This is a genomic window from Pseudomonas simiae, from assembly GCF_000934565.1.
Classification (GTDB): Bacteria; Pseudomonadota; Gammaproteobacteria; order Pseudomonadales; family Pseudomonadaceae; genus Aquipseudomonas; species Aquipseudomonas simiae.
The window spans coordinates 864195-921865 of sequence record NZ_CP010896.1 but is presented as its reverse complement, the minus strand read 5'-3'; the positions used below and the strand labels follow the sequence as shown (position 1 = coordinate 921865).

Genomic DNA, 57671 nt, shown 5'->3' with positions numbered 1-57671 from the left:
ATTTTTGGTGCACCTCCTGCACCGAAAAAACCCTCAAAATATGCGCAAATATGTACAAACTTTCATAATTGCGACATTCCTGTACGTTCGTACCACTGTTTCAGCCTCGCGACGGTTCAGCATCTTGCAATGGGTATGGCGCCTGCATAAGTATCCGCAGGCCGACTCACGAGGTCGCCCTCACCACCAAAAATGACAACAAATCATGAGGCCAACATGCTTAAACACGCAGTCATTCCGTTAATTGTTAGCGCTGGCCTTATGGCCGCAGCTCCTTTCGCCCAAGCGGCGACTAACCTGGTGTTCTGCTCCGAAGGGAGCCCGGCCGGTTTCGACCCAGGCCAGTACACCACCGGAACAGACTTCGATGCCTCGGCCGAAACCATGTTCAACCGCCTGACCCAGTTCGAACGCGGCGGTACCGCTGTGATTCCTGGGCTCGCCACCAGCTGGGACGTTTCCCCGGATGGCTTGACCTACACCTTTCACCTGCGTGATGGCGTCAAGTTCCACACCACTTCGTACTTCAAGCCGACCCGTACCTTCAATGCCGATGACGTACTGTTCACGTTCAATCGCATGATCAACAAGGACGATCCGTTCCGCAAAGCCTACCCCACCGAGTTCCCGTACTTCACGGACATGGGGATGGACACCAACATCAAGAACATCGAGAAAGTCGACGAGCACACTGTCAAGTTCACCCTTGGCACCGTGGACGCCGCTTTCATCCAGAACCTGGCAATGAGCTTCGCCTCGATCCAGTCGGCTGAATACGCCGCTCAACTGCTCAAGGAAGGCAAGCCTGCGGACATCAACCAGAAGCCGATCGGCACTGGCCCGTTCGTGTTCAAGAGCTACCAGAAAGACTCGAACATCCGTTACACCGGCAACAAGGACTACTGGAAACCTGAAGACGTGAAGATCGACAACCTGATCTTCGCTATCACCACCGACCCGTCGGTGCGTATCCAGAAACTCAAGAAAAACGAATGCCAGATCACCCTGTTCCCACGTCCGGCCGACCTCAAGGCGCTGGGCGATGACAAGGACCTGAAACTGCCGCACCAGGCCGGTTTCAACCTGGGCTACATCGCTTACAACGTCATGGACAAGGTCAAGGGCAGCGACCAGCCAAACCCACTGGCCGACCTGCGCGTACGCCAGGCGCTGGACATGTCGGTGAACAAGCAGCAGATCATCGACTCCGTCTACCAGGGCGCCGGCCAGCTGGCTGTCAACGCCATGCCACCGACCCAATGGTCGTACGACACCACCATCAAGGATGCCAAGTACGACCCTGAGAAAGCCAAGTCGCTGCTCAAGGAAGCGGGCATCAAGGAAGGTACCGAAATCGTTCTGTGGGCCATGCCGGTTCAGCGTCCGTACAACCCGAACGCCAAGCTGATGGCTGAAATGCTGCAGAACGACTGGAAGAAGATCGGTCTCAACGTGAAGATCACCAGCTACGAGTGGGGCGAGTACATCAAGCGCTCCAAAGGTGGCGAGAACCAGGCCATGATCATTGGTTGGAGCGGTGACAATGGTGACCCGGACAACTGGCTGAACGTGCTGTTCGGCTGCGACTCGCTGTCCGGTAACAACTTCTCCAAATGGTGCGACAAGAAATTCGACGGCATCGTGAAAGAAGCCAAGGCTACGTCGGACGTCGCCAAACGCACCGAGCTGTATAAGCAGGCGCAACATATCCTCAAAGATGCTGTCCCGATGACACCTATCGCGCACTCGACGGTGTATCAACCCATGCGTTCCACCGTGCAGGACTTCAAGATCAGCCCGTTTGGCTTGAACTCCTTCTACGGCGTGAGCGTCAGCGGCAAGTAAGGATCATTGACGGCGACGTTTCTTAACGTCGCCGTTATTGCATCCGCCTGGACCGTAGGAAACAGACCACGCTCGCAATCGTTGCGTCCTACAGCAACGAATTGCGATGCGTGACGCCGTTGCCTACAAGGTCAATCCGATTTGGTGCATTTACTGCCAGCTCCGCGACCCATAACGTCGTAGGACAGCAGAGTCTCCAAATGCGGAAAGGCACTTGCTGCGTATGGGATCAGCGATGTCACCTTGGCCGAACGCCCGGGTGGTTGCTCGCTGATGACAACTACAAACAAGGATCGGGATCGTCATGCGCCATACCACCGTTCTATCCGCAATGTTTGCCACCAGCCTGCTGGCTGTGGCCACGATGGGCCACGCCGCCGACAAGCGGAGCCTGGTGTTCTGCTCGGAAGGCAGCCCGGCAGGCTTTGATACTGCGCAATACACCACCGCCACCGACAACGACGCGGCCGAGCCGCTGTACAACCGCCTGGTTGAGTTTGAAAAGGGCGAGACCGGTGTCGTACCTGCGTTGGCAACCAAGTGGGATATTTCGCCAGATGGCATGACCTATACTTTTCACCTGCGTGAAGGGGTGAAATTCCACAGCAACAAGGAATTCAAGCCGACGCGGGACTTCAACGCCGACGACGTGCTGTTTACCTTCAACCGCATGCTTGACCCCGACCATCCGTTTCGCAAGGCCTACCCCACCGAGTTCCCCTACTTCAACGGGATGAGCCTGAACAAGAACATTGCCAAGGTCGAAAAAACCGACCCGCACACCGTGGTGATGACCCTGAATACGGTCGACGCCGCGTTCATCCAAAACATCGCCATGAGTTTCGCCGCGATCCTGTCGGCTGAATATGCCGAGCAATTGCTCAAGGCCGGCAAGCCCAGCGACATCAACCAGAAGCCGATCGGCACTGGCCCCTTTGTGTTCCAGCGGTATCAGAAAGACTCGCAGATCCGCTATGTGGCCAACAAACAGTACTGGGACCCGAGCCGGGTCAAGCTGGACCAACTGATCTTCGCCATCAACACCGACGCTTCGGTGCGGGTGCAGAAACTCAAGGCCGGCGAATGCCAGGTCACCCTGCATCCGCGCCCAGCTGATGTCGACGCCCTCAAGGCCGACCCGAACCTGAAACTGCTGACCAAGCCCGGCTTCAACCTCGGCTACATTGCCTACAACGTGCGCCACAAGCCGTTCGACCAGCTCGAAGTGCGCCAGGCGCTGGACATGGCGGTGAACAAGCAGAGCATTCTCAACGCCGTGTACCAGGGCGCGGGGCAATTGGCGGTCAACGCCATGCCACCGACGCAGTGGTCCTACGACGACAGCATCAAGGACGCCGCCTACAACCCGGAAAAAGCCAAGGAACTGCTCAAGGCTGCCGGGGTGAAGGAAGGTACCGAGATCACCCTGTGGGCGATGCCGGTGCAACGTCCGTACAACCCCAACGCCAAGCTGATGGCCGAGATGCTGCAAAGCGACTGGGCCAAGATCGGCCTCAAGGTCAAGATCGTCAGCTACGAATGGGGCGAGTACATCAAGCGCACCAAGAACGGTGAGCACGATGTCAGCCTGATCGGCTGGACCGGTGACAACGGTGACCCGGACAACTGGCTGGGCACTCTCTACAGCTGCGACGCCATCGGCGGGAACAACTACTCCATGTGGTGCGACCCGGCGTACGACAAGCTGATCAAGCAAGCCAAGGTCGTGACCGACCGCGAACAAAGGACTGTTCTGTACAAACAGGCGCAGCAACTGCTCAAGCAGCAGGTGCCCATCACGCCAGTCGCCCACTCGACGGTCAACCAGCCGTTAAGCGCCAAAGTCGAAGGTTTCAAAGTGAGCCCCTTCGGCCGCAACGTGTTCTCGGGCGTCAGTATCACCCCATAAGAAAATAACCGGATTGCGCAGGGCGGGCCCCGCCTTGCTGCAAACGCGCGGCCTTTTGTTGGGATTTTTCCTACGCCAAACGTTTGCATGAGCTTGAACGAGTTACACACCCAATAGCCGGATCACCAAAAAAGACCGGCATTAAAAAGAGAACCAAAGGAGCTTCATTCATGAAACTGAGCAGCAAAGCGCTTCTGGCCCTGGCCATCAGCAGCATCACGGCTACCGCCTACGCTGAAACCACCAGCCAGGACTTCGTTCCGACCACTTTGGCCGGCACCAGCGCCCAAAGTGAGGCCAAAGGCTTTATCGACGGTCAAAGCCTGGGCGGTACCACGCGTAACTGGTACTCCAACGAAATGAAATTTCGTGGTCAGAAATTCGGTTACTACAAAAATGCCGCCGATAAAGCCGCAGATGTAAAAACCAACGTTTCCCGCCGTTACAACTGGGCCCAAGGCACCATCCTCAACTACTCCTCGGGCTTCACCCAGGGCACCGTTGGCGTGGCCACCGAAGTGGCGGCCTATAACTACATCGCGTTGATCGATGATCAAAAAGATATCGCTGGCGGCTCCAACCGCACCCTGGCCCACACTTACGGTGACGCCGTAGGCCAATGGAGCAAACTGGGCCTGGCCAACGTCAAGTTCCGTGTTTCGAACACGACCTTGACCGCCGGTCGCCAGAACTTCAGCAGCGGCATCATGGACACCATCGGCAACCGTGCGCTGCCTTCGAGCTTTGAAGGTGTGAGCTTCAACAGCGAAGAATTCAGCAACCTGTCGTTCCAAGGTGGCGTGTTTGACCGCGTTTCGCCACGTACCGAACAAAGCCTGTCGAAATTCCGCAGTGAGTACAGCAGCAGCGGCGTTGAGACCGACAAGGTCTACACCCTGGGCTTCAACTACCAGCCGCTGAAAAGCCTGAAAACCAGCGTCTTCGCCGCTAACGTCAAAGACTTCTGGAACCAGTACTACTTCGGCGCTACCCATGAACTGGGTGACAGCCAGGTACTGAGCCTGACCACAGGCCTGAACTACTACAAGACCGTCGACGAAGGCAAAAAGTTGATGGGCGAAATCGACAACGATACCTACTCGCTGTCGCTCGGCCTGACTCACCAAGCTCATAGCCTGACCTTCTCGTACCAGGAAGTGAACGGTAACGAGTACTTCGACTACCTGCACGAAACCAACGGCATCTACCTGGCCAACTCCCTGACCTCTGACTTCAACGGTCCAAACGAGAAGTCCTTCCAGGTTGCCTACGCCATCAACATGGCCGAATACGGCGTTCCAGGCCTGAAGTTCAACATCTACTCGGCACGCGGCTGGGGCATTGACGGGACTCACTACCGTGGCGACAACGGCGTGAAAGACTTCGCCTACAACGGCATCCAGGCCCAGAACGGCGAACACCACCAGGAATACGGCATTGGTTCTTCCTATGCGATCCAGAGCGGTCCTCTGAAAGCGACTACTGTTCGCGCCACCTACGTGACGCACCGCGCCAGCGAAAACCAGTCTGACGGCAACCTGCGCGAATTCCGCCTGGTTACTACCATCCCATTCAACATTCTTTAATTAGCGCCAGGTAGACGGCGGGCTCAGGACGAGCCCGCCGTCTACGCTTGTCTGGTCCCATCGATTGCAGAGGGCTCTGAATGAAAATGCTCCCGCTACAAGCCGCTATGGCTGCCGCGCTGTTGAGCGTGGCGATCGGCGTTTCGGCCAAACCACTGGTGGTCTGCACCGAAGCCAGCCCGGAAGGTTTTGACCCGGTCTTGTACACCACGGCCGTGACCGCTGACGCCGCGGCTGAAACCATGTTCAACCGCCTGGTGGACTTCAAGCCCGGCACTACCGAAGTGGTTCCCGCGCTGGCCAAAGACTTGCCCGAGATCAGCGCCGATGGCCTGACCTACACTTTTCACCTGCGTGACGATATCAAGTTCCACACCACCGATTACTTCAAACCCACGCGCAACATGAACGCCGACGACGTGCTTTGGAGTTTCCAGCGTCAGCTGGACCCGAATCACCCGTGGCATAAAAAGTCCCTCGTGGGTTACCCGTACTTCGAAAGCATGGGCTTCAAGGAACTGCTCAAGAGCGTAGAAAAGACTGACGATCACACCGTCGTCTTTACCCTGACCCGTCCTGAAGCACCGTTCCTGGCCGACCTGGGCATGGCATTCTCTTCAATCCATTCGAAGGAATACGCCGACCAGTTGCTCAAATCCGGCAAGACCGAAGACCTCAACGCCAAGCCCATCGGCACGGGCCCGTTCGTCTTCACCCGCTACCAGAAAGACGCCCAGGCGCGGTTCAAGGCCAACCCCGACTACTTCCGTGGCAAACCGGCAGTCGACCCGTTGATCCTGGCGATCAGCACCGATAACAACGTGCGCCTGCAGAAGCTCAAGGCCAACGAATGTCAGATCGCGTTGTTTCCCAAGCCCGATGACATTCCAAGCATCAAGAAAGACCCGAACCTGAAAGTCGACGAACTGGCGGCGATGACCACCAGCTACACCGCGTTGAACACCACGCACAAATACATGAGCGATGCGCGGGTCCGTCACGCGATCAACATTGCGTTCGACAAGGCCGGCTATACCGAAGCCCTGTTCGGCAAAGGCAATGCGGTGGTGGGCACCGGCCCTTATCCGCCGACCTTGCTGGGTTTCAACGAAAAACTGAAGAACCCGCCCCGCGATCTGGACAAAGCCCGCGCGCTGCTCAAGGAAGCCGGCGTACCGGAAGGCACCGAGTTCACCCTGTTCACCCGCAACGGCGGCGGCCCGACCAACCCTAACCCGATGCTCGGCGCACAGCGCATGCAGGCGGACCTGGCGCAGATCGGCCTGAAGGTGAATATCAAAGTCATGGAATGGGGCGAAATGCTCAAGCGTGCTAAAAACGGCGAGCACGACATGGTTTCGGCTGGGTGGGTGGGTGATAACGGCGACCCGGACAATTTCCTGACCCCGAACCTGAGTTGCGATGCAGCGAAAAACGGCGAAAACTACGCCCGCTGGTGTAACAAAGAGTTTCAAGACTTGATCGACAAAGCTCGCGCCATCGCTGAACCCGCCCAGCGCGCTGCACTCTATGAACAAGCACAGGACGTTTTCGATAAGGACCAACCATGGCTTCCCATGGCTTACCCGAAACTGTTCACCGCCATGCGCAAGAACGTAGAAGGCTTCACCCAAAGCCCTCTGGGTACAAATAACTTCGCCACCACCCAGGTGAAGTAAATAAGAAAAACGCTCGGCGCCGTCGCTATTGACGGCGCCGGACCTGCCTAACCGGCTGATTGAGGTACACGACAAGATGTTTAGTTTTATTGCCCGCCGACTGGGGTTATTGATCCCCACGTTTTTCGGCATAACGTTGCTCACGTTTGCGTTGATTCGCATGATCCCTGGCGACCCCGTCGAAGTCATGATGGGCGAGCGGCGCGTCGACCCCGAGATGCACGCACAGGCAATGGAACGCCTTGGTCTTAACAAGCCGCTGTATGCGCAATACCTGGATTACGTCGGCAAACTGGCCCAGGGTGACCTTGGCGAATCGCTGCGTACCCGCACCAGCGTGTGGACTGAATTCACCGCCCTCTTCCCGGCGACCCTGGAACTGTCCATGGCCGCCCTGTTGTTCGCCGGTATCCTGGGCCTGTTGGCCGGGGTGATCGCGGCGCTTAAACGAGGATCCCTGTTCGACCATGGGGTGATGGGCATCTCCCTCGCGGGATACTCGATGCCGATCTTCTGGTGGGGCCTGATCCTGATCATGTTCTTCTCGGTCAGCCTGGGCTGGACCCCGGTGTCCGGGCGTATCGACCTGCTTTACGACATCGAGCCGCGCACCGGCTTCATGCTGATCGACACCCTGCTGGCTGACGAGCCGGACGCGTTCTGGGATGCCCTGCACCACCTGATCCTGCCGGCCATCGTGCTCGGTACCATTCCGCTGGCGGTGATCGCACGGATGACCCGTTCGTCGATGCTCGAAGTGCTGCGCGAAGACTACATCCGCACCGCCAAGGCCAAAGGCCTGTCGCCGGCGCGCGTGGTGTTCGTGCACGGCCTGCGTAACGCACTGATCCCGGTATTGACCGTGGTCGGCCTGCAAGTCGGCACGCTGTTGGCCGGTGCGGTATTGACCGAAACCATCTTCTCCTGGCCCGGCATCGGCAAATGGCTGATCGAAGCCATTGGCGCGCGGGACTACCCGGTGGTGCAGAACGGCATCCTGTTGATCGCCTGCCTGGTGATCCTGGTGAACTTCGTGGTGGATATCCTCTACGGCTTCGCCAACCCACGCATCCGTCACCAGCGCTGAGATCATGACCATGACCACACCTACTCCAGTGTCAGCAGTCGATCAAAGCCTGCTGTACCCGTCTCCGTACAAAGAATTCTGGCAAGCCTTTTCCAAGAACAAAGGCGCGGTTGCCGGCCTGCTGTTCATGTTGCTGATCGTGTTCTGCGCGATCTTTGCCCCGTGGGTTGCACCGCATAACCCGAGCGAGCAATACCGCGACTTCCTGCTGACCCCGCCAGCCTGGCTGGAAGGTGGGCAGATGCAATTCCTGCTGGGCACCGACGAACTGGGCCGTGATTTGCTCTCGCGCCTGATCCAGGGCTCGCGCCTGTCCTTGCTGATCGGTTTGTCGTCGGTGGTGATGTCGCTGATCCCGGGGATCCTGCTGGGTCTGTTCGCCGGGTTCTTCCCGCGCTTGCTCGGCCCGACCATCATGCGCTTGATGGACATCATGCTGGCCCTGCCGTCGCTGCTGCTTGCTGTAGCCATTGTCGCGATCCTCGGCCCTGGCCTGATCAACACCGTGATCGCCATCGCGATCGTGTCGTTGCCGTCCTATGTTCGCCTGACCCGCGCTGCGGTAATGGGCGAGCTGAACCGTGACTACGTGACCGCCGCCCGCCTCGCCGGCGCCGGCCTGCCACGTCTGATGTTCATCACCGTGCTGCCCAACTGCATGGCGCCGCTGATCGTTCAGGCCACCTTGAGCTTTTCCTCGGCGATCCTCGATGCCGCGGCTCTGGGCTTCCTTGGCCTTGGCGTACAACCGCCAACCCCGGAGTGGGGCACCATGCTGGCTTCGGCCCGTGACTACATCGAACGCGCCTGGTGGGTGGTGAGCCTGCCTGGTTTGACCATTTTGCTCAGCGTGCTGGCAATCAACTTGATGGGCGACGGCCTGCGCGATGCGCTGGACCCGAAACTCAAGAACGCCGCCTGAGGAGATTCCCATGTCACTGTTAGAAATCAAGAATCTCAACGTCCGCTTCGGCGACAAGACCGCCGTGCCGGTGGTCGATGGCCTCGACATCTCCGTCGACAAAGGTGAAGTACTGGCGATCGTTGGTGAGTCGGGTTCGGGTAAATCCGTGACCATGATGGCGCTGATGGGCCTGATCGAACACCCCGGCATCGTCACCGCCGACGCGCTGAACTTCGACGGCAAGGACATGCTCAAGCTGAGCAACCGCCAGCGCCGTCAGATCGTCGGCAAAGACCTGGCGATGGTATTCCAGGACCCGATGACTGCACTGAACCCCAGCTACACCGTGGGTTTCCAGATTGAAGAAGTGCTGCGCCTGCACCTGAAAATGTCCGGCAAACAAGCGCGCAAGCGTGCCATCGAGTTGTTGGAAAAAGTCGAAATCCCAGGCGCTGCCAGCCGTATGGATGCCTACCCGCATCAACTGTCCGGCGGTATGAGCCAGCGTGTCGCAATCGCCATGGCGATTGCCGGCGAGCCGAAACTGCTGATTGCGGATGAGCCGACGACTGCACTGGACGTGACCATCCAAGCGCAGATCATGGAACTGCTGCTGGCCCTGCAGAAAGAACAGAACATGGGCCTGGTGCTGATCACCCACGACCTCGCGGTCGTGGCGGAAACCGCCCAGCGCGTGTGCGTGATGTACGCCGGCCAAGCCGTGGAAGTCGGCCAGGTACCGCAACTGTTCGACATTCCAGCGCACCCTTACAGCGAAGCGCTGCTCAAGGCGATCCCGGAGCACAGCCTCGGCGCCACGCGCCTGGCCACGCTGCCCGGTATCGTACCCGGCCGCTATGACCGTCCGCAGGGCTGCCTGCTGTCGCCGCGTTGCCCTTACGTGCAGGAAAACTGCCGTACCCAGCGTCCCGACCTTGACCCGAAAACCAACAGCCTCGCGCGCTGCTTCTACCCCTTGAACCAGGAGGTGGCGTAATGGCCGTCGTTCTTACCGCCCGCGACCTTACCCGTCACTACGAAGTGTCCCGTGGCCTGTTCAAGGGCCACGCCACGGTGCGTGCCCTCAATGGCGTGTCCTTCGAGCTCGAAGCCGGCAAGACCCTTGCGGTTGTAGGCGAGTCGGGTTGCGGCAAATCCACCCTGGCCCGCGCGCTCACATTGATTGAAGAGCCGTCTTCCGGTTCCCTGAAAATCGCCGGACAAGAAGTCGCGGGCGCCGACAAGGCCCAGCGCAAGCAACTGCGCAAAGACGTGCAAATGGTGTTCCAGAGCCCGTACGCCTCGCTGAACCCACGGCAGAAAGTCGGTGATCAACTGGCCGAGCCGCTGCTGATCAACACCAACCTGTCTGCCGCCGAACGCCGCGAGAAGGTACAGGCGATGATGAAGCAAGTGGGCCTGCGCCCTGAGCATTATCAGCGCTACCCGCACATGTTCTCCGGCGGCCAGCGCCAACGGATCGCCCTGGCCCGCGCCATGATGCTGCAACCGAAAGTGTTGGTGGCGGATGAACCGACTTCCGCGCTGGACGTGTCGATCCAGGCCCAGGTGCTCAACCTGTTCATGGACCTGCAGCAGGAATTCAACACCGCCTACGTGTTCATTTCCCACAACCTGGCAGTGGTGCAACACGTTGCCGACGACGTGATGGTGATGTACCTCGGTCGCCCAGTGGAGGTCGGTCCCAAGGAAGACATCTATGCACGCCCGCTGCACCCGTATACGCAGGCGCTGCTGTCGGCGACCCCGACCATCCATCCAGACCCGAACAAGCCGAAGATCAAAATCGTCGGCGAGCTGCCCAACCCGCTGAACCCGCCGCCCGGCTGCGCCTTCCACAAGCGCTGCCCGTATGCGACCGCGCGATGCAGCACCGAGGAGCCGCAACTGCGGCCGTTGGATAACCGTCAGGTGGCTTGCCACTACGCGGAGCAGTTCGTCGCGTGACATCGCAACAAAAATGCCCTGGGTGATCAGCCCAAGGCATTGCAAGTGTTCTACAGCCCTTCCCATCAGGTTGCGCATCAGCCGGGTGGGAGGGGCTTTCTTTTGGGCGATGCCTACGTCTGGCTGTCGCCTTCATCGTCCGGATCATCACTGTCCGGTTCGTCGGTGGTGGAATCATCATCGCCCTCACTGCCACCCTGGTCCTTGTCGCCAGGCTCCGCCTCAGACTTCGCCAATTGCAGATCCTGGCGATGCCCAGAAGACCCAACACTGCTCTGCAGCGGGTTATGCGCCCAGGCCGACGACATCCCCAACGACAACAGCACCAGCACCTTTATCAACAGCACGACTCGTTGAAAAATACTCATGGTTGATTCCGTCCAGTCAGTAGGTAGATCCCACGCGACAGCCGTTTACCGCCGCCATCGTTGACGCTAGTCGCGATGCCGGGATAGCGCCAGGTATCAGGTTTCGCCGTCGTCGTAGGTTTCACTGTCCTCGCCATCGTTGTAGGGATTTTCCTGATCTTCCTTCGGGGCGGGCTGGGCTTGCGGTTTCCAGCTGCCGGAGTTGACCTCTTGCTGCTTTTTCTTGGTGACAGGGCCGGTGTCTTTCCATTGGGGCGTTCCAGCGCCCGCCAGCGCCCAATTGCCGGCCAGCCCCAGAGCCGCCAGCAACATCAGCTGAACGGCACGTTGAGTTATACGCAAGGTCGCCTCCTGATCCGTCGGTGAGTGGGTGAAGTAGTTGAATACGCTAGACCCGATGCGGGCTTCTTGCCAATCGATCGCCATGCGCAGATCAAAATGTGGTGTTCAGCGCCCACAAAAAAGGGCGAAGCCATGACAGCCTCGCCCTTTTATAAACCGCTCAGACCTTAATGGTGCTCACGGGTTGCGCGGAATTTCACATCTGGCCAGCGCTCTTCCATCAGCGCCAGGTTGACTCGGGTCGGGGCCAGGTAGGTCAGGTGACCACCGCCATCCACCGCCAGGTTTTCCACGGCCTTGTTGGAGAACTCTTCCAACTTCTTCTTATCGCTGCAATCGATCCAGCGCGCGGAGTACACAGTGATCGGCTCATACGAGCACTCAACCTTGTATTCCTCTTTCAGGCGGCTGGCGACCACATCGAACTGCAGCACGCCGACGGCGCCGAGGATGATGTCGTTGCTGCGCTCGGGGAAGAACACCTGGGTGGCGCCCTCTTCCGCCAATTGCTGCAAGCCTTGGCGCAGTTGCTTGGATTTCAGCGGGTCACGCAGGCGGACGCGGCGGAACAGTTCCGGTGCGAAGTGCGGGATACCGGTGAACCCCAGCGCTTCGCCTTCGGTGAAGGTGTCGCCGATCTGGATGGTGCCGTGGTTGTGCAGGCCGATGATGTCGCCCGCGTAGGCTTCCTCGAGCTGTTCACGCTCGGAGGAGAAGAACGTCAGGGCGTCGCCGATGCGTACGTCCTTGCCGGTGCGCACGTGGCGCATCTTCATGCCTTTTTCGTATTTACCGGAGCAGATGCGCATGAAGGCAATACGGTCGCGGTGTTTAGGGTCCATGTTCGCCTGGATCTTGAACACGAATCCGGTGAACTTCTCTTCGACCGGCTCTACGGTGCGTTCGTTGGCGACACGTGCCAACGGGCGCGGGGCCCAATCCACTACAGCGTCGAGCACATGGTCGACACCGAAGTTGCCTAGGGCGGTACCGAAGAACACCGGGGTCAACTGGCCGTCGAGGAATTCCTGCTGGTTGAACTCATGGCAGGCGCCCTGCACCAGTTCCAACTGGTCGACAAAGCGGTCGTACTCGTCACCCAGGTGGGCGCGGGCTTCGTCGGAGTCGAGTTTCTCGATGATCTTGGTTTCGGTGCGCTCGTGACCATGGCCGGCGGTGTAGACAATGATGTAGTCGTCGGCCAGGTGGTAAACGCCCTTGAAGTCGCGGTAGCAACCGATCGGCCAGGTGATCGGTGCGGCCTTGATCTTCAGGACGGCTTCGATTTCATCGAGCAGCTCGATCGGGTCGCGGATGTCGCGGTCGAGTTTGTTGATGAAGCTGACGATCGGCGTGTCACGCAGACGGCACACGTCCATCAGCGCGATGGTGCGCGGCTCGACGCCCTTACCGCCGTCGAGGACCATCAGTGCCGAGTCCACCGCAGTCAGGGTGCGGTAGGTGTCTTCGGAGAAGTCTTCGTGGCCCGGGGTGTCGAGCAGGTTGACCATGTGGTCGCGATACGGGAACTGCATGACCGACGTGGTAATGGAAATACCCCGTTGTTTTTCCATTTCCATCCAGTCAGAGGTGGCATGGCGGTCGGATTTGCGGGATTTCACCGTGCCGGCCACCGCGATTGCCTTGCCCATCAGCAACAGCTTCTCGGTGATGGTGGTTTTACCGGCATCGGGGTGGGAAATAATGGCGAAAGTGCGGCGTTTCGCGACTTCGGCGGCCTGGTGGGTCATGGGAAATCGCCTGGCAGGTGAGTCAAAAAAGGGCGGCGAGTATAGCGCAAACCCAGGCAGCCAGACCACCGTTCAGCCCATTGGGGGTGGCTAAATGCTGCCAAGTGTGGAACCTTTTAAAAGGTAGAGACGTCCACTCCCCTGCTACCGCACTCGGAACAGGGGCTGATAAATCAGCAAGTTAGCCTGACGAGGCTGCGCTCATGGCTCGATCGCATACCGCGTTGCCGGTATCGGCGAGCTGCATTTCGCGACCACATTCAGAGGCAGCCAGGCATGGCATGCCACGAAGGAATGTGTTCGCCGACAGAAGAAAAAAGGAGTCCGCCTGTGGCTATTCGCTATGGCAAAGGGCTGATAGGAGGAGCGGTTGTCGTCGCCCTCTTGGCCCTGCTGGTCCACTGGATCGGCATCAACACGATCGAACTGTACCGCGACGATTTGTTGTTTTACCTGCAAGCTCATCTGATCCTGGTTCTTGTCTCCATGCTGGCCGCCCTGATTGTGGGGATCCCCGCCGGTATCCTGCTCAGTCGACCGAACATGGTCGGGCGTGCAGAACGCTTCATGCAGATCTTCAACATCGGCAACACCGTCCCTCCCCTGGCCGTACTGGCCATCGCCCTCGGCGTCCTCGGCATCGGCAGCGGCCCTGCGATTTTCGCCCTGTTCCTCGCCTCCTTGCTGCCCATTGTGCGCAATACCTACGAAGGCCTGAAAAACGTGCAGGGTTCCTTGAAGGAAGCCGCCGTCGGCATCGGTATGACACCGCGCCAAGTGCTGTTTCGCGTCGAATTGCCCAACGCCGTGCCGATCATCATCGGTGGCGTGCGCGTGGCGCTGGCGATCAACGTCGGTACCGCACCGCTGGCCTTCCTGATCGGCGCCAACAGCCTGGGCAGCCTGATCTTCCCCGGCATCGCCCTGAACAACCAGCCGCAATTGCTACTCGGCGCCGCGTGCACCGCGCTGCTGGCGTTGTTGCTTGACGGTCTGGTGACCATGGCCAGCCGCCTCTGGCTGGAACGCGGGTTGCGTCCGTCTTAAGGCTTGGCAAAGGAAATCACATGAAAAGACTGACCCTGATATTGAGCTGCGTCCTGCTGTTTGCAGGCATTGCGCAAGCCGCCGAAAAACCGGTGATCCGCATCGGCGCCCGGGTGTTCACCGAACAGACCCTGCTCGCCGAAATCACTTCCCAGTACCTGCGTACCAAGGGCTACGACGCCCGTGTGACTGGCGGCCTGGGCAGCAACCTGGCGCGCAGTGCCCAGGAAAGCGGGCAACTGGACCTGATCTGGGAGTACACCGGCGTGTCGCTGGTGGCCTACAACCATGTCGACGAGAAACTCGACAGCGAACAGTCCTACGCTCGAGTCAAAGAACTCGACGCTAAAAAAGGCCTGATCTGGCTCTCGCCGTCGCGCTTCAGCAATACCTACGCCCTGGCCCTGCCCGAGAACGTGGCCAAGGAGTTCCCGCAGATCAACAGCATCAGCGACCTGACCCACGCCCTGGCGGAAAAAACCAAAGGCACGCGCCTGGTGGCGCTGGACACCGAGTTCGCCAACCGGTCCGACGGCATGGGCGGCATGGTCAAGCTGTATGACATGAACCTCACGCGTAAAAACACCCGGCAGATGGACGCCGGCCTGGTCTACACCGCCCTGCGTAACGGTCAAGTGTTTGCCGGTTTGGTCTACACCACCGATGGTCGCCTGAACGCCTTCAAACTGAAGCTGCTGGAAGACGACAAGCATTACTTCCCGGACTACACCGCCGCACCGGTGATCCGTCAGGCGTATCTCGACCAGCATCCAACCCTCGCGGCTGAACTCAAGCCGCTGGCCGATCTGTTCGACGACGAAACCATGCGCCAGTTGAACGCGCGGGTCGACGTCGACCATGAAAGCCCATCCGCTGTTGCCGCCGACTTCCTGCGCCAACATCCCATCAATCAATAAGAGGAGAAGACATGGAATTCCTGAACGCCTTTTCCCATCTTGATTGGGCCCAAGTCCTACAACTGACCGGACAGCACATCACCTTGGTCGGCATCGCCGTGATCCTCGCGATCCTGATCGGCGTGCCCCTGGGCATTCTGATGACACGCTTTCCGACCCTGGCCGGTCCGCTGCAAGCCAGCGCCACCGTGTTGCTGACTGTACCGTCCATCGCGCTGTTCGGTCTGCTGCTGCCGTTCTATTCCAAGTTCGGCCAGGGCCTGGGGCCGATGCCGGCGATCACCGCCGTGTTCCTCTACTCCCTGCTGCCGATCATGCGTAACACCTACCTGGCCCTCACCGGGGTGGAACCGGGCATTCGCGAAGCCGCACGCGGCATCGGCATGACCTTCGGCCAGCGCCTGCGCATGGTCGAGCTGCCCATCGCCGTGCCGGTGATCCTCGCCGGTGTGCGCACCGCCGTGGTGATGAACATTGGTGTCATGACCATCGCCGCCACCATCGGCGCCGGTGGCCTGGGTGTACTTATTCTGGCTTCCATCAGCCGCAGCGACATGTCGATGCTGATCGTTGGCGCCGTGCTGGTCAGTCTCCTGGCCATCTTCGCCGACCTGCTTCTGCAATGGCTGCAACGCTCGCTGACTCCAAAAGGATTGCTCAAATGATCGAACTTCAAAACCTGTCCAAGACCTTCCAAAGCAACGGCAAGACTGTGACGGCCGTGAACGATGTAAGCCTGACCGTCAATGAAGGCGAGATTTGCGTCTTTCTCGGCCCGTCGGGCTGCGGCAAGAGCACCACGCTGAAAATGATCAACCGCCTGATCAAGCCCACCTCGGGCAAGATCCTGATCAATGGCGAAGACACCACCGACCTCGACGAAGTGACCCTGCGTCGCAACATCGGTTATGTGATCCAGCAGATCGGTCTGTTCCCCAACATGACCATCGAGGAAAACATCGTGGTCGTGCCTAAATTACTCGGCTGGGACAAGCAGAAATGCCATGACCGCGCTCGCGAGTTGATGAGCATGATCAAGCTGGAGCCCAAGCAATACCTGCACCGCTACCCGCGTGAGCTGTCGGGTGGCCAGCAACAGCGCATCGGCGTGATCCGTGCCCTGGCGGCCGATGCGCCACTGCTGCTGATGGACGAACCGTTCGGCGCGGTCGACCCGATCAACCGCGAGATGATCCAGAACGAGTTCTTCGAGATGCAGCGCGCGCTGAACAAGACCGTGATCATGGTCAGCCACGACATCGACGAAGCCATCAAGCTGGGCGACAAGATCGCCATCTTCCGCGCCGGCAAGCTGTTGCAGATCGATCATCCGGACACCCTGCTCGCCCACCCGGCCGACGAATTCGTCAGTAACTTCGTGGGCCAGGACAGTACCCTCAAGCGCCTGTTGCTGGTGAAGGCCGAAGATGCGGCGGACAACGCGCCGTCGGTGAGCCCCGAGACGCCGGTGGCCGATGCATTGGAATTGATGGATGAGCATGACCGCCGCTACATGGTGGTCACCTGTGCCGAGAACAAAGCACTGGGGTATGTACGACGTCGCGACCTGCACCGTCAGACCGGGACTTGCGGCCAGTACCTGCGCGAGTTCAACGCCACGGCGGCGTATGACGAGCATCTGCGCATCCTGTTGTCGCGCATGTATGAGTTCAACCGGTCGTGGCTGCCGGTGATGGATGCGGAGCGGGTATTCCTCGGCGAAGTGACCCAGGAGTCGATTGCCGAGTACCTGAGTTCCGGTAAGTCCCGTGGGGGCAAGACCAGTATTGTGTCGCCTGCCGAGACCGCCCTGGCCTGATATGACTCGACTCGGTTAAAACATGTGGGAGCGGGCTTGCTCGCGAATACGGAGTGTCAGTCACTGAATAGAGTGACTGATGCAGCACTTTCGCGAGCAAGCCCGCTCCCACATTTGGTCTGAGGTGTGCCAGGGAAATTCCAGCGAATTGCCCCTTCCGGGGAACATCATTCCGTCATACCTGTCGGTTACATAAGTAGCTGCACCGGTTCCCGCGACGAACGCGTGCAAAAACGCGACATTTTTAGTTGATCTATGGCCTCTCACGTCCTAAAGTTCGCGCCGAACGTCCATGCTGGAAACGATCCATCCGGCTCAAGTACTGACGACGAGACAGCAAGGCCAAGGGAAGCGGTTAGTCCCATGGCCTTTTTGCTTTCGGCGACATGCCTTGGGAAGTAGGCGAACCAAAGTGGGGATACGGAGGACGTTCAGTTGCACCCATTGATTACTACAGTTTGCCCTTAGGAGTTCCCAGCATGTCGATCAACGTCGAAGACTATTTCGCGCGCGCCACTTTTGACAAAATGAAGGCGTTCGCCGACAAGCAAGAAACCCCATTCGTGGTGATCGACACCGCGATGATCAGCCAGGCCTACGATGACCTGCGCGCCGGTTTCGAATTCGCCAAGGTCTATTACGCGGTCAAGGCCAACCCAGCCGTCGAGATCATCGACCTGCTCAAAGAGAAGGGTTCGAGCTTCGACATCGCCTCGATCTACGAGCTGGATAAAGTGATGGATCGCGGCGTCAGCGCCGACCGTATCAGCTACGGCAACACCATCAAGAAATCCAAGGACATCCGCTACTTCTACGAGAAGGGCGTGCGTCTGTTCTCCACCGACTCCGAAGCCGACCTGCGCAACATCGCCAAGGCCGCACCGGGCTCGAAAGTGTATGTGCGTATCCTCACCGAAGGCTCGACCACGGCTGACTGGCCTTTGTCGCGCAAATTCGGCTGCCAGACCGACATGGCCATGGACCTGCTGATCCTCGCCCGTGACCTGGGCCTGGTGCCTTACGGCATCTCGTTCCACGTCGGCTCGCAACAGCGCGACATCAGCGTGTGGGACGCGGCGATCGCCAAGGTCAAAGTGATCTTCGAACGCCTGAAGGAAGAAGACGGCATTCACCTCAAGCTGATCAACATGGGTGGCGGCTTCCCGGCCAACTACATCACCCGCACCAACAGCCTGGAAACCTACGCCGAAGAAATCATCCGCTTCCTCAAGGAGGATTTCGGCGACGACCTGCCGGAAATCATCCTGGAGCCAGGCCGTTCGTTGATCGCCAACGCCGGTATCCTGGTCAGCGAAGTGGTGCTGGTGGCGCGTAAATCCCGTACCGCCGTCGAGCGTTGGGTGTACACGGATGTGGGCAAGTTCTCCGGCCTGATCGAAACCATGGACGAAGCCATCAAGTTCCCGATCTGGACCGAGAAGAAAGGCGAGATGGAAGAAGTGGTCATCGCCGGCCCGACCTGTGACAGCGCCGACATCATGTACGAGAACTACAAGTACGGCCTGCCGCTGAACCTGGCGATTGGTGATCGTCTGTACTGGTTGTCGACTGGTGCGTACACCACCAGCTACAGCGCGGTTGAGTTCAATGGCTTTCCGCCGTTGAAATCGTTCTACGTCTGATCATCCCTCCCGGGAACGATCAACCGCTGTAGGAGCCGGCTGCCGGCTCCTACAGGTTCAGGTGTGTGGCGCGCTCTTTGTAAGCCTCTGCCATCGCCCGAATCTGCGGATCATTCGCTGCTGCCAGTGCCTTGTGCGCCGTGCGCAGGAACTTCAGATTCCCGCCCGCCAATGCCTTGCGCAGCCACGCCAGCGCCGCCTCGATTTGACCGCTGTCAGCCAACACCGCCGCATAGCTGAATTGCCCGCGAAAATCCCCGGCTTCGGCTGAGCGTCGATACCAATCCACGGCAGCGTCCAGGTCCCGTGGGCAGAACTGGCCCTCTTCCAGATAACGCCCCACCAAGTTCATCGACTTGGCATGCCCCTGCTCCGCCGCCTGACGGTAGAAGGCCAGTGCCTGTTGTTGGTCTTCAGCGACGCCGCGTCCGGTCGCCAGCAGATTGGCATAGTTGTATTGACCCCAATCCAGGCCGGCCTTTGCTGCCATCCGGTATTCCCGCGCAGCGGCCACCTCATCGACGGCACACCCCCAGCCATGCTCCTGGCAACGGCCTGCCATATTGCGTGCCATCAAGTGCCCGCTTTGGGCTGCAATCCGGAACCAGCGCAAGGCCAGCGCTTCATCGCGCGCAATGCCACGCCCTTCCAGCAGGATCTGCCCGAGCAGCGCCTGGGCATCCACCGCGCCCTCCTTCGCCGCGATCAGGATCGCCTGGGCGGCACGGACGGGGGAATCGTCAAGCATGCTCTGCAGCTGCTCAACGTTGAGCACTTCTTCGCGGCGCAATAAAAAGCCCATGCTCAGACCTCGACCCAGCGGCGCAGCAAGTTGTGATACGTGCCGGTGAGTTGGATCAACGCAGGGTGGTCGGGCACATCGGCGCTCAGTTGCTGGATCGCGCCGTCCATCTCGAACAGCAGGGTGCGCTGGCTGTCTTCGCGCACCAGGCTTTGGGTCCAGAAGAACGAGGCATAGCGCGCACCGCGGGTCACGGCGTTGACTTTATGCAGGCTGGAACCGGGATACAGCACCATGTCGCCGGCCTGCAGCTTCACACGCTGCAGGCCGAAGGTGTCCTGGATCTCCAGCTCGCCGCCGTCGTATTCATCGGGGTCGCTGAAAAACAAGGTGGACGACAAATCGGTGCGCACGCGTTCGTGGCTGCCTTTGGGCTGGCGCACGGCGTTGTCGATGTGAAAATCAAAACTGCCGCCTGCGGTGTAGCAGTTGAGCAACGGCGGGAAGACCTTGTGCGGTAACGCTGCCGACATAAACAACGGGTTCTGCCACAAGCGCTCCAGCATCGCCGCACCGATTTCCTTGGCCAGAGGGTGGCCTTCAGGCAATTGCAGGTTGTGCTTGGCTTTGGCGGACTGGTGCCCGGCGGTGATTTTACCGTCGGCCCAATCGGCGTTTTCCAAGGCTTGGCGAATGCGCTGCACTTCCTCACGAGAGAACAGGCCGGGGATGTGCAGCAGCATGGGCAATACCTGAATTCGGAAAGGCGCCAATGGTATTGATTCTTATCCGCCCTGTAAAACGCCGGGACGAACGAGTCCGTAAAAACCGTAAGTCAAAAGTGTAAAGAATGTAAATTTAGTGCAATTAGCAATGTATCGCAATTGATAGAAAGTCGTGTTCACCCTATATTCCGCCGCCTCACATCCTTGGGGAAGGGACACGTCATGTCGCGCACCATTACAAAAATACCTGCCAGTTCACCTCGCATGTTGGCCTCGGCCATCGGCGTTGCCCTCAGCGCCAGCGCTATCGCCCATCAGGCGCAGGCGGCTGAAGACACTGAACAAAAAGGCCAGCGCAACAGCATCTCCCTCGGCGCCACCAGCATCACCGGGGAAGAACAGGACAACACCTCCTACCAAGTGGAAAAAGCCTCGTCGCAGAAATACACCGCGCCCTTGGTGGACACACCGCGCTCGGTCACCGTGGTGCCGCAACAAGTGCTCAAGGACACCGCCGCCACGTCGTTACAGGATGCCTTGCGCACCGTACCGGGCATCACGTTCGGTGCCGGTGAAGGCGGCAACCCTCAGGGCGACCGCCCGTTCATCCGTGGTTTTGACGCCCAGGGCGACACATACCTGGACGGCGTGCGCGATACCGGCGGCCAGAGCCGTGAGATTTTCGACATCGAATCGATCGAAGTCAGCAAAGGCCCGAACTCTTCGTTCGGCGGTCGTGGCTCGGCCGGTGGCAGCCTCAACCTGGTGAGCAAAACCCCACAAGCGCGGGACTTCACCAACGGCGGCTTCACCTATGGTTCCGACCAGACCCGCCGCTACGTGCTCGACGTGAACCGTCAGTTCCTCGACGACAGCGCCGCGTTCCGCCTGAACCTGATGAGCCACGAACAGAACGTCGCCGGCCGCGACGCAGTGAATTACGACCGTTGGGGCGTAGCGCCGTCGCTGACGTTCGGCCTGGGCACCCCTACCCGCGTCAACCTCAGCTACTACCACATGGAAAGCGACGACCTGCCGGATTCGGGGATTCCTTATGGCTACGGCTCATCGACCGCCACTGCCCACGTGCATGACAAACCCAACGACGGCGGCGACAGCAACAATTTCTACGGCCTCAAGGATCGCGACTTCCGCAAGACCCGCGCCGATATCAGCACGTTCTCCATCGAGCACGACCTGAACGACAACATGACGCTGAAAAACACCCTGCGCCATGGCAGCACTGGCCAGGATTACATCCTGACGCAGCCGGACGACAGCAAATTCAACGTCAACCGGTTCGGCACCGTGTGGCGCCGCGCCAACAGCCGGGTCTCGACCACAACCACCACCACCAACCAGACGGACTTGTTTGGCAGCTTCCAGGCTTTGGGCTTCAAGCACAGCTACTCCACCGGCCTGGAGTTCACCGGCGAAGAAACCCGCGTGAGCAACTACACCATCAGCCCCAACACCAACCCGGTCTGCACCGTGGCCAAAGGCAGCCTGGGCGGCCAGTGCACCTCCCTGAGCAACCCGAACCCGGATGACGCCTGGACCGGCAGCATCGCGCGCAACTATTACGGCACCGCCACCAAGGCCACCAGCCGTGGCGCCTATGTGTTCGACACCATCGAGCTGGACCCGAAATGGTTGCTGAACGTCGGCCTGCGCTACGACACCTTCGACACCGTTGCCAACACCGACTCCGCGACCGGCCGCAGCAAAATCAAAGAAGACAGCCAATTCTTCAACTGGCAAGCCGGCCTGGTCTGGAAACCGGTGGAAAACGCCAGCATCTATGCCTCCTACGCCACGTCGGCGACGCCTGCCGGTGGCCTGGTCGGTGAAGGTTCGGACGGCAACCCGCTGTCTGCCGGTGCCGCCAGCAGCGACCTGCAGCCGGAAGAGACCGTCAACTACGAGTTGGGCACCAAGTGGGACCTGTTCCACGATCGCCTGTCTCTGACCGCTGCAGTGTTCCGTACCGAGAAGAAAAACACGCGCATCCTGGTCGACGCCCTGACCTATCAGAACGCAGGTGAGTCCCAAGTCGACGGCGTGGAATTGTCCGCCAGCGGCAAGATCACCGACCAATGGCAGGTGTTCGCCGGCTACAGCTACCTCGACAGCGAGCTGGTCAAATCCGGCCTGAACGGCCGCAACGGTGTGGTCAGCTCGGGGTCGAACAAAGGCAATCAAATGCCCAATACGCCGAAGAACACCTTCAGCCTGTGGACCACCTACGACGTCACCTCCAAGCTCACCATCGGCGGTGGCGCGTTCTACGTCGACCAGGTTTATGGCGATGCAGGCAACACCGTTTACGTACCGTCCTACACCCGCTACGACGCCATGGCCAGCTACAAACTGACCAAGAACGTCGACCTGCAATTGAACGTGCAAAACCTGACGGACAAGCTGTATTACGACAAAGCCTTCTCGACGCACTTCGCCAATCAGGCGGCCGGTCGTACGGCGCTGTTGACCACCAGTTTCCACTTCTAAACAGCACTACCACGCAGCAAAAAGCCCCACGCATCGGATGCGTGGGGCTTTTGCGTGTTAAACAGAATGTTTCTCGACATGGCACGGCATAATGCGCGCCGTGCCCTACATATCCGGATAGACGAGGCGGTCAGACGTGTTGAAGAAAACCCTGTTCCAGTTGCACTGGTTCTTCGGCATTACCGCCGGGCTGGTGCTGGCCTTGATGGGGATCACCGGGGCTGCGGTCTCGTTTCAGGATGAAATACTGCGGGCGCTCAACCCCAGCGTACTGACCGTGCAAACACGCGAAGCCGGCGTACTGCCGCCCGCCGAGCTGGTGCGCAAACTGGAAGCGACCGAAGGCAAGACCGTGGCCATGCTGTTCGTGGAGAGCGAAAGCGGCAACGCCGCCCGCGTGTTCTTCACCCCGCCGCCCGGTGAACGCCGTGGCCAGTTGCGCTATTTCGATCCCTACACCGGCAACTACCTGGGCGATGTGGTCGGCCAGGAGGTCTTCGGGTTCCTGCTGCAGTTCCACCGCTTCCTGGTGATGGGCGATATCGGGCGCAACATCACCGGCGCGTGCACGCTGATCCTGGTGTTCTTCTGCCTCTCCGGTGTGTACCTGCGCTGGCCGCGCCAGGTGGCGAGCTGGCGTGCCTGGCTGACCTTGGATTGGCGCAAAAAGGGCCGTGCCTTTAATTGGGACCTGCACTCGGTATTCGGCACCTGGTGCCTGTTGGCCTACCTGCTGTCGGCGCTGACCGGGTTGTATTGGTCCTACGACTGGTACAGCCAGGGCCTGACCAAACTGCTGTCCGATGCCCCACAGAATGAACGCGTGCGCAAACGCGGACCGGCCCCCGAAGGCCCGGCGCCCGTGGCCAATTACGATGCGATCTGGAGCAGTATCTACAGCAACGCCGGCCCAGGCTTGAGTGCCTACAATATCCGCATGCCGGCCGTCGCCGGGCAACCTGCCATCGTTTACTACCTGCTGGACAACTCGCCCCATGACCGTGCGCTGAACCAGATCAACCTGGACCCGGCAACTGGCGAGGTCAAATCCCACGACCGCTACGCCAGCAAAACCCTCGGTTCCCAACTGCTGACCAGCGTCTACGCGCTGCACACCGGAAGCTACTTCGGCCTGGTGGGGCGGATCATTCTCACGCTCAGTTCAGTGCTGATGCCGTTGTTCTTCATTACCGGCTGGCTGTTGTACCTGGATCGGCGTCGCAAGAAACGCCAGGTGCGTGACGCGCGTAAAGGCCTCACGGCCAACACCAGCGATGCTCCGCCATGGTTGATCGGCTTTGCCAGCCAGAGCGGTTTTGCCGAGCAACTGGCCTGGCAGACAGCCGGCCAATTGCAGGCGGCCGGCTTGCCGGTGAAGGTGCAGTCCCTGGGCAGTGTCAGCCAGGATGACCTGCGCCAGTCGGCAAATGCGCTGTTCGTGGTCAGTACCTTCGGCGACGGCGAAGCGCCCGACAGCGCCCGCGGTTTCGAGCGCAGTGTGCTCGGTCAGGACCTGTCCCTAAAGGGCTTGAACTACTCGGTACTGGCCCTGGGTGATCGTCAATACGAACACTTCTGCGGCTTCGCGCGGCGCCTGCATTTCTGGCTGACCAACCAGGGCGGCAACGCGCTGTTTGCCCCGGTGGAAGTCGACAGCGGCGACACCACTGCCCTGCTGCACTGGCAACAACAACTCGGCCAGCTCACCGGTCACGCCCCGGCGGCCGCTTGGCCGACCGCCCAATACGAAAACTGGACGCTGTGTCAGCGCACCCTGCTCAACCGCGACAGCGCAGGTTCCGGTGTCTATTTACTGGGCCTCACCTCGCCTTCGCCACACAGCTGGCAAGCCGGTGACCTGGTGGAAGTGCTGCCGCGCAACTGCCCCTGGGCCATCGAGCACTTCCTCGAAGGCCTGGGTCTGGCCGGCAGCAACGGCGTGTTGATCGACGGCATGGCGCACACCCTCGACCAGGCTTTGGCCACTCGCCAATTGCCGACGCATCGCGCTCACCTGGTCGGCCTGCACGCCCAGGCGCTGGTGGACGCGCTGGTGCCCCTGGGAATGCGCGAATATTCCATCGCCTCGATTCCCAGCGATGGCGTACTCGAATTGATCGTCCGCCAGGAACGCCACCCCGATGGCAGCCTGGGCCTGGGGTCAGGCTGGCTCACCGAACATGCCGCCCTCGGCTCAAGCATCAGCCTGCGCCTGCGCCGCAACAGTGGTTTTCATCTACCAGACATCCCCGTGCCACTGATCCTGCTGGGCAACGGCACCGGCCTGGCCGGCCTGCGCAGCTTGCTCAAGGCGCGTGTTGCCGATGGCCAGCAGCGCAACTGGCTGCTGTTTGGGGAGCGCAATATCGCCCATGATTTCCTGTGCCAGGACGAGTTGCAGGGCTGGTTGGCCAGCGGTGACCTGGCGTTGCTCGATCTGGCGTTTTCTCGCGATCAGGAAGAGAAAATCTACGTGCAGGATCGCCTGCGGGAGTCAGCCGACGTGTTGCGTAAGTGGCTGAGCGACGGCGCGGCGATTTATGTGTGCGGGAGTCTGCAAGGCATGGCGGCCGGGGTGGATCAGGCGTTGGTGGACATACTCGGCAGTGAGGCCGTGGAGCGGCTGATCGAACAAGGCCGTTATCGTCGCGACGTCTACTGATTGGCAACGGTGGGAGCTGGCTTGCCTGCGACAGCGAGGGTGAATTCACTAGCGCTATCGCAGGCAAGCCAACTCCCGCCGTTTTCATTGCATTCCAAATCAGGCGGGTTGCAGCGTTTGCTCGAACACTGAGACCCCATCCAAATCCCGCAGGATGACGGTCAACTCCGCCGTCTGCCCATCTATCTGCACCTCGCCAAAAAACTGAAACCCGGCGAATGGCGACGTGTTTTGCGCCGGTGGTGCCTTCTCGAACACCACTTCAGGCCCAAAGGTCTTATCCAATGGATTAGGCCCGAAGCTCCCCGCGTTCAACGGCCCGGCCACAAACTCCCAGAACGGCTCAAAATCCTGGAACGCCGCACGATCCGGGTGATAGTGATGTGCCGCGCAGTAATGCACATCCGCCGTCAGCCATACGTGGTTGCGCACCTTCTGCGCCCTTAAAAAACCCAGCAGCTCGGCAATTTCCAACTCACGCCCTTGCGGTGCGCCAGGGTCGTTGTTGGCAATCGCTTCCCAGCGCGGTACGCCGGGGCTTACTTCGCCGTCGGGTACACCCAGCCCAATGGGCATGTCCGCCGCGATGACTTTCCACTGCGCCTGCGACCCCTTGAGTTCACGCTTGAGCCAGTCCAATTGCTCCCGGCCCAGGAAGGGTTTTTCAGCGCCCAGGTTGTCATCGTTCGGCCCGCGATAGCTGCGCATATCCAGCACGAACACCTCCAGCAACGGCCCATAGCTGAGCTTGCGATAAATCCGCCCGCCGCCATCGGCGCTCTGCCGGCGCATCGGTGAATATTCCAGCCACGCCTGGCGTGCACGGCCGACCAAGGTGTTGATGTCCTTGACCTGGTAACGCTCATCCAACTGCTTGCTCGGCGACCAGTTGTTCACCACTTCATGGTCGTCCCACTGCCAGATCTGCGGCACTTCGGCGTTGAAGCGACGGACATTTTCGTCCATCAGGTTGTAGCGGTAATTACCGCGATATTCATCCAGGGTTTCGGCGACTTTGCTCTTGGCTTCGGTGGTGATATTGCGCCAGATACGTCCGCTTTCGGTCGTCAGTTGCGCCGGTACCGGGCCGTCGGCATAGATGGTGTCGCCACTGTGGATAAAAAAGTCCGGCAAACGCAGGCGCATGGCTTCATAGATGCGCATGCCGCCAATGTCCGGGTTGATGCCGAAGCCTTGGCCGACGGTGTCGCCGCTCCACACGAAACGAATATCGCGGCGCTGTTGCGGCACACTGCGCAGGTGGCCGAACCACGGCTCGCTGGCGACGCCGGTTTGGGCATCTTCGAAATGCACGCGGTAGAAAATCGCCTGATCGGCGGGCAGTCCGGTGAGTTCGACGCGGGCAGTGAAGTCGGTCCGGTTATCGGCCAGGGCCGAGATGAATTTGCGCGGGTTGCTGAACACGCTGCGGGTGTCCCACTCCACCACCATGCGCGCCGGGCGATCGCTGCGGCTCCAGATCATGGCGCGATCACCGAGCAGATCGCCGGACTGCACGCCGTCGGTGAGTTGCGGCCGGTCCTTCACAGAGGCGATCACCGCCGGGGCCAGGCCCGGCAGCAACAGGCCGGCGCCGACGGCTTGCATCACGCGGCGGCGGCCGAGATCGAAGTGGCTCATGCAGGTGCCCTCTTGAGTATCAAAAGGGCCACTACAGCATGGGGTTATGACACGGGTGCGACAGTCAGCTCTTGCGCTTCCGGACGTTTGATCAAGGCGTACACCAGACCGGTCAGCAAGCTGCCCGCGACAATCGCCAGCAGGTACAGCAGCGCATGGTTCATCGCATTCGGGATGACCAGCACCGCCAGGCCGCCGTGGGGCGCCGCGAGCTTGCAACCAAAGTACATCGACAGCGCGCCGGCCAACGCGCCACCGGCGATGCTGGCCGGGATCACGCGCAGCGGGTCTTTGGCCGCAAAGGGAATCGCGCCTTCGGAGATAAACACCATCCCCAGAATGATCGCCGCCTTGCCGGCCTCGCGCTCTGTTTGGGCAAACTTGCGGCGTGCCAGGAACGTAGCGATGCCCATGCCGATCGGCGGCACCATGCCGGCCGCCATGGTGGCGGCAATCGGCGCGCCACTGTGCGCCGCCAGCATGCCGACGGAAAACGCATAGGCTGCCTTGTTGATCGGCCCACCGAGGTCGACGCACATCATGCCGCCCAACAGAATGCCCAGCAGCACGGCGTTAGTGGTGCCCATGGTGTTGAGGAATTCCGTCAGGCCCACAAGCATGCGCGCCACCGGTGGCCCGACCAGGTAGATCATCGCCAGGCCGGTGAACAGGCTCGCCAGCAACGGGATGATCAGGATCGGCTTGAGCGCATCCAGGCTTTGCGGCAACTGCACCGCGCGGGTGATCAGCTTGACGCAATAACCGGCGAGGAAACCGGCAAATATCCCGCCGATAAAACCAGCGCCCAAGGTGGTCGCCAGCAACCCGCCGATCATGCCGGGGGCCAACGCAGGACGGTCGGCAATGGAATAAGCGATGTAGCCCGCCAGCAGCGGCACCATCAACATGAAGGCCTGATCGCCGACGGTTTTCAAGGCAGCAGCCAGTGTGCCTTTCTCTTCAAAAGCAGTGATGCCGAACATGAAGGACAACGCAATCAACAACCCGCCCGCCACCACCATCGGCAACATGAACGACACACCGGTCAGCAGGTGTTTGTAAACGCCGGTTTTTTCTTTCTTGGCCACGGCACCGCTGGCCGCACTTTCCACTGCGCCTTCAGCAAGGGCCTTGTTGAGGGTGGCTTCGGATTGCTTGAGGGCAATGCCGGTGCCGCAGCGGTAAATTTTCTTGCCGGCGAAGCGCTCGGTAGCGACTTCGATATCCGCCGCCAACAGCACCACATCGGCCTCAGCGATAGCCTGCGGGCTCAAGGGCGTGCGTGCGCCGACCGAGCCCTGGGTCTCGACCTGCAAGTCGTAGCCCAGCCGCTTGGCGGTCTGCTGCAAGGCTTCGGCGGCCATGAAGGTGTGCGCCACGCCCGTCGGACAAGCCGTGATTGCCACAATACGTGGTGCATTTTCAGCCGCCTGCTGCGTGGCGACATACACCTGGGCTTCTTCAGCGCCGCGACGCAATACCGCGTCGACATCCGCCAGCGCCTGGGCCGGCGTGCTCTGGAACACGCGCTTACCGACAAACCGCTGCATATCCACCGGGGTACTGCTGACCAACAACACCCATTCGGCATCGTCGATCGTGGCCTGGGAGAGCTGGCGTTCCGGGCGCTGCACATCCACCACTTCAACGCTGGTGCTCCAGCCCTGGCGCTGTGCGGCGGCGTCCAACAAGCGGGCGCACAGCACACTGGTGACCATGCCGTTCGGGCAGGCGGTAACAATGGCTAACTTCATCACAAACCCTCTTATTGTTCTGTCAGCGAGCGCACTTGAACGCCGCTTTCGAGACGCGCCAACTGCGCGTGATCGCTGATGCCAAAACCGATCTGCGTCACCGCCATCGCGGCAATCGCCGTGGCGCGGCGCAAGGTCTGTTCCGGCGTATCCCCGGTGAGCAGACCATGGAGCATACCGGCCAGCAGCGAATCGCCGGCGCCTACGGTGCTGGCGACCGTGACCTTGGGCGGTGTGGCCTGCAGCGCCGCATTTGGGCTGTACCAGCTCACGCCGGCGGCACCGTCGGAGACCACCACATGTTCGACACCTTGCCGGTGCAGTTGGCTGACCGCATCGGTGGCGTTATCCAGGGCTTCGGCCAGCTCTTCAGTATTGGGTTTGACCAGCCATGGGCCGGCCAGCAAACCCGCGCGCAGTGCTTCGCCGCTGGTGTCCAAAGCGACTTTCAAACCATAGCGTTTCAACTGCTCCAACAGCCCCTTGAACCACTGCGGGCTGACGCCGCGTGGCAAGCTGCCGGCCACCACCACCGCATCAAAGCCGGGAGCAATCTGCGCCAGTTTGTCCAGCAAGGCGTTCTGCGCCTGTTCTGTCACCTGCGGCCCCGGTGCATTGATGTCGGTGACCCGGCCATCCTGCTCGGCAATCTTGATATTGCTGCGGGTTTCACCGGGCACGCGGATAAACGCGTCGGTAAACCCACGCTGTGCAATGAGCGCTTCAAAGGCCTGGGGGTTGCCTTCACCGAGAAAGCCGCTCACGGTCAATTCATGGCCCAGGTCGGCCAGCACCTGCGCCACGTTCACACCCTTGCCGGCGGCGTGGGTCAGCAGGGTTTCGCTGCGGTTGACTTCACCCGGTTCCAGGCGCGCCAGGCGTACCGTCAGATCCAACGCCGGGTTCAGCGTCAGGGTCAGAATCCTTGCCATCTATACGGCCTCCACTAGGGCTCGCACTTCGGCAGGTGAGCCCACCGCCAGTGCTTTTTGCGCCAGGCCCTGGGCCTCGCTCAGACTGAATTCGCGCACGCGCGCCTTCACTTCGGGAATGCTGCGGGCGGACACGCTCAACTCATCCACCCCCAGGCCGACCAATACCGGCACTGCCAACGGGTCCGCCGCCAGCTCGCCGCACACGCCAACCCATTTGCCATGGGCATGGGCTGCACGCACGGTGATGTCGATCAGTTGCAACACTGCCGGGTGCAGGCCATCGGCCTGAGCGGACAGGGTCGGGTGGCCACGGTCGATGGCCAGGGTGTACTGGGTCAGATCGTTGGTGCCGACACTGAAGAAGTCCACTTCCTTGGCCAATACCGGCGCGAGCAACGCGGCCGACGGCACTTCGATCATGATGCCCAGTTGCAGGTCCGCCACCGGGATTTCCAGACGCAGGCGCTCGGTCATGTCACGGGCGGCGCGCCACTCATCGACGCTGCCGACCATGGGGAACATGATGCGCAGCGGACGGTTGTCCGCCGAGCGCAGCAGCGCCCTCAGTTGGGCTTCCATGATCTGCGGGCGTTGCAAGGTGAGACGAATGCCGCGCACGCCGAGGAAGGGGTTTTCCTCTTCGGCGATCGGCCAATAAGGCAGCGGTTTGTCGCCGCCCACATCGAGGGTGCGCACGACCAGCGGACGACCGGCGAGACCATCGAGGACGCGGCGGTATTCGGCTTCCTGGGTAGCCTCGTCCGGCGCTTGCGGATGGGCCATGAAGATCAGTTCGGTGCGCAGCAAGCCGATGCCTTCGGCGCCCTGCTCCACCGCGCTGGCGACGCCAGCGCTTTCGCCGATGTTGGCGAACACTTCCACGGCATGACCGTCACGGGTCAACGCGGGTTCGTGGCGTTGTGCCGAGGCCGCTTGCAGGCGTTGTTCGCGGGTGTCGCGCTCGACCGTGGCGCGTTGCAGGGTAGCGGCGTCGGCATCCACATGCAGGCGCCCGCGCTGGCCATCCAGCAACAACGGCGTACCTGCGGCCAACAGCAACACCGCCGGACCGGCGCCCACCAGCGCGGGAATACCGAGGGCGCGGGCGACAATGGCACTGTGGGCCGTCGCGCCGCCGCGGGCGGTGAGGATGCCAGCGACGCGCGCCGGATCAAGCCGGGCCACATCAGACGGACCGACTTCGTCCATCACCAGAATGTAAGGCTCACTCGGTTCCTGGGAGGTTTCGACGCCACACAGTTGCGCCAGCACACGACGGCCAATGTCACGCAGGTCGGCGGCACGCTCGGCGAGCAAGGCATCCTGCAACGACTCCTGCTGTTTGGCCGCCGCTTCGATCACACTCATCCATGCCGCCTCAGCGCTTTCGCCTTGCTTGAGGCGCGTGTCGACTTCGTCGGTGAGTTCCGGGTCGTCGAGCATTTCCTGGTGGGTGACGAAAATCTCGCGGATCGCCTTGGACTGGCTGCGTTCGATCAGCCCCTGGATATCGCGGCGCACATCGGCCAGGGCGCTGTGCAGACGCTCGCGCTCGATGGCGCAAGATTCGCCGCGCAGTGGGTAATCGAAGACTTGCAGAACCTGGATGTGCGCAGGGCCGATAGCGATGCCCGGCGCAGCGGCGATGGCCTGAACCTGGCTACCGGCCAAGGGTGCGCTGAGCTCCGGCTCGATATCGAGGACTTCAGGCTGGACGCTCAGGGTCGGCAGCGGCTCGACGTCTTCACCCAGGCCTTCTTCCACCGCTGCCAGCAGTGCGGGCAGCGCGTCGCCAGCAATGCTCGGTTCGGCGATAAATTCCAGCACCTGGCCGCGACGCGCGCCGAGGCTCAGCAATTTACTCAGGCTTTTCACCGACACGGCGCCCACCGGGCCATCGACGATGCGCACACGGAGATCGCCGTCAAAACTTTTCGCCAACTGCGCAAGGATCTTCGCCGGGCGCGCGTGCAGGCCGTGGGCGTTGGCCAGGGTAATGCGCGCAGCAGGCCAGTCTGGTGGCAATTCTCCACCGAGCACTTCAAGCACGGCGCGGCTGCTGGTGGCGCGGCCGAGTTCCTGGCCGCGACCTTCTATCAGCAAGGCGCATAAGCGTTCGAGCAGCGTCTGGTGGGCTTCCCCCAGGCTGGCCAGGCAGAACAGGCCATTGAGCGGCTGGCCGAGGTAGCGCATGGGTTTGTCCGGGGTGACAAACGCCAGGCCCGGGCGCTTGACGGTCTGCTCGCTGTGCAACCACCACAGGCCATCGCCCAGGGGCAGCGCATCGACCTGCTGCAACACGGCAGCGAAACCATTGCTCACACAATCGGCCTGACGCAACAGCCGTGCACCGCGCCATACCAGCTCTTCGAAGTCGTCAGCGGACACGCCCAGGCCGATCATCTGCGCATCCAGCGCCAGTTCCTGCGGCGCACCCTGCAGCAGTTTCAACAGCGCTTCGGCGCTACCGGCACGGCGCAGAGCCTGGCCCAGGTCGGTTTCACCGAGGGCGCGGGTGAGCAGTTGCAACAGGCGCAGGTGTTCGTCGGATTTGGCGGCAATGCCGATGGCCAGGTACACGATCTGGCCGTCCCCCCAGTCCACCCCTTCGGGAAACTGCAGCAGGCGCACACCGGTGGAGAACACCTGATCGCGCGTTTCGGGAGTGCCGTGGGGAATGGCAATGCCTTGACCGAGGAAGGTCGAGCCTTGGGCTTCACGGGCTTGCAAACCGCTGAGGTATCCCTCGGCGACCAGGCCGTCGGCCACCAGTTTTTCAGCGAGCAGGTGCAAGGCAGCAGATTTGTCCACGGCCACCTGGCCCATGGAAATCTGCTCTACAGTGAGCTCAAGCATGCCGTTCTCCTAGTTAGTGCGGTGGCGCACTAGGTATTGTTTTAAACAAACAGTGTAAAGGGTGTTCATGATTAACTGACTGAGTAGTCAATTGGCAGTAGCCACTCAGTCGCGAACGTCGTAAAAATACGCTGGCTGAAACGTTTAATCTAGATCTTATGGAAGACTACGCGTTAATTGCGCATCCTTGAAGAACCACTCGGCGCTTGAGCCAGGACATTGGTCGTGTACAGGAATCGGTTACGATTGGAGAAAATGTCGGGGCCCGCTCCAGAAAACAAGGAAATCCCGGTTTGAAACTCAGTGATATCGCCCGTCTTGCCGGTGTGTCCGTAACCACCGCCAGCTACGTCATCAACGGCAAGGCCGAACAGCAACGCATCAGCAACGCCACCGTCGAACGGGTGCGTGCTGTGGTCGAAGCCCATGGTTTTACCCCCAACCCTCAGGCCGCCGGGCTGCGCAGTCGGCACACGCGCACCTTGGGCTTTATCCTGCCCGACCTGGAAAACCCCAGTTACGCACGCATCGCCAAGCTTTTGGAGCAAGGTGCCCGGGCGCGCGGCTATCAACTGCTGATCGCCAGTTCCGACGACGATGCCGACAGCGAGCGTCAATTGCTGCAACTGTTCCGCGCCCGGCGGTGTGACGCGCTGTTTGTCGCCAGTTGCCTGCCGGCCAGCGATGACAGTTACCGCGAGCTGCAGGCCAAGGGTTTGCCGGTGATTGCCATCGACCGGGTGATGGGCGCAGATCAATTCTGCTCGGTGGTCAGCGACGACCGCCAAGCGTGCCTGCAATTGACCAGCAGCCTGTTGCAGCCCCTGCCCAAGCAGATCGTGCTGATCGGCGCGCGGCCCGAGCTGAGCATCAGCCAGGAGCGTGCCGCCGGTTTCCGTGAAGCGCTGGAAGGGTTCACCGGCGAGGTGATCGTCGAACACGGCGAAGCCTTCAGCCGCGACTGTGGCCGACAGTTGATGGAGCAACTTCTGCAGCAACTGGGGCACTTGCCTGACGCACTGGTGACCACGTCCTACGTGCTGCTGCAGGGCGTGTTCGACGCGCTGCATGACTTCCCACTCAAATCGCGGCCGCTGCGCCTGGGCACCTTTGGTGATACACAGTTGCTGGATTTCCTGCCGCTGCCGGTCAACGCCATGGCCCAGCAACATCAACTGATCGCCGAGACCGCGCTGCGCCTGGCCCTGGTCGCGGTCGAAGACGAGCAGTACCAACCCGGCGTGCATGCCATCGGCCGGACGTTCAAGCAGCGTATTCGCGAGGCTTGAGCGTGGAACTGATCGACACCCACACCCATTTGGACTTCCCGGATTTCGACAGCGATCGCCGGGAAGTCCTCGCTCACAGCCGAGCGCTGGGCGTGCGACGCATGGTGGTCCTTGGGGTGTATCAGCAGAATTGGCAGCGGCTGTGGGATCTGGTGCAAACGGACGAAGGCTTGTTCGCTGCGTTTGGCCTGCACCCGGTCTACCTCGATGACCATCGCCCCGCCGACCTGACGGAGCTCGGCGACTGGCTGACTCGCCTGCACGGTCACCGGCAACTGTGTGCGGTAGGCGAAATCGGGCTGGATTACTTCCTCGAACAGTTGGACCGCGAACGCCAGCAAAGCCTGTTTGAAGCCCAACTGAAACTGGCCGTGGACTTCCAGCTGCCGGCGCTGCTGCATGTCCGTCGTAGCCACGCGGACGTCATCGCTACCCTCAAGCGCATTCGCCTGCCCCGTGGCGGCATCATCCATGCGTTTGCCGGTAGCCGCGAAGAAGCCCGCGAATACATCAAGCTCGGCTTCAAACTCGGGCTGGGGGGCGCCGCCACTTGGCCTCAGGCCCTGCGCATGCACAAGGTGCTGGCCCACCTGCCGTTGGACGCCGTGGTACTGGAAACCGACTCACCGGATATGGCGCCCGCCATGTATCCCGGCCAGCGCAACAGCCCCGAACACCTGCCGGCTATCTGCACTGAGCTTGCCGAGCGCATGGGCATCAGCCCTCTATTGCTGGCTGAGGCGAGCACACGCAATGCGTGCGAGCTGTTCAACTGGTAGCGCGGGCGTTACCCGTTGCAGATTCAAGATCAGGCGCTGGCGGTGACGGGCGTATCGCAACACCAGCAAATGCACCAGTAAGACCACCAACGAGATGTTGAATTGGCCGATCACACTGATCAGCCCCACCCACTCCGCCACCAACGCCACGATCAGCACCATGCAGGTCAACACCACCATGCTCGGGCGCACCAGCGCCCACTGGTCCAGGGACCTGAACTGGCGCAACTGTCGAGGGCAGTTCAGTTGCAAGATCCATTGGCAGTAAGGGCAATCGAACGGTTCTTCGATGGCGATGGCGTTGAGTTGCCAAGGCTTGAGATTAAAGGTGATATCACAATGGGCGCAGTGCCCTTTGATGCCGATCGCAGCGGTCATCGCTGTGCCTCCCCCGGACTTGAAATCGAGTGAAACAAGTTTCACCCATTCACGGCTCCAGAAAAGAGACGCAGCAAAATCAGGACAAGCGCCACACCATGAAACGATAAATCCTACATTCAATTCTCATACCCGAAACGCGCCGATCAATTGTTTCAACTCAATCACCTGCAGCGACAGCTGTCGACTCGCCGCTTCGGTCTGATACGCGCCCTCGGCGGCATGCTCACCAGCCCGATTGATTTCAACGATGTTCTGGTCAATATCGTGGGCGACGGCGGTTTGTTGCTCCACAGCGGCGGCGATCTGCTGGTTTTGATCGACGATCATCCCGACGGCACCGAGGATATTTTCCAGGGCTTGCTGAACCCTTTCCGACTGCCCCACGGTGCCACTGGCCATATCATGACTGCTGCCCATGGCTTTCACGGCCGCCGCCACGCCGCTTTGCAAGCGGCTGATCATCTGCTCGATCTCCTCGGTGGAGTGCTGGGTACGGCGCGCCAGGGTCCGCACCTCATCGGCCACCACCGCAAACCCACGCCCTTGCTCGCCGGCGCGCGCGGCCTCGATGGCCGCGTTGAGCGCCAGCAAGTTGGTTTGTTCGGCGATGCTTTTGATCACTTCCAACACGCTGCTGATGGACTGGCTGTCGGTGGCCAGTTGGTTGATTACCTGCACCGACTGATCGATCTCCGTCGCCAGTCGCGCAATGCTGCCCTGCTGGGATTGCACCAGGCTGCGGCCGCTGACGGTTTCGTCGTTGACGCTGTGGGCACTGCTGACCGCCGCCGCCGCACTGCGCGCGACTTCCTGGGCAGTGGACGACATCTGGTTCATGGCCGTCGCCACCTGTTCGATCTGCATACGCTGCCCGGAAACGGCCTGGTTGCTCTGGGCCGAGACCGTCTCCACCTGCCCGGCCTGCAGCTCGACCTGACTGACGGTGTGCCCGACGCGCTCGATCAAGTCATGGATCTTCGCCACGGTGCCATTGAACACCTGGCCGAGGTCACCCAGCTCATCGCGGCTCTGCGCGACAAAGGTGACGGTCATGTCGCCGGCCGCGACCTTATCCATCATCGCGCCCAAGCGCCGCAAGGTGGTGCGCGTGGAGGCGTAGAAGCCTGCATACAAGTAGAAAATCAGCAGGAACACCGCGCTGAGGGCCGAGACCAGCACCACCATATGCGTACGGTTCTGTGCCAGGCGTTGCTCCAATTGCTGCCCGAGGAACGTCAGGGTGGCGTCATCCAACTGGTACGTCTGGGCCATCAATCGGCTGACGCCGTCGTAGAAATCCTGCCAGGGCGCGTCGAGGGTTTCGGCCATCACCACCTGTTCTTCAAACAACTCGCTGCCTTGCTTGAGGCTGGCGTTGCTGGACTTGGCCAGGCCGTCGAGAGCCGCATGGGCGGCTTTGCTGGAGCCCAAGGCATCTTGCAACTTCAGGCCATATTCGGCCTGGATTTTTTCCAATTGCTGCAACAGCTCGTCAAACCGTGTGCTGGACGACGAGTTGAGAAAACCCTGCCCCAGGGAATACGCGCCCATTGCTCGACCTTCACCCAGGGTCTGGGTGACGAGTGGGGTCACGCTGGTGATCAGCTCACTGAGTTGGCGCAGGTCGCTCTGGGGGTCGCGGCTCAAACCGGCTTGGCTGGCAATGATCTGGCTGAGCATCTGCGCCTTGTTGAGCAACTTGTCGATCAAAGCACTTTTGCTCAGCAACGACGTTTCCTGTTGCTGGGCCTTGAAGGCTGCGATCAACTCGTCGCGCTTGGCGTCAAAAGCGGCAATTTGCTCGGGCTCAGTCGCCATGGCGTTGAGGCTTTGCAGGCGGCTCAGCACGCTTTGTTCCAGGGCGCTGATCTTGCCCTCAAGATCGCCCGCCTTGCCGGACTGGCCCAGCGTGGCGTTGATCTGCACCTGGTTGTTGAGGGTTTCCAGGTCGCGGCGCAGGGCCAGGCTGCTACCGAGCAAATCAAGGCTCTGCAGCTCCACCCGCGTGCCCTGGTATTCGCGCCACGAATCACGCACCAGGTAATAGTTGGTCGCCAGCATCGGCAGCAGGAACAACACGCTGACCAAGCTGAACTTCATGCCGAAGCTCAGGCGGTTCATCAGCGCGACGGCGGGATAGAGCAAGCTCTTCACAGGTTAACTCCCTTTCTTTTATTTTTATCGAGGCGCAGGGCGGCAGTTAGCCAGCATCTGTATAGCTCAATTTGAAAGGGAGTTTTGTAACTTAAGGTTAATGAGATAGGGCGTTAAGGCAACACCGTCCAGATCGCAAACCCGGCGTACCACAGCACCGCCGCACGCAAAAGCAGTTCCCAGAGGCGGTCCAGGCTGTTGATGCCATCGGGGCCGACCGCCGGTGGCGGGATTTCAGCGGCGACCAGGCCGACTTTTTCCACCAGTTCGGCGGCGCTGATGTCCCAGCTCAACAGTTCGTGCAGCATCACGCGGCCCACGGCGACGAAGTTGCCCACCAGGGCAAAACTGGCTGCCAGCAGGCGCACCGGCAGCCAGTCAAATGCGTGGCGCAGTTGCCCGGCCCGCTCGGCCACCAGAGGGTTCTTGCTGTATTCACTGGCCAGTGCGAGCAAGCGATAAGCCAGCGCGGCAACCGGGCCCAACAGGAAGTACCAGAAAATCACCGCGAAAAAGCTCTGGTAGGCCTGCCACAACAGATGGCCCTGGACGCGTTCGAGCAACTGTTCACCACTGTCGGCGCTCAGATTCAGGTCACGCTCGGCGACATGCTCGGCGGCTTGCAGGTCGCCCCGTCGCCAGGCGTCGCGAAAGGGACCCAGCCCGGCGAGCAGATCACCACGGCCCAGGCTGTAGATCACCACCAGCAGGTGCACCGGCAGCGCTAACAGTCCGTAGGCCACCGGTTCCAGCACCAGCAGCAACAACGCCAGCAAGGCCACCGGTAATAACACCAGCAATGCCAGGATCAACCAGGGCTGCTTGCCCATGCGTGGGCTCGATTCCAGCTTGGCCAGTTCACGCAGCAAACCACCATCACGCTGTAACCGCTGGCGCAGGGCCGAGAACTTCTCGATCCATACGGCCAGCACCAACACCAGGAAACTCATCGTGCGTGTCCTCCATCCTGCAGGGCGCTGCGAAAGCGCGTCCAATCAAAAGCCGGGCCGGGATCGGTCTTGCGACCCGGAGCGATATCGCTGTGACCACAAATGCGCTGAGGCGTGATGCCGGGGTAAGCCGCCAGCAACTGGCGGGTCAGGTCGATCAACGACGCATATTGGGCGTCAGTAAACGGCTGGTCATCCGTGCCTTCGAGCTCAACCCCCAGGGAAAAGTCATTGCAGGTATCCCGACCCTCGAACTGTGAGATCCCGGCATGCCAGGCCCGGTCGAGACAGGACACAAACTGCGTCACCGCACCATCACGCTCAATCAGAAAATGCGCAGACACCCGTAGGTCGGCGATCCCTTCAAAGTAGGGATGTTCCGTGACATCCAGACGGTTCTGGAAGAATTCCTGCACTTTGCCGGTGGCGAACTGCGCCGGCGGCAGGCTGATGTTATGCACCACCAGCAGTGAGATTTCGCCGGCGGGGCGCTCGTTGTAGTTGGGCGAAGGGCAATGACGGATGCCTTTGCACCAACCGCTGGTGGGGTCCAACTGCATACAGGTTCCTTGAACGAGACAACATGTGACCAGTATGCCGCGTTCGCCCCTTCGGTTGCGATCACTTGCCGCGATTGAGTTGACGCAGTTTGCCCACGACGGCAGTCAAGGCACGCTCGAACAAGGGGCCAGCGTCCAGGGTGTGCAGCGCGCCCCGCTTGAACGCCACTGCCAGTTGGCCCGCGCTTTTCTCTAACACCTTGAGCCCCGTGCGGCTGGTGAAGACATAGGTGTCGGCCGGCGCCATGATCGCCGTCAGCCGGCAGCGCAGCGTAGTCGCTTCGCCTCCCTCGAACACCACCCAATCACCCACCTTGAGCTGTCGGGCTTTCAGCAGGTCGGGGTCGTTGTCCGGCAGATCGCGGACCGGATCGGGTAACGCAGAGGTCAGTACAAACGGCTCACGCACTTCGATCCATTCGTCGCCCCCGCCAGGGGCCTGGACATGCAAGGCCTGCAAACGCACGAAAAACTCGCGGGTGCTGAAGGGGTCGAACGCGGCGCTGGTCAATCCGTCGCGCAGGGCCTTGAGCAAGCCCGGCAGTTGCCCCAGCAAATGACGCCCGGCTTCGGTGTCTTGCTGCAGGCCGACGCTCCAGATCAGTTCGTCCATGGTGCGCAGCCCCGCCTGCCATTGCACCGACTGCTCGCCATGCTTGAGGCTGGCCAGCAACAGCACCTGGCTCCAGGCCTGCTGCAGGAATTGCACGACCGGACGCGGCAGCGTCTTGCCAAGCAGGCGTTTGTTCAGCACATCGGCCACGCGCTGACGCGCAGCTTCGGTGCGCACACGCCCGGCTTCGGCATCACGGGTGTGCTGTTCAAGCAAGTCGCTGCGCCGTCGCTCATCAGCGGTGAAGGCGCTGAACTCGGCGAGCAATTGGGAAAAGATCACCGGGTCTTCGACAAATTCATTGAGCAAGCGCTGCACTACCTGCTCGATGCGCAGGTACAGAGGGTCGCGCTGGCTGGCGCCCATGGCAGCGGTGGCGATTTCATTGAGCAGGCGTCGCGCCGGGTGGCTGGCTCGACTGAAAAGGCTCTTGTCCAGCACCGCCACTTTCAACATCGGGATCTGCAGGCGACCGATCAAGGCCTTGTAGGCATCGGGCACGGCCCGGTCGTTGAGGATGAATTCGAACAGCAACGCGACCAGGTTGATCACATCTTCGTCCGCCTCCTCCACCACCCGCGACTTACCGCTCTTGACGCTGACGCGGGTGAGCAACTGTTCAAGCTGGTTGCGCAGGTCGAAATCATCCTCGACCTCAGGCTCGGGTACATATTGCTGCAAGTGGGACAGCAGGCGCAGCAGGTCACGGGGGGAGATGGGCAAGGGTTCGGCGCAGGCTTCAAGGGTCGGCGCCACGCTACCGCGTACCGCGGTGAGCAACGGCTGCAGCGCGGCGAAGGCTTCCTGGCCATTTTCGTCGACAGGCGGCAAGGCTTCTTCGCGCGCAAGCTCGCGGGCCTCACGCGCCTCACGCCGGCGGGACGGTACGGCCTTGAGTTCAGGCAACACACCGGTCGCGACCAGCAATTGATTGGCTTCGCCGTACAGTTGGTCGGCGTCACTGAGTACGTATTTTTCAAACAGCTTGAGCATGATCAGTTTGACGCGGATCTCCACGCCCAGGCTGCGTCCCGCCCGCAGGAAGCACTCACACAGCAGCGCTGGCCCCAGTGGGTTCTCGCGATCATCCAGCTGGTTGCCGAGCAACGCGCTCAAGCGCGCCGTGAGTTGCCCCAAGGCCAGGCCGTCACGATGCCGCACCCGATCCAGCATTGCTTCAAGCGTAACGGCTTTTTCCAGGTCATCCCTGGACGAGCCCGGTGCCGCGTCGTAGGAAACCACTGGCACCAACTGCAATTCCCCCCGCCCTGCCTGACCCAGGCTGGCGAAGGCTTCAAACAGGCGCTCCATGAACACGCGCTCGAAATTCTTGCGCTTGAGGCGCAGGTCGCGCATGGCCTCGAAGAAAATATGATGGTCGAGGTTGTTGCGCGCCTTGTCGGCCATTTCGAACAAGGTGTCGTCGGCGTTATCGAACAGGTCCTGCAGCCCTTGCTGCAGCTGTTGCGCCGCCTTGTCGCGGACCTGCAGCAACACTACCGGCAGTCTGGCGAGCGGCGATGGCGTGGCGGACGCCTTATTGAAAGGCACCACCTTTGCGTCATTGTGCATCCTGGCCTCCTGAAACGGCGGTATCTTTCTGAACGTCAAAGCTATGACGCCAATTGCAAGGCGCTAGATTATCTGGCAAATGAGGGCAGGTGCGCCAGCAAACTCTGCCTTTGCACGGTAAATGAGTGGTGAGCCTGGGTTCGAACGCGCACTGCCCCTATAATCGGGGCACTTTGTCTGTGGAGCCTGTTATGCCGAATCTCCGTCTTGCCGACCTCACCGCCGAAATCGAAGCCAACGTGCGCCGCGCACTGCTGGAAGACATCGGCAGCGGCGACATCACTGCGCAGTTGATCCCGGCCGAACGGCTGGCCACGGCCACCATCATTACCCGCGACACCGCTGTCATCGCCGGAACGGCCTGGGTGGATGCGGTGTTCCGCCAACTGGACCCTCGGGTTGCCGTGCATTGGCAAGTGGCTGACGGTGAGCGCGTCAGCCCCAATCAGGTGCTGTTCCGCCTTGAAGGCCCGGCACGCTCGCTGCTCAGCGGCGAACGCTGTGCGCTGAATTTCCTGCAGTTGCTGTCCGGGGTCGCCACCCGCGCGCAATTTCTCGCGGACTTTGTCGCCAGCACCCAGGTCAAGCTGCTGGACACCCGCAAAACCCTGCCGGGGCTGCGCCTGGCGCAGAAATACGCAGTGACTTGCGGTGGCTGCCACAACCACCGTATCGGCTTGTATGACGCGTTCCTGATCAAGGAAAACCATATCGCGGCCTGTGGCGGCATTGCCCAGGCAATCACGGCCGCCCACAAGATCGCCCCCGGCAAGCCGGTGGAAATCGAAGTTGAAAGCCTGGATGAGCTGCGCGAAGCCCTGGCGGCGGGCGCGGATATCATCATGCTCGATGAGTTGAGCCTGGACGATATGCGTGAAGCCGTGCGCCTGAACGGCGGTAAGGCGAAGCTGGAGGCCAGCGGCGGGATCAATGAAAGCACCCTGCTACCCATCGCCGAGACCGGGGTGGATTACATCTCGATTGGCGCGATGACCAAGGATGTGAAGGCGGTGGATTTGTCGATGCGCCTTAGCATCTGAGGCGCCTTGACTGCAGGAGCGAGCTTGCCCGCTCCTGCGGACTGCTTTTAAACCACCAGGTCATTCATTTCGCAATATTCTTCCCATTCGACACCCAGCACTTCGGCCGCCTCTTTATGCAAGGCCAGTCGCGCCGCTTCGAACGCTTCCGGTGTCGAGGTGTACTTGAGGGTCAGCTCCCAGGGCTGGTAGCCCTGGCTCTCGGCCTCATCCTCGAATGCCCACTGGATCTGGTCACGCTGATCATCGGCGCTCAGGTCCTTGATCTCTTCTTTCAGCTGCGGCGTGTCCTCAAGGTACTTCTTGAGTGCTTCTTCGTGCCGAACTTCCTGGGTCATTTCAGTCGTGGTCATGTTGTTCTCTTAGATCGAGGAATGGGGATGCATCTGGGTCATCAAGGTTGCGCAGATACAAAAGAGCGGGCGCAAATACCAGCTCGTCTGGCCTTCAGAACCATTCTGGGATCAACTGAAAACAGTACTGCCTTTGTTGCCTTTTTGCCCGAGACAGGAATCGAACCTGCGACCTTCGCGTTACGAGTGCGCTGCTCTACCGGCTGAGCTACACGGGCGGTGGGCTAAAGCTAGCACCGCATCGAGAGTCCGGCAACTTGCCGCCGTCAGCGGGCAATCACACCTTGGGCCCAGAAGCGTGGTTGCAGGTAATCGCCATGGGCGTCCAGGTACTGCTGCTGGGCCTGTTTGAAGTGCGGCACATCGCGCAACGCAATAAAAATCAGCAGACCAACGGCCAACACGCTCAGTGCTTTCCACGCCCCCCAGGCCCATGATCGTTCGACCGCTGCCGGAGCTCGCCATACGTGCAACGCCATCAGCCAGCCCACCACCAGCGCCAGCCAGACCTGGGAGTTAGGCATCACAATCACACCATCGACCATGGACTGCACTAACGCACCCACCAGCGCCGCAAACAGGCAGAGCCGCAGCAGGTCTGCACGCTCGGCGCTCAGCGCGCGCTTACGCAGTACACCGAACGTTGCCCAGCCCCCTCGCCAAGCCAACACCGCAACGCACAAAGCCGATGGCACCCCCCACTCACTGGTCCATTGCAGGATGGCCTGGTGGGGATGAGCGGCAATACTGTTGGGGATATCAGCGAAATGCATCGGCCCGAATCCCAGCCAAGGCCGCTCGACGAGCATATGCCAGGCCTGCCACCAGATCGGACCACGCCCCGACAAGGAGGTGGTGAGGCGATCGCTGGCGGCATTCGCGATCTCGATTCCCAAATGATCCGCCAACACCTTAAACACCAGCCAGTACAGCAACAATCCACCCAGCAGTGCGGCCAACTGCCAACCCAACCAGCGCCGCCCCCATGGTCCCAGCACCGCCGACACCACAGCCGCGACGCCCATGCCCAGCCAGGTGCCGCGCGTGCCGCCCCCCACTGCGATCAGCCACCACACGCACAGCAGCGTAAAAGTCGCGGCCTTGAGTGGGCGAGACAGCGTGGGGATCAACAAAGGAAGCGCCAGCAGCGGCAAGGTGAATGTCTGGAACTGGCCGTAGAAACGCTTGTTGGAAAAGCCGGACAGCAACGCGTCAGGGTCCAGCACCCGCTCGGCGCTGATGAACGCCAGGGCACCGGCATAGGTGTATTGAATCGACTTGATCAGGCACAACAGCACCACAAACAGGATCAAGGCACGGTCCAAAGGCTCACCGCCCTGGCGTCGCAGCAGGGCAAATGCCACGGCAATCGCGCCGCAGCCAACAAACACCGCCACTTCAGCAAATGCCCACAGCGGCTGGTGAGCCCGCATCGACGACATCAGGCCCAGCCCGATGATCAGCGCCAGACCCAAGGCTGTGGGCCGGTCAACCAGCCGTTCAACGCGGGCGACCGACAGCCCATACAGCACAGCGCAAGCCCCGATGCCGATCTGCATCACCCGTTGCAGATCATGCCCACTGAAGGGAGCACAAATTCCGAAAAGCAGCAGGCACATCACTGCGACCAGAAAAACACTGCCACGCTGCTCTACGAATAACCCCATCGGTCACCTCAACTTCCCTGTGGAGGGTTTAACAGTTAAGCGCCGTCGGCGCCGCAGCCCTTGGCGACATATTTTGCGTCAGCGGTGGTGGTGCATGTCCAACCCGTGGCGGCATTGCGTGTCAGGCTGATGGTCTTGCCGAGCACCGGTGCCGGGGCATCCAGTATTTCGCAACTGATGGAACCCGCGCCCGTGGCAACGTCCCCTGTCACGTCAATCTTGCAGTTGGCTGTCGGGCTGGTGCCGCCGATCAATGCCAGCGTGGGGACCGTGCCCTGGTTGAGGGTGTCTTCATAACCAGGCTTCAACGCGGTAATTTCAGCCAGGCCGGCGGTGAACTTGGCCTTGGCCTGGTGGGTGGTGTACATGGGCAGGCCGATGGTGGCCAAAATGCCGATGATTGCCACGACGATCAAGAGCTCGATCAGGGTAAAACCTTTTTGACGTCTCACATTCACTCTCCAGGATAGAACTCATGACAAGGCGCGTCCTGCGCCCCGTGTTGTACAGCGGCGCCAGTGTACTCATCCGCAGGCGCTCAATCGCGCACAAGACGCACATTCTGACATTTTATCCGCCACTGCCAGCCTGTCAGAATCCGTCACCTGACTACGCTATAAAGCTTCGACGACCTCTGTGCGGAACCGTGACATGGACAACGCTTCAACGCTCTACGCCTGGGAAGGCATCAACCGCAAAGGACGCAGGGTGTCCGGGCAAACCACCGGACACAACCCTGCCCTGGTGAAGGCACAGTTGCGAAAACAGGGCATCTGCCCAGGGCATGTGCGCAAAAAATCCCCAGTGCTGTCGAGCCTGGCAGCCTCGATCACATCAACCGACATCACCCTGTTCACTCGCCAACTGGCCACCCTGCTGAAGGCCGGTATTCCGCTGCTGCAGGCCTTCGACATCATCGCTGAGGGCTTCGACAACCGCGCCTTGCGTGAGCGTGTGCAAGGGTTGAAACAGGCCATCGAAGCCGGCACCAGCCTTGCCGAGGCGCTGCGCAAGCAGCCGCGTTGTTTCGACGAGCTGTACTGCAACCTGGTGGCCGCCGGCGAACAGGCCGGAGCACTTGAAACCTTGCTGGAGCGCGTGGCGATCCACCGGGAAAAGAGCGAGCAGCTAAAGACGAGGATCAAAAAAGCCATGACCTATCCGATCACCGTGCTGGTGGTCGCCAGCCTCGTCACCGGCGTGCTGCTGGTCCACGTCGTGCCACAGTTCCAGAACCTGTTTGCCGGGGTCGACGGCAAGCTGCCGGGTTTCACCCTGCAGGTCATCGGCCTTTCCGAGTTCATGCAGAAAGCCTGGTGGGCCGTGGCGCTGGGCGGTCTTGCGGGAGGCCTGGGGCTGCGCGAAGCGTATCGGCGCTTGGCGGATTTCCGTCTATGGCTGGACAGCTGTTTGTTGAAAGCGCCCGTGGCAGGCAAACTGCTGAGCAAATCCGCCGTGGCCCGCTTCGCCCGCACACTGTCCACCACGTTTGCCGCCGGCGTTCCGTTACTGCAGGCACTGGATTCAGTGGCCGGTGCCGCCGGTTCCGGGCCATTCAGACGGGCAATCGAACAGATGCGACGCGATGTAGCGACTGGCATGCCATTGAACCAATCCATGCTCACCAGCGGCCTGTTCCCCGGCATGGCGATCCAGATGACAGCCATCGGCGAAGAGTCGGGCACACTGGACCGCATGCTGGAAAAGGTCGCCAACCATTACGAGGCCGATGTGGACAACCTGGTCGATCACCTCACCCACCTCATGGAGCCCCTGATCATGGTGGTCCTGGGAGGCATTGTCGGCGCATTGGTGATCGCCATGTACCTGCCAGTCTTCCAGTTGGGGAGCGCATTTTGAGCCTGCTGTTGGCCGGACACCCCTGGGCTTTTGTTGCGCTGGCGTCGCTGCTGGGCCTGATCGTCGGCAGCTTTCTCAACGTGCTGGTGTGGCGCCTTCCAACGATGCTCGAACGGGAATGGCGGGCCCAGGCGCTCGAAGTGCTCGGCATGCCCGCTGAGCCTGCCGGCCCGACCTACAACCTGATGCACCCCAGTTCCTGCTGCCCACACTGCAATCATCCGATACGTCCGTGGGAAAATATCCCACTGCTCAGCTACCTGTTTCTGCGAGGCCGCTGCGCCCATTGCCAAGGTGCGATCAGCCCCCGTTATCCGCTCACTGAACTGGCGTGTGCATTGATCTCAGCCTGGGTGGCCTGGCGTTTCGGCTTTGGCTGGCAGGCGGGCGCAGTGCTGGTGCTGAGCTGGGGATTGTTGGCGATGAGCCTGATCGATGCAGACCATCAGCTGTTGCCGGATGTGCTAGTGATGCCGCTGCTGTGGCTGGGGCTGATCGTCAACGGGTTCGGCCTGCTGACGACACTGCCCGAGGCCTTGTGGGGTGCGGTCATCGGGTACATGAGCCTGTGGAGCGTGTTCTGGCTGTTCAAGCTGGTCACCGGCAAGGACGGCATGGGCCATGGCGACTTCAAGCTGCTGGCCTTGCTCGGCGCCTGGGGGGGCTGGCAGATCCTGCCCATGACCCTGTTGATGTCGTCGCTGGTGGGTGTGGTCGTGGGCTTGATCCTGATGCGCCTGCGCAAGTCCCACGCGCCGGCACCGATGCCATTTGGTCCGTATCTGGCGATTGCCGGCTGGATTGCATTGCTCTGGGGTGGTCAAATAACCAACTTCTATTTGCAGTCTGTCGGTTTCAGATGACCACTCCTGTTACAACACCCTGGATTCTCGGCCTCACTGGTGGCATCGGCAGCGGTAAAAGCGCCGCGGCCCAGCACTTTATCGACCTTGGCATCGACCTGGTGGACGCCGATCACGCCGCCCGCTGGGTGGTCGAGCCTGGACGGCCGGCACTGGCGCGCATCGCCGAGCACTTCGGTGCTGGCGTGCTGCATCCCGACGGCCAGTTGAACCGCGCCGCCCTGCGCAAGCTGATCTTTGAAGAACCCGAAGAGCGCCGCTGGCTCGAAGCCTTGCTGCACCCGTTGATTGGCGAGGAGATTCGCAGCCACCTGGCGCGCGCGAAGTCGCCTTACGCGATATTGGTGTCGCCGCTGCTGATCGAGTCCGGCCAGTACAGCATGACCCAGCGCATCCTGGTGATCGATGTGCCGCAGTCGCTGCAGATTCAGCGTACCCTGCAGCGCGACGGCATCAACGAGCAACAGGTGCAGGCAATCCTCAAGGCTCAATCCAGCCGCGAAGACCGCCTGAACCATGCCGATGATGTACTGGTCAATGACCGGGACCTTGCCTGGCTGCACAGCGAGGTCGAGCGACTGCACCACTTTTACCTTACTTTGCGTGGAGGCCGATCATGAGCCAACCCTTGACCGTCGACTGCCCAACCTGCGGCGCACCCGTGGAATGGAAAGCGACCAACCTCAACCGGCCGTTCTGCTCGGACCGCTGCAAGCTCATCGACCTGGGCGCCTGGGCTGCTGAAGAACACAAGATTCCCGTGGCCCCGGACGCTGAAGACGAGCTGTTTTCCGAAGACCTGCCACCGCGCCACTAAGGGCGCATAAAGGCGTATTCCTGCTGGTCGTCGAGGTTCTCTGCAAGGTATTGCAGCTCGTCGGCCAGGTCTTCGAAACTGCGCACGCCCTTGCTCTGCTGCACCACCGCGCTGAGCATGGCACGCAAGGTCAGGCCCGGGTCAAAACCGATTTCCTGTGCCGCGTCCTGGCTTCTGCGCAATTCCTGCCGTGCCCACTCGTACACACTCATGATTCGTGCTCCCGCCTTGCCTGGAAAAATTTCGCTGAGCATGGCCCTGCTTGGGTGGGTGGGATTTGATCTGGGTCAACGCTGTGAATCGTCGTCCTTCCAGGGGGCGGACAGGTAGCGCGTGCGGTTGAAGGTCTCCAGCCATTCCGGGCAAAACACCACCAGCGCGCTGATAACTATGCCGTTGATGAAGGCTTCGGGAAAGATGATCAGCCACAGGTAGCCGACAAAATCCTCCAGCCATTCCGGCAGGGCAAAACGGCCGTCGAACCACAACAGCCCCAGTCCGAGCACCAGGCAGAGCAAAGCCGATAGCGCGGCGGCGAAAAAACCGGAGCAGAAGATATACACGAAGGGATTGCGCGGTTGCGCCCGCTCGACCAGCAACGCGCAGGCTTCCGTGACCAGCACCGGCAGCCCAATAAGCAGCAGGCCGTTGACGCCCAGGGCTGCGAGGTCCTGGCGTCCCAGCGCCATCAAACCCAACTGGGCGGCAAAACCGCCCACGATCGCCAGGGGCCAATCGAGCAACAGGGTCACGGCGGTCATGCCGATAAAGTGGTAGGACACGCCGGTGTCGAAATCCCGCCGTACCAGCCACAGCATGAACAAGGCGAACACGGTGCCAAACAGCAAATGCTGGCGCCGCCGGTCGGCAAACAGTTCGACCCAAGGTGAACGCAAGATGGCCCAGACTACCAGGGGCACATACAACAGCCAGCCGGCCCCGAGTGTTGCTGGCGCCAACACCGCGGCGCTGATCACGGCTTCACCTGCTCCAGGGCCTGACGCAGTTCGGCGGCAGAACTGTAGGCGTGCTCGGCGACCAGCTTGCCGTTATCCAGTTGCAGCCACAGCACTTTATCCACAGGCCCCGGATAACGCGGCGCAATGCGTGCGTCACGGTCCAGCATGACCCGGTAGTTGTAGGACTGCATGGCCGGTACCGCGAACAGCTTGGCGATCAGGCGCGGCATGCGCTGGATATCGGCAACAAACACAGCATGTCGTGCCTCAAGGTAGCCTTTGGGTTGGCCCTGCAGCGCTGCATCCACCTGCTTGGCGGCGTCCATGCCACGCGCAACGAGCAGGACCTGCGCCTGGTTATCCAGGGTGTAGGCCTGATCGAATTGATCCAGCAGGGTCCAAGGGGCCAGGCGCTCGCCCACTTCAACCGCCTGGGCCCCCACAGGCAACAGAGCCAACAAAAACACCGCTAGAATCTTCACTGCACACTCCTCTTACCCGGTGGAACGCTCGAATGCCCAGTCTACACCGAGCTTTTGCAGCGGGACTTCCTGCGGTCATCATTTGGGCGCTAAGCTGCTAGCTATGGATGACTCAGATTACTTGCGCCTGCTGACCGTAGCGGCCGAACAAGCCAACGCATTCTTGTCCAATGCCCGCAAATGGGAGCGTGAGCGTTGGGTCTGCCAGCGCCTGCTGCAAGGCCTGAACGTGCCCTACCGTGCCGAAGAATTCCACGCCGCCGGGCAAGAGCCGCCGGACGTGCTGTTTCGCGACGCCAGCTTCGAGGTGTTTTTTGTACTGGATGAGGGCCGCCGCCTGAACGACGAATGGCGCGACGAATTGCTGCGCCGACGCAGCGCGTTCTCCCTGAGCCAACTGGTGCGGCGCGAGGCCAAGCCGCGACGCATCCCGGCCCATGAGTTCTTGCTGCGCCTGGCGCCCACGCTGCGCAAGAAGGCCCATAACTACAAAGAGCGCGGGATGGACCTGGGGGAGCTGGATATCGTCGCCTTCACCAGCCTCAAGCGTGAAGTGCTCGACCTCAACAGTCATTTTCCGCCGCCGACGGAATACCTGCGCCAGGGCTGGCGCTCGCTGTCGCTGGTGGGGCCGACCTTTGCACGGGTGTTGTTCGCCCACCCGGATGCACCGGATTTCTTGCGCAACAACCTGGGCCGCAGCATAGTGTTCGATGTGGGCATCAGCCTCTGAGCCCCCGGACTGTAACGTGGCGCCCTTTTGCAACGTCTACCTGACGAGGCCTTTATGACCAGCCGCCTGAACCCCGATGACCAACAGCATGTCGAAGAGTACCTCCAACTCTCCCAACACCGAGTCGAGCGCAAGCCTTTCCGGCCGTGGCTGCTCCTGGGTGTGGTGCTGGTAGTGGTGATCGGCCTTGGCTTGCTGAGCCGACTTTTGAGTTACCTGACGCTATGAGCTGCCTGGCGCTCGCGGGGGTAACTGCTCCGATTTCTTTTAGCCTTGCGAGATATCCCCATGACCCATCGTATTATTATCGTCGGCGGCGGCGCCGGCGGCCTGGAGTTAGCTACCCGCCTGGGTAAGACTCTGGGTAAGCGCGGCACTGCCAGCATCACGCTGGTGGACACCAACCTGACCCATATCTGGAAGCCCTTGCTGCACGAAGTGGCAGCCGGTTCGCTGAACTCTTCGGAAGACGAACTCAATTATGTCGCCCAGGCCAAATGGAACCACTTCGAGTTCCAACTGGGGCGCATGAGCGGGCTCGACCGTGAACAGAAGAAGATCCAGCTGGCCGCCACCCTCGACGAAGAAGGCCGTGAGCTGGTGCCTGCGCGCGTGCTGGGCTATGACAGCCTGGTGATCGCGGTCGGCAGCACCACCAATGACTTCGGTACCGAGGGCGCCGCGCAGCACTGCCTGTTCCTCGACACCCGCAAGCAGGCCGAGCGCTTCCACCAGCAGTTGCTCAACCACTACCTGCGCGCCCATGCCGGGCAGACCGACGTGGTGGAAAAAATCAGCGTCGCCATCGTCGGCGCAGGTGCCACCGGGGTCGAACTGGCCGCCGAACTGCATAACGCCGCCCATGAGCTGGCCGCCTATGGCCTGGACCGCATCAAGCCGGAAAACATGCACATCACCCTGATCGAAGCCGGCCCACGAGTGCTGCCTGCCCTGCCGGAGCGTATCGGCGCGCCGGTGCACAAAACCCTGGAGAAGCTCGGGGTGACCGTGCTGACCAATTCGGCGGTCAGTGAAGTGACGGCCGATGCACTGATCACCACCAGTGGCCAGGTGATCCCGGCCAGCCTAAAGGTATGGGCGGCCGGTATTCGCGCACCCGGTTTCCTCAAGGATATCGATGGCCTGGAAACCAACCGCATCAATCAACTGCAGGTGTTGCCGACACTGCAAACCACTCGCGACGAGAACATCTTCGCGTTTGGCGACTGCGCCGCCTGCCCGCAACCGGGCACCGACCGCAACGTACCACCACGGGCCCAGGCAGCTCACCAGCAGGCCTCGTTACTGGCCAAGTCGCTGAAGCTGCGCATCGAGGGCAAGGACCTGCCGAGCTACAAGTACACCGACTATGGCTCGCTGATCTCGCTGTCGCGCTTCTCGGCGGTGGGTAACTTGATGGGCAACCTCACCGGCAGCGTGATGCTGGAAGGTTGGCTGGCGCGGATGTTCTATGTGTCGCTGTACCGCATGCACCAGATGGCGCTGTATGGCTTCTTTCGCACGGCGATGCTGATGCTGGGGAGCAAGATCGGGCGAGGCACCGAGCCACGCCTCAAGCTCCACTGACAACACGGTCCCGAATAGGATCTGGTAAATGTGGGAGCGGGCTTGCTCGCGAATGCGGTGTATCAGTCAGCACATCTGACACTGAGCCACTGCATTCGCGAGCAAGCCCGCTCCCACATTTGTTTTGCGGAGAGTCAAGATTTTCGCGCACAAAAAAAATCCCCGTATCTTTCGATACGAGGATTTTTAATATGGTCGGGGTAAGGGGATTCGAACTCCTGACATCCTGCTCCCAAAGCAGGCGCGCTACCGGACTGCGCTATACCCCGGTAATAAAAAGGCGACCTTTCAGTCGCCTTCTTCGATCAGCGCTTTTGGCCTCTGATCTTAAGATTCGATTCCAGCGTTAACTGGTCTCAAAAATGGTGGGTCGTGTGGGATTCGAACCTACGACCAATTGGTTAAAAGCCAACTGCTCTACCAACTGAGCTAACGACCCAAATATGGTCGGGGTAGGGGGATTCGAACTCCCGACATCCTGCTCCCAAAGCAGGCGCGCTACCGGACTGCGCTATACCCCGATATTGAAATTGGCTCCGTGACCAGGACTCGAACCTGGGACCCAATGATTAACAGTCATTTGCTCTACCGACTGAGCTATCACGGAACTACATATTTCAAAGTACTACGTTACTGCTTACTACCTTCTCTTCGACTTGTCCGTATCGCTACGTTCATGTGTCTGAGGCGCGCTATTCTACAATCTTAAAAACCCCTGTCAACCCTTTAAATTGCTTTTAAGACAATGATTTGCGCTTGTTTCTGATTTCTTCTTGGGGAGAAGAAACCCGTGGGCTGACGTTGCTGCGGGGCGCACTTTACAAGCCTTTGCCTTACAGTTCAACGCCCTATCGAAAAAAAAGGCCCCGCAATGCGGGGCCTTCTCTTATTAGCCAACAGACGGGGCTTAGTGGAAGACGATTTCGTCGTTTTCCACGGTCGCCTCGACACTGGTGCCCGGCATGAAGCTGCCCGACAGGATCAACTGCGCCAGCGGGTTTTCGATCCAGCGCTGGATCGCACGTTTCAGCGGCCGTGCGCCATACACGGGGTCGTAACCTACCGCGATCAGCTTGTCCAACGCCTCGCTGCTCAATACCAGGTCCAGCTCGCGCTCGGCCAGGCGGCCACGCAGGCGGCCCAACTGGATCTCGGTGATGCCCGCGATCTGATCACGTGCCAGCGGCTCAAAGATCACCACTTCGTCGACCCGGTTGATGAATTCCGGGCGGAAGTGGCTGGTCAGCGCATCCATCACGGCAGCGCGCTGGCCCTCACGATCACCCACCAACTCCTGGATCTGCGCCGACCCCAGGTTGGACGTCATCACGATCACCGTGTTGCGGAAGTCCACGGTACGCCCGTGGCTGTCCGTCAGGCGGCCGTCTTCCAGCACTTGCAACAGGATGTTGAACACATCCGGGTGCGCTTTCTCGACCTCATCCAGCAGGATCACCGAGTAAGGCTTACGCCGCACAGCCTCGGTCAGGTAACCGCCCTCCTCGTAGCCCACATAGCCTGGTGGAGCGCCGATCAAGCGAGCCACCGAATGTTTCTCCATGAATTCGGACATATCGATCCGCACCATGGCCTCTTCAGTATCAAAGAGGAATTCGGCCAAGGCCTTGCACAGCTCGGTCTTACCCACGCCGGTCGGGCCGAGGAACATGAACGAGCCGCTCGGGCGGTTCGGGTCGGACAACCCGGCCCGCGAACGCCGTACCGCGTTGGACACCGCCACCACGGCCTCTTCCTGGCCGATTACGCGTTGGTGCAACAGGCTTTCCATCTTCAGCAACTTGTCGCGCTCGCCTTCGAGCATTTTCGACACGGGAATGCCGGTCCATTTGGAAACGACTTCGGCAATTTCTTCCTCGGTTACCTTGCTGCGCAGCAACTGGTTCTCAGGCTTGCCGTGCTGGTCGACCATTTGCAGGCTGCGTTCCAGGTCGGGGATCACCCCGTACTGCAACTCAGCCATACGGTTCAGGTCGCCTTTACGGCGTGCGGCTTCCAGCTCCTGGCGGGACTGCTCGATCTTTTGCTGGATCTGGGCCGAACCCTGCACTTCGGCTTTTTCCGAGGTCCAGATTTCTTCCAGGTCCGAATACTCGCGTTCCAGACGGACGATTTCTTCCTGGAGTTTTTCCAGGCGTTTCTTCGCCGCGTCGTCTTCTTCTTTCTTCAGGGCCTGGGACTCGACTTTCAGTTGAATCAAGCGCCGATCCAGACGGTCGAGTACTTCCGGCTTGGAGTCGATCTCCATGCGGATGCGGCTGGCTGCCTCGTCGATCAGGTCGATGGCCTTGTCAGGCAACTGACGGTCAGTGATGTAGCGATGGCTCAATTTGGCCGCCGCAATGATCGCGCCGTCGGTGATGGCCACCTTGTGGTGGACCTCATAACGCTCTTTCAGGCCACGCAGGATCGCGATGGTGTCTTCTTCGCTCGGCTCTTCCACCAGCACTTTCTGGAAGCGACGCTCAAGGGCCGCGTCCTTTTCAATGTACTGGCGATATTCGTTGAGCGTGGTAGCACCGACGCAGTGCAGCTCACCCCGCGCCAAGGCTGGCTTGAGCATGTTGCCGGCGTCCATGGAGCCCTCGCCTTTACCGGCGCCGACCATGGTGTGCAGCTCGTCGATAAACAGAATGATCTGCCCTTCCTGCTTCGACAATTCATTGAGCAGGGATTTCAGGCGCTCTTCAAACTCGCCTCGGAACTTGGCACCGGCAATCAGCGACCCCATGTCCAGGGACAGCAGGCGCTTGCCTTTAAGGCCATCCGGCACTTCTCCATTGATGATGCGCTGGGCCAGGCCTTCGGCAATCGCAGTTTTACCCACGCCCGGCTCACCGATCAGCACCGGGTTGTTCTTGGTACGACGCTGCAACACCTGGATGGTGCGACGGATTTCATCGTCACGGCCGATCACCGGGTCAAGCTTGCCCTCTTCGGCGCGCTTGGTCAGGTCGACGGTGTATTTATCCAGGGCTTGGCGCGACTCCTCATGGTTGGGGTCGTTCACCGCGTCGCCGCCCCGCAGGTTGTTGATGGCATTTTCCAGGGCTTTCTTGCTCACGCCCTGGCCCAGCAACAACTTGCCGAGTTTGCTGTTCTCGTCCATGGCAGCGAGCAGCACCAGTTCGCTGGAGATGAACTGGTCGCCCTTCTGCTGGGCCAGACGGTCTGCCTGGTTGAGCAGGCGCGCCAGGTCCTGGGACATATTCACGTCGCCGGTCGGGTTTTGGATTTTCGGCAGTTGGTCGAGTTCTTTGCTCAACTCCTTGCGCAGGCTGTTGACGTCGAAGCCCACCTGCATCAGCAAGGGTTTGATAGAACCACCTTGCTGCTCCAGGAGCGCCTGCATCAAGTGCGCAGGCTCGATGGCCGGGTGGTCGAGGCCCACGGCCAGGGATTGAGAGTCAGACAGTGCCAACTGTAATTTGCTGGTTAAACGATCAATACGCATTAGTCACCTTCCTTTTGAGCAGGCCGGAGCTATAAAACATCCTGAATGAAGAAACCTGCCAGATACCCTTATAGATGGGGTGGATTCTGGGAGTTTCAAGCGACAGGGAGTTGACGCAGATCAGATGAGTCTAGCGTTCCAGCCAGATAAGGGAGGCAAACCGACCGGTGCGAGGGCTGCGCCGGTAGGAAAAGAAGCGTGGGTCGGTCACGGTGCACAACCCTCCACCATAAACAGCCGTGACGCCGCGTGCAGCCAGGCGCAGACGGGCCAGCTTATAGATGTCGGCCATGAACTTGCCGGGGTTACGACTGGGCACAAAGGCTTCGGCGGTGATCGGCAGCTGCAGCATGAAGGCTTCACGCACTTCCGGACCGACCTCAAAGGCTTGGGGACCGATTGCCGGGCCCAGCCATACCAATACTTGGTCTGGTTCGGTGTCGAGGCTCTCGAACGCGGCTTCCAGCACACCCGCCGCCAGGCCACGCCAACCGGCATGGGCCGCCGCCACGCGAGTGCCGGCGCGGTTGCAAAACAACACAGGCAGGCAATCGGCGGTCATGGAGGTGCAGGCGATGCCTGGGGTGCTGGTCCAACTGCCATCGGCTTCGGCGATGCGCGCAGGATCAGCCTCGACCACGTTCACGCCATGAACCTGGCGCAACCAGGCCGGCTGAATAGAAAAGGCCTCAGTCAGACGACGGCGATTCTCAAGGACGGCCTCCAGGCTGTCCTCGACATGATCGCCCAGGTTGAGGCTGTCAAACGGCGCCAGGCTGACGCCGCCCGCACGGGTGGTGACGCAGGCTTTCACCTGAGCCGGCGCAGGCCAGTCAGGAATCAGCCAGTCACTCATCCGATAAACGCCTCGCGATCCTGCTTGAGCAGCGACAACAACCAGACGAGGTCGTCCGGGAGAGGCGATTCCCAGCTCATCCGCTTACCGCTCGTCGGATGATCCAGTTCCAGGAAGCGCGCATGCAGTGCCTGGCGTGGGAAGTTTTTCAGCGAATCAACCATGGTTGCACTGGCCGCCGGCGGAATACGGAAGCGACCACCGTAGGCAGGATCACCGACCAACGGGAAGTTGATGTGCGCCATGTGCACGCGAATCTGGTGAGTACGGCCGGTTTCCAGCTTGACCCGCACATGGGTGTGGGAACGGAAACGCTCCAACACTCGGTAGTGGCTGACGGCCTGCTTGCCGCCCTCCATTACCGCCATACGCTGGCGCTGCTGGCCATGGCGACCGATCGGGGCGTTGATCTTGCCGCCCGCCACCACCACGCCGATCACGATGCACTCGTAGATCCGGCTGACGCTGCGGCTCTGCAATTGTGTGACCAACTGCGTCTGCGCCTGAATGGTCTTGGCCACCACCATCAAGCCGGTGGTGTCCTTGTCCAGACGGTGCACGATGCCGCAGCGCGGGACGTTGATGATGTCCGGCACGTGGTGCAACAAGGCATTGAGCAAAGTGCCATCAGCGTGCCCGGCGGCCGGGTGAACCACCAAGCCTGCGGGTTTGTTGATGACCAGGATGTCGTCGTCTTCATAGACGATATCCAGCTCGATGTCCTGGGCGACCCATTCTCCCTGGGCTTCCTGCTCGGCAGTCAGCTCAAGAATCGCACCGCCATGGACTATGTCTCGCGGGCGGATAACCGCTCCATCCACAGTCAGGCGGCCGTCTTTGATCCAGGCGGAAAGGCGCGAGCGCGAGTGCTCAGCGAATAATTGTGCGGCGACTTGATCGAGGCGTTGGCCGCCCAATTCGGACGGCACCTCTGCGCGAAGTTCAATTTTATCGGACATGCTCAGACTAGGCGTGGCACAGCCTTTGGTTTCGGCTGCGCGCTTGTGGTTAAATACGGCGTCTTTTGCCCCGAGGCTTTCAACGGGGCGCTCATCATAACAGGACGGCCCCGCCCAAGACAGCGGCCGTCATAGGGACGCAAGCCGCCATGCAAGTGAAACACCTGCTGCTGATCGCCATCCTCGCCATGACTGCTGCTTGCTCGTCAACAAAGGAAGTCGTCGACGAAAACCTGAGCGAAGTCGAGTTGTACCAACTGGCTCAGAAAGACCTGGACAATAATAGCTTCACCAGCGCCACAGCCAAGCTGAAGGCACTGGAGTCGCGCTATCCGTTCGGGCGCTACGCCGACCAGGCCCAGCTCGAGCTGATCTACGCCAACTACAAGAACGCCGAGCCGGAAGCTGCCAAGTCCGCCGCCGAGCGTTTCATTCGCCTGCATCCGCAGCACCCGAACGTCGACTACGCCTACTATATGAAGGGCCTGACTTCGTTTGACCAGGACGTCGGCCTGCTGGCGCGCTTCCTGCCGCTGGACATGACCAAGCGTGACCCGGGCGCTGCCCGCGACTCCTACAACGAGTTCGCCCAGCTGACCAGCCGCTACCCGAACAGCCGCTACGCGCCCGACGCCAAGCAGCGCATGATCTACCTGCGCAACCTGCTGGCTTCCTATGAGATCCACGTGGCTCACTACTACCTGACCCGTCAGGCCTACGTAGCTGCCGCCAACCGTGGTCGCTATGTGGTAGAGAACTTCCAGGAAACCCCCTCCGTGGGTGACGGCCTGGCCGTGATGACCGAGGCTTACCAGCGTCTGCACCTGGACGAACTGGCCAGCACCAGCCTGGAAACCTTGAAGCTCAACTACCCGGATCACCCAAGCCTGAAGGACGGCCAGTTCGTGCCTCAGGTTGCCGAAGCCGACAACCGTTCGTGGCTGAGCAAGTACACCCTGGGCCTGATCGAATCCCGTCCACCGCTGCCGCCGGGCGAAACCCGCGCCAACCAGGACGTGATCAAGCAGTACCAGGAC

Annotated in this window: 49 protein-coding genes and 5 tRNA genes (1 of these 54 only partly in view); 26 read left to right on the top strand and 28 right to left on the bottom strand. The window is 60.7% G+C overall.

Annotated elements, in window-relative coordinates; all coding sequences use genetic code 11:
- The first annotated feature begins 216 nt into the window (after positions 1-216).
- The 8 genes from PF1751_RS04075 (at position 217) to PF1751_RS04040 (ending at position 10978) form a co-directional block, all read left to right on the top strand.
- Positions 217-1845, top strand: coding sequence for an ABC transporter substrate-binding protein (locus tag PF1751_RS04075; protein WP_010213186.1), 1629 nt, complete (start codon positions 217-219; stop codon positions 1843-1845).
- 331 nt (positions 1846-2176) lie between these two features.
- Entirely contained in the window at positions 2177-3754 is a 1578-nt protein-coding gene (locus tag PF1751_RS04070; protein WP_370737437.1) for an ABC transporter substrate-binding protein, read from the top strand.
- Between the two features lie 170 nt (positions 3755-3924).
- Positions 3925-5340, top strand: coding sequence for an OprD family outer membrane porin (locus tag PF1751_RS04065; protein ID WP_010213189.1), 1416 nt, complete (start codon positions 3925-3927; stop codon positions 5338-5340).
- A gap of 80 nt (positions 5341-5420) precedes the next feature.
- Positions 5421-7019: an ABC transporter substrate-binding protein gene (locus tag PF1751_RS04060; RefSeq protein ID WP_010213190.1), complete on the top strand. Its 1599-nt coding sequence runs from the start codon at positions 5421-5423 to the stop codon at positions 7017-7019.
- Between the two features lie 76 nt (positions 7020-7095).
- Positions 7096-8106: an ABC transporter permease subunit gene (locus tag PF1751_RS04055; RefSeq protein WP_003171721.1), complete on the top strand. Its 1011-nt coding sequence runs from the start codon at positions 7096-7098 to the stop codon at positions 8104-8106.
- A 10-nt stretch (positions 8107-8116) separates the two neighbouring features.
- On the top strand, positions 8117-9028 hold the full coding sequence (locus tag PF1751_RS04050) for an ABC transporter permease subunit (RefSeq protein ID WP_010213191.1): 912 nt from the start codon (positions 8117-8119) through the stop codon (positions 9026-9028).
- A gap of 10 nt (positions 9029-9038) precedes the next feature.
- A complete protein-coding gene (locus PF1751_RS04045) occupies positions 9039-10007 on the top strand; it encodes an ABC transporter ATP-binding protein (RefSeq protein ID WP_010213192.1) in 969 nt (322 codons plus the stop codon).
- On the top strand, positions 10007-10978 hold the full coding sequence (locus PF1751_RS04040) for a peptide ABC transporter ATP-binding protein (protein ID WP_010213193.1): 972 nt from the start codon (positions 10007-10009) through the stop codon (positions 10976-10978). Before PF1751_RS04045 ends, PF1751_RS04040 begins: the two co-directional genes overlap by 1 nt.
- A 113-nt stretch (positions 10979-11091) precedes the next feature.
- Here the strand turns inward: PF1751_RS04040 and PF1751_RS04035 are convergent, their stop codons facing one another.
- From PF1751_RS04035 to PF1751_RS04025, 3 genes are all read right to left on the bottom strand, one after another.
- Positions 11092-11346, bottom strand: coding sequence for a hypothetical protein (locus tag PF1751_RS04035; protein ID WP_010213194.1), 255 nt, complete (start codon positions 11344-11346; stop codon positions 11092-11094).
- A 96-nt stretch (positions 11347-11442) separates the two neighbouring features.
- Entirely contained in the window at positions 11443-11772 is a 330-nt protein-coding gene (locus tag PF1751_RS04030; RefSeq protein WP_021491899.1) for a hypothetical protein, read from the bottom strand.
- A gap of 83 nt (positions 11773-11855) precedes the next feature.
- Positions 11856-13439, bottom strand: a complete 1584-nt coding sequence (locus tag PF1751_RS04025; protein ID WP_010213196.1) for a peptide chain release factor 3 — start codon at positions 13437-13439, stop codon at positions 11856-11858.
- 330 nt (positions 13440-13769) lie between these two features.
- Here PF1751_RS04025 and PF1751_RS04020 point away from each other — a divergent pair, with 330 nt between their 5' ends.
- From PF1751_RS04020 to PF1751_RS04000, 5 genes are all read left to right on the top strand, one after another.
- Positions 13770-14486: an ABC transporter permease gene (locus PF1751_RS04020; RefSeq protein WP_003215977.1), complete on the top strand. Its 717-nt coding sequence runs from the start codon at positions 13770-13772 to the stop codon at positions 14484-14486.
- Between the two features lie 20 nt (positions 14487-14506).
- Positions 14507-15403, top strand: coding sequence for a glycine betaine ABC transporter substrate-binding protein (locus PF1751_RS04015; protein ID WP_010213199.1), 897 nt, complete (start codon positions 14507-14509; stop codon positions 15401-15403).
- A gap of 11 nt (positions 15404-15414) precedes the next feature.
- A complete protein-coding gene (locus PF1751_RS04010) occupies positions 15415-16068 on the top strand; it encodes an ABC transporter permease (protein ID WP_010213201.1) in 654 nt (217 codons plus the stop codon).
- The gene (locus PF1751_RS04005) at positions 16065-17222 is read left to right on the top strand and encodes an osmoprotectant ABC transporter ATP-binding protein OsmV (RefSeq protein WP_010213202.1); all 1158 of its coding nucleotides are present in this window, start codon (positions 16065-16067) and stop codon (positions 17220-17222) included. Before PF1751_RS04010 ends, PF1751_RS04005 begins: the two co-directional genes overlap by 4 nt.
- 479 nt (positions 17223-17701) lie before the next feature.
- A complete protein-coding gene (locus PF1751_RS04000) occupies positions 17702-18865 on the top strand; it encodes a type III PLP-dependent enzyme (protein ID WP_010213203.1) in 1164 nt (387 codons plus the stop codon).
- A gap of 49 nt (positions 18866-18914) precedes the next feature.
- Here PF1751_RS04000 and PF1751_RS03995 read toward each other — a convergent pair whose 3' ends face one another.
- Both PF1751_RS03995 and PF1751_RS03990 read right to left on the bottom strand, forming a co-directional pair.
- Positions 18915-19667 carry a tetratricopeptide repeat protein gene (locus PF1751_RS03995; protein WP_042571069.1) on the bottom strand — a complete coding sequence of 251 codons (753 nt, stop codon included), beginning with the start codon at positions 19665-19667 and terminating at the stop codon, positions 18915-18917.
- Between the two features lie 2 nt (positions 19668-19669).
- Complete coding sequence (locus PF1751_RS03990; RefSeq protein WP_044286640.1) at positions 19670-20350, bottom strand: Fe2+-dependent dioxygenase; 681 nt, start codon at positions 20348-20350, stop codon at positions 19670-19672.
- A gap of 204 nt (positions 20351-20554) precedes the next feature.
- On the opposite strand from PF1751_RS03990, the gene PF1751_RS03985 reads away from it, so the two are divergent.
- Positions 20555-22840, top strand: coding sequence for a TonB-dependent receptor (locus PF1751_RS03985; protein ID WP_038452691.1), 2286 nt, complete (start codon positions 20555-20557; stop codon positions 22838-22840).
- Between the two features lie 136 nt (positions 22841-22976).
- Positions 22977-25502, top strand: a complete 2526-nt coding sequence (locus tag PF1751_RS03980) for a PepSY domain-containing protein (protein WP_021491902.1) — start codon at positions 22977-22979, stop codon at positions 25500-25502.
- A gap of 99 nt (positions 25503-25601) precedes the next feature.
- Here the strand turns inward: PF1751_RS03980 and PF1751_RS03975 are convergent, their stop codons facing one another.
- The 4 genes from PF1751_RS03975 to ptsP are packed head-to-tail and all read right to left on the bottom strand — an operon-like array spanning position 25602 to position 32688.
- A complete protein-coding gene (locus PF1751_RS03975) occupies positions 25602-27143 on the bottom strand; it encodes an alkaline phosphatase D family protein (RefSeq protein WP_044286639.1) in 1542 nt (513 codons plus the stop codon).
- Positions 27144-27187: 44 nt separating this feature from the next.
- Positions 27188-28897 carry a PTS fructose-like transporter subunit IIB gene (locus PF1751_RS03970; protein WP_010213212.1) on the bottom strand — a complete coding sequence of 570 codons (1710 nt, stop codon included), beginning with the start codon at positions 28895-28897 and terminating at the stop codon, positions 27188-27190.
- Positions 28898-28908: 11 nt separating this feature from the next.
- Positions 28909-29829, bottom strand: a complete 921-nt coding sequence (pfkB, locus tag PF1751_RS03965) for a 1-phosphofructokinase (RefSeq protein ID WP_010213213.1) — start codon at positions 29827-29829, stop codon at positions 28909-28911.
- Positions 29830-32688 carry a phosphoenolpyruvate--protein phosphotransferase gene (ptsP, locus tag PF1751_RS03960; protein WP_010213215.1) on the bottom strand — a complete coding sequence of 953 codons (2859 nt, stop codon included), beginning with the start codon at positions 32686-32688 and terminating at the stop codon, positions 29830-29832.
- A 293-nt stretch (positions 32689-32981) separates the two neighbouring features.
- On the opposite strand from ptsP, the gene cra reads away from it, so the two are divergent.
- Both cra and PF1751_RS03950 read left to right on the top strand, forming a co-directional pair.
- Entirely contained in the window at positions 32982-33977 is a 996-nt protein-coding gene (gene cra, locus PF1751_RS03955) for a catabolite repressor/activator (protein WP_010213216.1), read from the top strand.
- A 2-nt stretch (positions 33978-33979) separates the two neighbouring features.
- The gene (locus PF1751_RS03950) at positions 33980-34756 is read left to right on the top strand and encodes a TatD family hydrolase (protein ID WP_021491907.1); all 777 of its coding nucleotides are present in this window, start codon (positions 33980-33982) and stop codon (positions 34754-34756) included.
- On the opposite strand, the gene PF1751_RS03945 is transcribed toward PF1751_RS03950, so the two are convergent.
- From PF1751_RS03945 to PF1751_RS03925, 5 genes are all read right to left on the bottom strand, one after another.
- Positions 34703-35134, bottom strand: coding sequence for a hypothetical protein (locus tag PF1751_RS03945; RefSeq protein ID WP_021491908.1), 432 nt, complete (start codon positions 35132-35134; stop codon positions 34703-34705). The two genes, PF1751_RS03950 and PF1751_RS03945, sit on opposite strands and share 54 nt — an antisense overlap.
- A 126-nt stretch (positions 35135-35260) precedes the next feature.
- Positions 35261-35965, bottom strand: a complete 705-nt coding sequence (locus PF1751_RS29775) for a methyl-accepting chemotaxis protein (RefSeq protein ID WP_392397730.1) — start codon at positions 35963-35965, stop codon at positions 35261-35263.
- Positions 35966-37404: 1439 nt separating this feature from the next.
- Positions 37405-38241 carry a regulatory signaling modulator protein AmpE gene (gene ampE, locus PF1751_RS03935; RefSeq protein WP_044286637.1) on the bottom strand — a complete coding sequence of 279 codons (837 nt, stop codon included), beginning with the start codon at positions 38239-38241 and terminating at the stop codon, positions 37405-37407.
- Positions 38238-38801 (bottom strand): 1,6-anhydro-N-acetylmuramyl-L-alanine amidase AmpD, encoded by a 564-nt coding sequence (gene ampD, locus PF1751_RS03930; protein WP_044286636.1) that lies wholly within the window; start codon positions 38799-38801, stop codon positions 38238-38240. Before ampD ends, ampE begins: the two co-directional genes overlap by 4 nt.
- Positions 38802-38862: 61 nt before the next feature.
- Positions 38863-40986: a DUF1631 domain-containing protein gene (locus PF1751_RS03925; RefSeq protein ID WP_044286635.1), complete on the bottom strand. Its 2124-nt coding sequence runs from the start codon at positions 40984-40986 to the stop codon at positions 38863-38865.
- Between the two features lie 191 nt (positions 40987-41177).
- Between PF1751_RS03925 and nadC the strand changes: the two genes are divergently transcribed.
- The gene (gene nadC / locus PF1751_RS03920; protein ID WP_010213228.1) at positions 41178-42026 is read left to right on the top strand and encodes a carboxylating nicotinate-nucleotide diphosphorylase; all 849 of its coding nucleotides are present in this window, start codon (positions 41178-41180) and stop codon (positions 42024-42026) included.
- Positions 42027-42073: 47 nt separating this feature from the next.
- On the opposite strand, the gene PF1751_RS03915 is transcribed toward nadC, so the two are convergent.
- From PF1751_RS03915 to PF1751_RS03900, 4 genes are all read right to left on the bottom strand, one after another.
- On the bottom strand, positions 42074-42379 hold the full coding sequence (locus PF1751_RS03915; protein WP_010213230.1) for a DUF6388 family protein: 306 nt from the start codon (positions 42377-42379) through the stop codon (positions 42074-42076).
- 145 nt (positions 42380-42524) lie between these two features.
- Positions 42525-42597, bottom strand: a tRNA-Thr gene (locus tag PF1751_RS03910).
- A 48-nt stretch (positions 42598-42645) separates the two neighbouring features.
- Entirely contained in the window at positions 42646-44046 is a 1401-nt protein-coding gene (locus PF1751_RS03905; protein WP_044286634.1) for an O-antigen ligase family protein, read from the bottom strand.
- Positions 44047-44081: 35 nt separating this feature from the next.
- Positions 44082-44504 (bottom strand): pilin, encoded by a 423-nt coding sequence (locus PF1751_RS03900; RefSeq protein WP_021491914.1) that lies wholly within the window; start codon positions 44502-44504, stop codon positions 44082-44084.
- A gap of 193 nt (positions 44505-44697) precedes the next feature.
- Between PF1751_RS03900 and PF1751_RS03895 the strand changes: the two genes are divergently transcribed.
- The 4 genes from PF1751_RS03895 to yacG are packed head-to-tail and all read left to right on the top strand — an operon-like array spanning position 44698 to position 47586.
- On the top strand, positions 44698-45906 hold the full coding sequence (locus tag PF1751_RS03895) for a type II secretion system F family protein (RefSeq protein WP_010213233.1): 1209 nt from the start codon (positions 44698-44700) through the stop codon (positions 45904-45906).
- A complete protein-coding gene (locus PF1751_RS03890; protein ID WP_044286633.1) occupies positions 45903-46769 on the top strand; it encodes a prepilin peptidase in 867 nt (288 codons plus the stop codon). The genes PF1751_RS03895 and PF1751_RS03890 overlap by 4 nt, the downstream gene beginning before the upstream one ends.
- Positions 46766-47389: a dephospho-CoA kinase gene (gene coaE, locus PF1751_RS03885; protein WP_010213235.1), complete on the top strand. Its 624-nt coding sequence runs from the start codon at positions 46766-46768 to the stop codon at positions 47387-47389. The genes PF1751_RS03890 and coaE overlap by 4 nt, the downstream gene beginning before the upstream one ends.
- On the top strand, positions 47386-47586 hold the full coding sequence (yacG, locus tag PF1751_RS03880) for a DNA gyrase inhibitor YacG (protein ID WP_003188437.1): 201 nt from the start codon (positions 47386-47388) through the stop codon (positions 47584-47586). The genes coaE and yacG overlap by 4 nt, the downstream gene beginning before the upstream one ends.
- On the opposite strand, the gene PF1751_RS03875 is transcribed toward yacG, so the two are convergent.
- The 3 genes from PF1751_RS03875 to PF1751_RS03865 all read right to left on the bottom strand — a co-directional run bounded on the left by PF1751_RS03875 (position 47583) and on the right by PF1751_RS03865 (position 49027).
- On the bottom strand, positions 47583-47798 hold the full coding sequence (locus PF1751_RS03875; protein ID WP_003171680.1) for a hypothetical protein: 216 nt from the start codon (positions 47796-47798) through the stop codon (positions 47583-47585). The genes yacG and PF1751_RS03875 overlap by 4 nt on opposite strands.
- A 75-nt stretch (positions 47799-47873) precedes the next feature.
- Positions 47874-48563, bottom strand: coding sequence for an energy-coupling factor ABC transporter permease (locus tag PF1751_RS03870; protein WP_044286632.1), 690 nt, complete (start codon positions 48561-48563; stop codon positions 47874-47876).
- Positions 48560-49027 (bottom strand): hypothetical protein, encoded by a 468-nt coding sequence (locus tag PF1751_RS03865; RefSeq protein ID WP_010213240.1) that lies wholly within the window; start codon positions 49025-49027, stop codon positions 48560-48562. The genes PF1751_RS03870 and PF1751_RS03865 overlap by 4 nt, the downstream gene beginning before the upstream one ends.
- A 103-nt stretch (positions 49028-49130) precedes the next feature.
- On the opposite strand from PF1751_RS03865, the gene PF1751_RS03860 reads away from it, so the two are divergent.
- Genes PF1751_RS03860 through PF1751_RS03850 form a run of 3 tightly spaced genes read left to right on the top strand, consistent with a single transcriptional unit; the run spans position 49131 to position 51347 of the window.
- Positions 49131-49760 carry a DUF1780 domain-containing protein gene (locus PF1751_RS03860; RefSeq protein WP_010213242.1) on the top strand — a complete coding sequence of 210 codons (630 nt, stop codon included), beginning with the start codon at positions 49131-49133 and terminating at the stop codon, positions 49758-49760.
- A 54-nt stretch (positions 49761-49814) separates the two neighbouring features.
- The gene (locus PF1751_RS03855; RefSeq protein ID WP_044286631.1) at positions 49815-49988 is read left to right on the top strand and encodes a DUF3094 family protein; all 174 of its coding nucleotides are present in this window, start codon (positions 49815-49817) and stop codon (positions 49986-49988) included.
- 60 nt (positions 49989-50048) lie between these two features.
- Complete coding sequence (locus tag PF1751_RS03850) at positions 50049-51347, top strand: NAD(P)/FAD-dependent oxidoreductase (RefSeq protein WP_042571057.1); 1299 nt, start codon at positions 50049-50051, stop codon at positions 51345-51347.
- Positions 51348-51539: 192 nt separating this feature from the next.
- Here PF1751_RS03850 and PF1751_RS03845 read toward each other — a convergent pair.
- The 7 genes from PF1751_RS03845 to rluD all read right to left on the bottom strand — a co-directional run bounded on the left by PF1751_RS03845 (position 51540) and on the right by rluD (position 56634).
- Positions 51540-51616 (bottom strand) — tRNA-Pro (locus PF1751_RS03845).
- Positions 51617-51710: 94 nt separating this feature from the next.
- A tRNA-Lys gene (locus PF1751_RS03840) sits at positions 51711-51786 on the bottom strand.
- Between the two features lie 5 nt (positions 51787-51791).
- Positions 51792-51868 (bottom strand) — tRNA-Pro (locus PF1751_RS03835).
- A gap of 10 nt (positions 51869-51878) precedes the next feature.
- Positions 51879-51954, bottom strand: a tRNA-Asn gene (locus PF1751_RS03830).
- Between the two features lie 300 nt (positions 51955-52254).
- Positions 52255-54819, bottom strand: a complete 2565-nt coding sequence (gene clpB, locus PF1751_RS03825) for an ATP-dependent chaperone ClpB (protein WP_010213245.1) — start codon at positions 54817-54819, stop codon at positions 52255-52257.
- 130 nt (positions 54820-54949) lie between these two features.
- Positions 54950-55675, bottom strand: a complete 726-nt coding sequence (pgeF, locus tag PF1751_RS03820; RefSeq protein WP_010213246.1) for a peptidoglycan editing factor PgeF — start codon at positions 55673-55675, stop codon at positions 54950-54952.
- Positions 55672-56634 carry a 23S rRNA pseudouridine(1911/1915/1917) synthase RluD gene (gene rluD / locus PF1751_RS03815; protein WP_010213248.1) on the bottom strand — a complete coding sequence of 321 codons (963 nt, stop codon included), beginning with the start codon at positions 56632-56634 and terminating at the stop codon, positions 55672-55674. The genes pgeF and rluD overlap by 4 nt, the downstream gene beginning before the upstream one ends.
- 149 nt (positions 56635-56783) lie before the next feature.
- Here rluD and PF1751_RS03810 point away from each other — a divergent pair, with 149 nt between their 5' ends.
- A protein-coding gene (locus PF1751_RS03810) for an outer membrane protein assembly factor BamD (RefSeq protein WP_010213249.1) crosses the window boundary here: on the top strand, positions 56784-57671 show its 5' portion. Its footprint extends 138 nt past the window's final position; the window shows 888 of its 1026 coding nt (coding positions 1-888); its start codon is at positions 56784-56786; the stop codon falls past the right edge of the window.

Coding starts and splice junctions, on each gene's coding strand:
- PF1751_RS03945 (WP_021491908.1), bottom strand. CDS start 35,134: ATGACCGCTGCGATCGGCATCAAAGGGCACTGCGCCCATTGTGATATC.
- PF1751_RS03995 (WP_042571069.1), bottom strand. CDS start 19,667: ATGGGCTTTTTATTGCGCCGCGAAGAAGTGCTCAACGTTGAGCAGCTG.
- PF1751_RS03855 (WP_044286631.1), top strand. CDS start 49,815: ATGACCAGCCGCCTGAACCCCGATGACCAACAGCATGTCGAAGAGTAC.
- ampE (WP_044286637.1), bottom strand. CDS start 38,241: ATGAGTTTCCTGGTGTTGGTGCTGGCCGTATGGATCGAGAAGTTCTCG.
- PF1751_RS03985 (WP_038452691.1), top strand. CDS start 20,555: ATGTCGCGCACCATTACAAAAATACCTGCCAGTTCACCTCGCATGTTG.
- PF1751_RS03975 (WP_044286639.1), bottom strand. CDS start 27,143: ATGAGCCACTTCGATCTCGGCCGCCGCCGCGTGATGCAAGCCGTCGGC.
- PF1751_RS04010 (WP_010213201.1), top strand. CDS start 15,415: ATGGAATTCCTGAACGCCTTTTCCCATCTTGATTGGGCCCAAGTCCTA.
- PF1751_RS29775 (WP_392397730.1), bottom strand. CDS start 35,965: ATGTCGTCCACTGCCCAGGAAGTCGCGCGCAGTGCGGCGGCGGCGGTC.
- PF1751_RS04070 (WP_370737437.1), top strand. CDS start 2,177: ATGTTTGCCACCAGCCTGCTGGCTGTGGCCACGATGGGCCACGCCGCC.
- ptsP (WP_010213215.1), bottom strand. CDS start 32,688: ATGCTTGAGCTCACTGTAGAGCAGATTTCCATGGGCCAGGTGGCCGTG.
- PF1751_RS04075 (WP_010213186.1), top strand. CDS start 217: ATGCTTAAACACGCAGTCATTCCGTTAATTGTTAGCGCTGGCCTTATG.
- PF1751_RS04045 (WP_010213192.1), top strand. CDS start 9,039: ATGTCACTGTTAGAAATCAAGAATCTCAACGTCCGCTTCGGCGACAAG.
- PF1751_RS04030 (WP_021491899.1), bottom strand. CDS start 11,772: ATGGCGATCGATTGGCAAGAAGCCCGCATCGGGTCTAGCGTATTCAAC.
- PF1751_RS04035 (WP_010213194.1), bottom strand. CDS start 11,346: ATGAGTATTTTTCAACGAGTCGTGCTGTTGATAAAGGTGCTGGTGCTG.
- nadC (WP_010213228.1), top strand. CDS start 41,178: ATGCCGAATCTCCGTCTTGCCGACCTCACCGCCGAAATCGAAGCCAAC.
- yacG (WP_003188437.1), top strand. CDS start 47,386: ATGAGCCAACCCTTGACCGTCGACTGCCCAACCTGCGGCGCACCCGTG.
- ampD (WP_044286636.1), bottom strand. CDS start 38,801: ATGCAGTTGGACCCCACCAGCGGTTGGTGCAAAGGCATCCGTCATTGC.
- PF1751_RS04040 (WP_010213193.1), top strand. CDS start 10,007: ATGGCCGTCGTTCTTACCGCCCGCGACCTTACCCGTCACTACGAAGTG.
- pgeF (WP_010213246.1), bottom strand. CDS start 55,675: ATGAGTGACTGGCTGATTCCTGACTGGCCTGCGCCGGCTCAGGTGAAA.
- PF1751_RS03925 (WP_044286635.1), bottom strand. CDS start 40,986: ATGCACAATGACGCAAAGGTGGTGCCTTTCAATAAGGCGTCCGCCACG.
- PF1751_RS03990 (WP_044286640.1), bottom strand. CDS start 20,350: ATGCTGCTGCACATCCCCGGCCTGTTCTCTCGTGAGGAAGTGCAGCGC.
- pfkB (WP_010213213.1), bottom strand. CDS start 29,829: ATGGCAAGGATTCTGACCCTGACGCTGAACCCGGCGTTGGATCTGACG.
- PF1751_RS03860 (WP_010213242.1), top strand. CDS start 49,131: ATGGATGACTCAGATTACTTGCGCCTGCTGACCGTAGCGGCCGAACAA.
- PF1751_RS04050 (WP_010213191.1), top strand. CDS start 8,117: ATGACCACACCTACTCCAGTGTCAGCAGTCGATCAAAGCCTGCTGTAC.
- PF1751_RS03850 (WP_042571057.1), top strand. CDS start 50,049: ATGACCCATCGTATTATTATCGTCGGCGGCGGCGCCGGCGGCCTGGAG.
- PF1751_RS04005 (WP_010213202.1), top strand. CDS start 16,065: ATGATCGAACTTCAAAACCTGTCCAAGACCTTCCAAAGCAACGGCAAG.
- PF1751_RS03915 (WP_010213230.1), bottom strand. CDS start 42,379: ATGACCACGACTGAAATGACCCAGGAAGTTCGGCACGAAGAAGCACTC.
- PF1751_RS04055 (WP_003171721.1), top strand. CDS start 7,096: ATGTTTAGTTTTATTGCCCGCCGACTGGGGTTATTGATCCCCACGTTT.
- PF1751_RS03905 (WP_044286634.1), bottom strand. CDS start 44,046: ATGGGGTTATTCGTAGAGCAGCGTGGCAGTGTTTTTCTGGTCGCAGTG.
- PF1751_RS04000 (WP_010213203.1), top strand. CDS start 17,702: ATGTCGATCAACGTCGAAGACTATTTCGCGCGCGCCACTTTTGACAAA.
- PF1751_RS04025 (WP_010213196.1), bottom strand. CDS start 13,439: ATGACCCACCAGGCCGCCGAAGTCGCGAAACGCCGCACTTTCGCCATT.
- clpB (WP_010213245.1), bottom strand. CDS start 54,819: ATGCGTATTGATCGTTTAACCAGCAAATTACAGTTGGCACTGTCTGAC.
- PF1751_RS04015 (WP_010213199.1), top strand. CDS start 14,507: ATGAAAAGACTGACCCTGATATTGAGCTGCGTCCTGCTGTTTGCAGGC.
- coaE (WP_010213235.1), top strand. CDS start 46,766: ATGACCACTCCTGTTACAACACCCTGGATTCTCGGCCTCACTGGTGGC.
- PF1751_RS04065 (WP_010213189.1), top strand. CDS start 3,925: ATGAAACTGAGCAGCAAAGCGCTTCTGGCCCTGGCCATCAGCAGCATC.
- PF1751_RS03895 (WP_010213233.1), top strand. CDS start 44,698: ATGGACAACGCTTCAACGCTCTACGCCTGGGAAGGCATCAACCGCAAA.
- PF1751_RS03875 (WP_003171680.1), bottom strand. CDS start 47,798: ATGAGTGTGTACGAGTGGGCACGGCAGGAATTGCGCAGAAGCCAGGAC.
- PF1751_RS04060 (WP_010213190.1), top strand. CDS start 5,421: ATGAAAATGCTCCCGCTACAAGCCGCTATGGCTGCCGCGCTGTTGAGC.
- PF1751_RS03970 (WP_010213212.1), bottom strand. CDS start 28,897: ATGAAGTTAGCCATTGTTACCGCCTGCCCGAACGGCATGGTCACCAGT.
- rluD (WP_010213248.1), bottom strand. CDS start 56,634: ATGTCCGATAAAATTGAACTTCGCGCAGAGGTGCCGTCCGAATTGGGC.